This is a genomic window from Candidatus Deferrimicrobiaceae bacterium, assembly GCA_036504035.1.
Classification (GTDB): domain Bacteria; phylum Desulfobacterota; class Deferrimicrobia; order Deferrimicrobiales; family Deferrimicrobiaceae; genus JANXPS01.
In genome coordinates this window covers 1-57289 of record DASXVV010000002.1, presented here as the reverse complement: position 1 = coordinate 57289, position 57289 = coordinate 1, and the positions used below count along the sequence as shown (strand labels likewise).

The 57289-nt window shown below is 66.6% G+C and carries 55 protein-coding genes, 1 tRNA gene and 1 other RNA gene (1 of these 57 cut by a window edge); 53 read left to right on the top strand and 4 right to left on the bottom strand.

Annotated elements, in window-relative coordinates; genetic code table 11:
• Positions 1 to 479: the 5' portion of an IS4 family transposase gene (locus tag VGK27_00290; protein HEY3488539.1), read on the bottom strand. Its footprint begins 415 nt before the window's first position; the window shows 479 of its 894 coding nt (coding positions 1–479); it begins with the start codon at positions 477 to 479; the stop codon falls past the left edge of the window.
• A 69-nt stretch (positions 480 to 548) separates the two neighbouring features.
• On the opposite strand from VGK27_00290, the gene rho reads away from it, so the two are divergent.
• From rho to VGK27_00085, 41 genes are all read left to right on the top strand, one after another.
• Complete coding sequence (rho, locus tag VGK27_00285; GenBank protein ID HEY3488538.1) at positions 549 to 1796, top strand: transcription termination factor Rho; 1248 nt, start codon at positions 549 to 551, stop codon at positions 1794 to 1796.
• 27 nt (positions 1797 to 1823) lie between these two features.
• Complete coding sequence (gene rpmE / locus VGK27_00280; GenBank protein ID HEY3488537.1) at positions 1824 to 2024, top strand: 50S ribosomal protein L31; 201 nt, start codon at positions 1824 to 1826, stop codon at positions 2022 to 2024.
• 37 nt (positions 2025 to 2061) lie between these two features.
• Positions 2062 to 2796, top strand: a complete 735-nt coding sequence (thyX, locus tag VGK27_00275) for an FAD-dependent thymidylate synthase (protein ID HEY3488536.1) — start codon at positions 2062 to 2064, stop codon at positions 2794 to 2796.
• Positions 2797 to 2803: 7 nt separating this feature from the next.
• Positions 2804 to 3799 (top strand): DUF1385 domain-containing protein, encoded by a 996-nt coding sequence (locus VGK27_00270; GenBank protein ID HEY3488535.1) that lies wholly within the window; start codon positions 2804 to 2806, stop codon positions 3797 to 3799.
• On the top strand, positions 3783 to 4856 hold the full coding sequence (prfA, locus tag VGK27_00265; GenBank protein ID HEY3488534.1) for a peptide chain release factor 1: 1074 nt from the start codon (positions 3783 to 3785) through the stop codon (positions 4854 to 4856). The genes VGK27_00270 and prfA overlap by 17 nt, the downstream gene beginning before the upstream one ends.
• Positions 4853 to 5701, top strand: coding sequence for a peptide chain release factor N(5)-glutamine methyltransferase (gene prmC / locus VGK27_00260; GenBank protein ID HEY3488533.1), 849 nt, complete (start codon positions 4853 to 4855; stop codon positions 5699 to 5701). The genes prfA and prmC overlap by 4 nt, the downstream gene beginning before the upstream one ends.
• Positions 5655 to 6986: a UDP-N-acetylglucosamine 1-carboxyvinyltransferase gene (murA, locus tag VGK27_00255; protein HEY3488532.1), complete on the top strand. Its 1332-nt coding sequence runs from the start codon at positions 5655 to 5657 to the stop codon at positions 6984 to 6986. Before prmC ends, murA begins: the two co-directional genes overlap by 47 nt.
• Positions 6987 to 7014: 28 nt before the next feature.
• On the top strand, positions 7015 to 8298 hold the full coding sequence (gene hisD / locus VGK27_00250) for a histidinol dehydrogenase (GenBank protein ID HEY3488531.1): 1284 nt from the start codon (positions 7015 to 7017) through the stop codon (positions 8296 to 8298).
• A 5-nt stretch (positions 8299 to 8303) separates the two neighbouring features.
• A complete protein-coding gene (hisB, locus tag VGK27_00245; protein ID HEY3488530.1) occupies positions 8304 to 8894 on the top strand; it encodes an imidazoleglycerol-phosphate dehydratase HisB in 591 nt (196 codons plus the stop codon).
• The gene (hisH, locus tag VGK27_00240; GenBank protein HEY3488529.1) at positions 8891 to 9559 is read left to right on the top strand and encodes an imidazole glycerol phosphate synthase subunit HisH; all 669 of its coding nucleotides are present in this window, start codon (positions 8891 to 8893) and stop codon (positions 9557 to 9559) included. The genes hisB and hisH overlap by 4 nt, the downstream gene beginning before the upstream one ends.
• Before the next feature lie 5 nt (positions 9560 to 9564).
• Entirely contained in the window at positions 9565 to 10296 is a 732-nt protein-coding gene (gene hisA / locus VGK27_00235; GenBank protein ID HEY3488528.1) for a 1-(5-phosphoribosyl)-5-[(5-phosphoribosylamino)methylideneamino]imidazole-4-carboxamide isomerase, read from the top strand.
• Positions 10293 to 11075 carry an imidazole glycerol phosphate synthase subunit HisF gene (hisF, locus tag VGK27_00230; protein HEY3488527.1) on the top strand — a complete coding sequence of 261 codons (783 nt, stop codon included), beginning with the start codon at positions 10293 to 10295 and terminating at the stop codon, positions 11073 to 11075. Before hisA ends, hisF begins: the two co-directional genes overlap by 4 nt.
• A 32-nt stretch (positions 11076 to 11107) precedes the next feature.
• A complete protein-coding gene (gene hisI, locus VGK27_00225; protein ID HEY3488526.1) occupies positions 11108 to 11452 on the top strand; it encodes a phosphoribosyl-AMP cyclohydrolase in 345 nt (114 codons plus the stop codon).
• Between the two features lie 2 nt (positions 11453 to 11454).
• Positions 11455 to 11802 carry a histidine triad nucleotide-binding protein gene (locus VGK27_00220; protein ID HEY3488525.1) on the top strand — a complete coding sequence of 116 codons (348 nt, stop codon included), beginning with the start codon at positions 11455 to 11457 and terminating at the stop codon, positions 11800 to 11802.
• 12 nt (positions 11803 to 11814) lie between these two features.
• The gene (locus tag VGK27_00215) at positions 11815 to 12090 is read left to right on the top strand and encodes a pyrimidine/purine nucleoside phosphorylase (protein ID HEY3488524.1); all 276 of its coding nucleotides are present in this window, start codon (positions 11815 to 11817) and stop codon (positions 12088 to 12090) included.
• 79 nt (positions 12091 to 12169) lie between these two features.
• Positions 12170 to 12367 (top strand): 30S ribosomal protein S21, encoded by a 198-nt coding sequence (rpsU, locus tag VGK27_00210; protein HEY3488523.1) that lies wholly within the window; start codon positions 12170 to 12172, stop codon positions 12365 to 12367.
• A 5-nt stretch (positions 12368 to 12372) separates the two neighbouring features.
• On the top strand, positions 12373 to 12819 hold the full coding sequence (locus VGK27_00205) for a GatB/YqeY domain-containing protein (GenBank protein HEY3488522.1): 447 nt from the start codon (positions 12373 to 12375) through the stop codon (positions 12817 to 12819).
• A gap of 88 nt (positions 12820 to 12907) precedes the next feature.
• Complete coding sequence (gene dnaG / locus VGK27_00200) at positions 12908 to 14737, top strand: DNA primase (protein ID HEY3488521.1); 1830 nt, start codon at positions 12908 to 12910, stop codon at positions 14735 to 14737.
• A 6-nt stretch (positions 14738 to 14743) separates the two neighbouring features.
• The gene (gene rpoD, locus VGK27_00195) at positions 14744 to 16534 is read left to right on the top strand and encodes an RNA polymerase sigma factor RpoD (protein ID HEY3488520.1); all 1791 of its coding nucleotides are present in this window, start codon (positions 14744 to 14746) and stop codon (positions 16532 to 16534) included.
• A gap of 54 nt (positions 16535 to 16588) precedes the next feature.
• A tRNA-Ile gene (locus VGK27_00190) sits at positions 16589 to 16665 on the top strand.
• A 101-nt stretch (positions 16666 to 16766) separates the two neighbouring features.
• Positions 16767 to 17924: a Nif3-like dinuclear metal center hexameric protein gene (locus VGK27_00185; protein ID HEY3488519.1), complete on the top strand. Its 1158-nt coding sequence runs from the start codon at positions 16767 to 16769 to the stop codon at positions 17922 to 17924.
• Positions 17924 to 18649 (top strand): C4-type zinc ribbon domain-containing protein, encoded by a 726-nt coding sequence (locus VGK27_00180; protein HEY3488518.1) that lies wholly within the window; start codon positions 17924 to 17926, stop codon positions 18647 to 18649. Before VGK27_00185 ends, VGK27_00180 begins: the two co-directional genes overlap by 1 nt.
• Complete coding sequence (locus tag VGK27_00175; protein HEY3488517.1) at positions 18646 to 19065, top strand: ribonuclease HI family protein; 420 nt, start codon at positions 18646 to 18648, stop codon at positions 19063 to 19065. The genes VGK27_00180 and VGK27_00175 overlap by 4 nt, the downstream gene beginning before the upstream one ends.
• Before the next feature lie 21 nt (positions 19066 to 19086).
• Positions 19087 to 19484: RNase P RNA component class A (gene rnpB / locus VGK27_00170), an RNA gene on the top strand.
• Between the two features lie 215 nt (positions 19485 to 19699).
• Positions 19700 to 20155, top strand: a complete 456-nt coding sequence (gene mraZ, locus VGK27_00165; GenBank protein ID HEY3488516.1) for a division/cell wall cluster transcriptional repressor MraZ — start codon at positions 19700 to 19702, stop codon at positions 20153 to 20155.
• Positions 20071 to 21060 (top strand): 16S rRNA (cytosine(1402)-N(4))-methyltransferase RsmH, encoded by a 990-nt coding sequence (rsmH, locus tag VGK27_00160; GenBank protein HEY3488515.1) that lies wholly within the window; start codon positions 20071 to 20073, stop codon positions 21058 to 21060. Before mraZ ends, rsmH begins: the two co-directional genes overlap by 85 nt.
• A gap of 24 nt (positions 21061 to 21084) precedes the next feature.
• Positions 21085 to 21429 carry a cell division protein FtsL gene (locus tag VGK27_00155; GenBank protein ID HEY3488514.1) on the top strand — a complete coding sequence of 115 codons (345 nt, stop codon included), beginning with the start codon at positions 21085 to 21087 and terminating at the stop codon, positions 21427 to 21429.
• A gap of 1 nt (position 21430) precedes the next feature.
• Positions 21431 to 23401: a penicillin-binding protein gene (locus VGK27_00150; protein HEY3488513.1), complete on the top strand. Its 1971-nt coding sequence runs from the start codon at positions 21431 to 21433 to the stop codon at positions 23399 to 23401.
• Between the two features lie 10 nt (positions 23402 to 23411).
• A complete protein-coding gene (locus VGK27_00145) occupies positions 23412 to 24908 on the top strand; it encodes a UDP-N-acetylmuramoyl-L-alanyl-D-glutamate--2,6-diaminopimelate ligase (protein ID HEY3488512.1) in 1497 nt (498 codons plus the stop codon).
• Positions 24886 to 26304, top strand: coding sequence for a UDP-N-acetylmuramoyl-tripeptide--D-alanyl-D-alanine ligase (gene murF / locus VGK27_00140; GenBank protein ID HEY3488511.1), 1419 nt, complete (start codon positions 24886 to 24888; stop codon positions 26302 to 26304). The genes VGK27_00145 and murF overlap by 23 nt, the downstream gene beginning before the upstream one ends.
• Positions 26304 to 27380: a phospho-N-acetylmuramoyl-pentapeptide-transferase gene (mraY, locus tag VGK27_00135; protein HEY3488510.1), complete on the top strand. Its 1077-nt coding sequence runs from the start codon at positions 26304 to 26306 to the stop codon at positions 27378 to 27380. Before murF ends, mraY begins: the two co-directional genes overlap by 1 nt.
• A 22-nt stretch (positions 27381 to 27402) precedes the next feature.
• Positions 27403 to 28728: a UDP-N-acetylmuramoyl-L-alanine--D-glutamate ligase gene (murD, locus tag VGK27_00130; protein HEY3488509.1), complete on the top strand. Its 1326-nt coding sequence runs from the start codon at positions 27403 to 27405 to the stop codon at positions 28726 to 28728.
• On the top strand, positions 28725 to 29915 hold the full coding sequence (ftsW, locus tag VGK27_00125) for a putative lipid II flippase FtsW (protein ID HEY3488508.1): 1191 nt from the start codon (positions 28725 to 28727) through the stop codon (positions 29913 to 29915). The genes murD and ftsW overlap by 4 nt, the downstream gene beginning before the upstream one ends.
• Positions 29857 to 30951 (top strand): UDP-N-acetylglucosamine--N-acetylmuramyl-(pentapeptide) pyrophosphoryl-undecaprenol N-acetylglucosamine transferase, encoded by a 1095-nt coding sequence (locus VGK27_00120; protein ID HEY3488507.1) that lies wholly within the window; start codon positions 29857 to 29859, stop codon positions 30949 to 30951. Before ftsW ends, VGK27_00120 begins: the two co-directional genes overlap by 59 nt.
• Positions 30944 to 32311: a UDP-N-acetylmuramate--L-alanine ligase gene (murC, locus tag VGK27_00115; GenBank protein HEY3488506.1), complete on the top strand. Its 1368-nt coding sequence runs from the start codon at positions 30944 to 30946 to the stop codon at positions 32309 to 32311. The genes VGK27_00120 and murC overlap by 8 nt, the downstream gene beginning before the upstream one ends.
• A 22-nt stretch (positions 32312 to 32333) precedes the next feature.
• Positions 32334 to 33221, top strand: coding sequence for a UDP-N-acetylmuramate dehydrogenase (gene murB / locus VGK27_00110; GenBank protein HEY3488505.1), 888 nt, complete (start codon positions 32334 to 32336; stop codon positions 33219 to 33221).
• The gene (locus VGK27_00105; GenBank protein ID HEY3488504.1) at positions 33214 to 34143 is read left to right on the top strand and encodes a D-alanine--D-alanine ligase; all 930 of its coding nucleotides are present in this window, start codon (positions 33214 to 33216) and stop codon (positions 34141 to 34143) included. Before murB ends, VGK27_00105 begins: the two co-directional genes overlap by 8 nt.
• A 4-nt stretch (positions 34144 to 34147) precedes the next feature.
• On the top strand, positions 34148 to 35002 hold the full coding sequence (locus VGK27_00100; GenBank protein ID HEY3488503.1) for an FtsQ-type POTRA domain-containing protein: 855 nt from the start codon (positions 34148 to 34150) through the stop codon (positions 35000 to 35002).
• Positions 35003 to 36238: a cell division protein FtsA gene (gene ftsA / locus VGK27_00095; GenBank protein ID HEY3488502.1), complete on the top strand. Its 1236-nt coding sequence runs from the start codon at positions 35003 to 35005 to the stop codon at positions 36236 to 36238. It begins immediately after the preceding gene.
• 20 nt (positions 36239 to 36258) lie between these two features.
• Complete coding sequence (gene ftsZ / locus VGK27_00090) at positions 36259 to 37434, top strand: cell division protein FtsZ (protein ID HEY3488501.1); 1176 nt, start codon at positions 36259 to 36261, stop codon at positions 37432 to 37434.
• 19 nt (positions 37435 to 37453) lie between these two features.
• Entirely contained in the window at positions 37454 to 39202 is a 1749-nt protein-coding gene (locus tag VGK27_00085) for a radical SAM protein (GenBank protein HEY3488500.1), read from the top strand.
• Here the strand turns inward: VGK27_00085 and VGK27_00080 are convergent.
• The gene (locus VGK27_00080) at positions 39189 to 39590 is read right to left on the bottom strand and encodes a secondary thiamine-phosphate synthase enzyme YjbQ (GenBank protein HEY3488499.1); all 402 of its coding nucleotides are present in this window, start codon (positions 39588 to 39590) and stop codon (positions 39189 to 39191) included. The two genes, VGK27_00085 and VGK27_00080, sit on opposite strands and share 14 nt — an antisense overlap.
• Positions 39591 to 39684: 94 nt before the next feature.
• On the opposite strand from VGK27_00080, the gene VGK27_00075 reads away from it, so the two are divergent.
• Genes VGK27_00075 through VGK27_00055 form a run of 5 tightly spaced genes read left to right on the top strand, consistent with a single transcriptional unit; the run spans position 39685 to position 42466 of the window.
• Positions 39685 to 40317: a nucleoside triphosphate pyrophosphatase gene (locus VGK27_00075; GenBank protein HEY3488498.1), complete on the top strand. Its 633-nt coding sequence runs from the start codon at positions 39685 to 39687 to the stop codon at positions 40315 to 40317.
• Positions 40296 to 41003: a YggS family pyridoxal phosphate-dependent enzyme gene (locus tag VGK27_00070; GenBank protein ID HEY3488497.1), complete on the top strand. Its 708-nt coding sequence runs from the start codon at positions 40296 to 40298 to the stop codon at positions 41001 to 41003. The genes VGK27_00075 and VGK27_00070 overlap by 22 nt, the downstream gene beginning before the upstream one ends.
• A gap of 2 nt (positions 41004 to 41005) precedes the next feature.
• Positions 41006 to 41812, top strand: coding sequence for a pyrroline-5-carboxylate reductase (gene proC, locus VGK27_00065; GenBank protein ID HEY3488496.1), 807 nt, complete (start codon positions 41006 to 41008; stop codon positions 41810 to 41812).
• Between the two features lie 10 nt (positions 41813 to 41822).
• The gene (locus tag VGK27_00060; GenBank protein ID HEY3488495.1) at positions 41823 to 42122 is read left to right on the top strand and encodes a YggT family protein; all 300 of its coding nucleotides are present in this window, start codon (positions 41823 to 41825) and stop codon (positions 42120 to 42122) included.
• On the top strand, positions 42119 to 42466 hold the full coding sequence (locus tag VGK27_00055) for a DUF167 domain-containing protein (GenBank protein ID HEY3488494.1): 348 nt from the start codon (positions 42119 to 42121) through the stop codon (positions 42464 to 42466). Before VGK27_00060 ends, VGK27_00055 begins: the two co-directional genes overlap by 4 nt.
• 251 nt (positions 42467 to 42717) lie before the next feature.
• On the opposite strand, the gene VGK27_00050 is transcribed toward VGK27_00055, so the two are convergent.
• Positions 42718 to 43791 carry a branched-chain amino acid aminotransferase gene (locus tag VGK27_00050; GenBank protein ID HEY3488493.1) on the bottom strand — a complete coding sequence of 358 codons (1074 nt, stop codon included), beginning with the start codon at positions 43789 to 43791 and terminating at the stop codon, positions 42718 to 42720.
• A gap of 121 nt (positions 43792 to 43912) precedes the next feature.
• On the bottom strand, positions 43913 to 46534 hold the full coding sequence (locus tag VGK27_00045) for an ATP-binding protein (GenBank protein HEY3488492.1): 2622 nt from the start codon (positions 46532 to 46534) through the stop codon (positions 43913 to 43915).
• A gap of 203 nt (positions 46535 to 46737) precedes the next feature.
• Between VGK27_00045 and VGK27_00040 the strand changes: the two genes are divergently transcribed.
• The 7 genes from VGK27_00040 to VGK27_00010 form a co-directional block, all read left to right on the top strand.
• Entirely contained in the window at positions 46738 to 47451 is a 714-nt protein-coding gene (locus VGK27_00040) for a cytochrome c (GenBank protein HEY3488491.1), read from the top strand.
• A gap of 2 nt (positions 47452 to 47453) precedes the next feature.
• The gene (locus tag VGK27_00035; GenBank protein HEY3488490.1) at positions 47454 to 48806 is read left to right on the top strand and encodes a cbb3-type cytochrome c oxidase subunit I; all 1353 of its coding nucleotides are present in this window, start codon (positions 47454 to 47456) and stop codon (positions 48804 to 48806) included.
• Positions 48803 to 49357, top strand: a complete 555-nt coding sequence (locus VGK27_00030) for a hemerythrin domain-containing protein (protein ID HEY3488489.1) — start codon at positions 48803 to 48805, stop codon at positions 49355 to 49357. The genes VGK27_00035 and VGK27_00030 overlap by 4 nt, the downstream gene beginning before the upstream one ends.
• A 64-nt stretch (positions 49358 to 49421) precedes the next feature.
• Positions 49422 to 49874 (top strand): DoxX family protein, encoded by a 453-nt coding sequence (locus tag VGK27_00025; protein ID HEY3488488.1) that lies wholly within the window; start codon positions 49422 to 49424, stop codon positions 49872 to 49874.
• A 126-nt stretch (positions 49875 to 50000) separates the two neighbouring features.
• A complete protein-coding gene (locus tag VGK27_00020; protein HEY3488487.1) occupies positions 50001 to 50288 on the top strand; it encodes a hypothetical protein in 288 nt (95 codons plus the stop codon).
• A gap of 179 nt (positions 50289 to 50467) precedes the next feature.
• Positions 50468 to 56707: a CxxxxCH/CxxCH domain-containing protein gene (locus VGK27_00015; protein HEY3488486.1), complete on the top strand. Its 6240-nt coding sequence runs from the start codon at positions 50468 to 50470 to the stop codon at positions 56705 to 56707.
• A gap of 56 nt (positions 56708 to 56763) precedes the next feature.
• Positions 56764 to 57289, top strand: a 526-nt coding sequence (locus tag VGK27_00010) for a hypothetical protein (GenBank protein ID HEY3488485.1), incomplete at its 3' end; no start/stop codon positions are given.

Genomic DNA, 57289 nt, shown 5'->3' with positions numbered 1-57289 from the left:
AGCCGGTGGGGGCACTTCTTTTGAGCGGCGGCGCCATCCAGTTCGATGGTCTGGTCTTCAAGGACGGGTCCGCGCTCCTGAACGGCGTGCTCTTCGACGACGTGGTAGAGAGCGTTGTCTTTCAGGCGGGTCACGAAGAAAACGCCTTGCTCGGTCCACTTCGCGAAGAGGCCGTAGTCGTTGTATCCGCGGTCCATGGCGACGATGGACCCTGCCGGGAGCGACAGGTCGTTGGCCATGTTGACTTCGTGAACGTTGCCTTCCGTAATGTGGGCGAAGACCGGCAGGTACCCTTCGTGGTCCAGGAGCAGGTGCAACTTTACCGCTCCCTTGGTCTTCCGGTGCCGCGGGTCATGGTGTTGCCACGCGTCTCGGTGATTTCCGCTGTGCTGATTTCCGCTTGACACATCGCACCCGGCGAATGAGAATGATGAAGTAACCCCAGTATTGCGGTCCTGCCGGAGTCTTTCCAAATCCATCTTTAACAAACCGGTTCGGTGTAAGACCCAATCCATTCCATAGGAATCATTTTGCTCGGGAGAAGCTGCATGAATCTGAAAGACCTGAAAGCCATGCGTATCGGCGACCTGACCGACCTCGCCAAGAACCTCAACGTCGATAACGCGGCCGGCTTGAAGAAGCAGGAGCTGATCTTCGCCATCCTGCAGGCGCAGACCGACCACGAGGTCGTCGTTTCCGGCGAGGGAGTCCTCGAGGTGCTGCCCGACGGGTACGGCTTCCTTCGCTCCCCCGACTCCAACTATCTCCCGGGTCCCGACGACATCTATGTCTCCCCCTCGCAGATCCGCCGCTTCGCGCTGCGCACCGGCGACACGATCAGCGGGCAGATTCGGGCGCCCAAGGGCGAGGAGCGCTACTTCGCGCTGCTCAAGGTCGAGAAGATCAACTTCGAGGAGCCCGAGGTCAGCAAGGACAAGATCCTCTTCGACAACCTGACGCCGCTCTACCCGCAGGAACGGTTCATGCTCGAGCACGCCTCCGACAACTACGCGACCCGCGTCATCGACCTCGCGTCGCCGATCGGGAAAGGGCAGCGGGCGCTCATCACCTCGCCGCCCCGCGCGGGCAAGACCGTGATCATGCAGAACATCGCCAACGCGCTGGCCAAGAACCACCCCGAGGTGGTGCTCATCGTCCTGCTCATCGACGAGCGTCCCGAGGAAGTGACCGACATGCAGCGCTCCGTCACCGGCGAGGTCATCTCCTCGACCTTCGACGAGCCCGCGCAGCGCCACGTCCAGGTCGCCGAGATGGTGCTCGAGAAGGCCAAGCGGCTGGTCGAGCACAAGAAGGACGTCGTCATCCTGCTCGACTCCATCACGCGCCTCGCGCGCGCCTACAACGCGGTCGTTCCCCCGTCCGGCAAGGTGCTCTCGGGCGGCGTCGACGCCAACGCCCTCCAGAAGCCCAAGCGTTTCTTCGGCGCGGCGCGCAACATCGAAGAAGGCGGTTCGCTCACGATCATCGCGACGGCGCTCATCGAGACCGGCAGCCGGATGGACGAGGTCATCTTCGAGGAGTTCAAGGGCACCGGCAACATGGAGCTCGTCCTCGACCGCAAGATCTCCGAGAAGCGCATCTTCCCCGCCATCGACATCAACAAGTCGGGCACGCGCAAGGAAGAGCTGCTGCTCGACAAGAGCGTCCTCCAGCGCGTCTGGGTGCTGCGCAAGTTCCTGTCGCCGCTCTCGCCCGCCGAAAGCATGGAATTCCTGCTCGACAAGATCGCCAAGACCAAGACCAACAAGGACTTTCTCGAGTCCATGAACGCGTAACCATCAGGAAGAGGAGAGAAACGAGTCATGAAGGAAGGCATCCACCCCAAGTACATCCCCGCCGTCGTCAAGTGCGTCTGCGGGAACAGCTTCGAAAGCACCTCGGTGAACGACGAGATCAAGGTCGCCATCTGCTCGCAGTGCCACCCGTTCTTCACCGGCAAGCAGAAGCTGATCGACACCGCCGGCCGCATCGAGAAGTTCCAGAAGAAGTACGGAAAGGGCTGATCCCGTATCCGCCGACGCAGTAGGGAACTGGTGAGAAATGCGGGCTAGCGTCGTCCTGCTTCGTTGCACGCCGGAACCCGAGCGGCTGGTCGCACTCGCGGCCCGTTTGTGCTATTCCCCCGCGTCCATAGCCGAGCTGGGCGAACAGATCTCGGCCAAAGACATCCGTACGTTCGTCCGGCGCGTCCTGTCCATGGGGCACGCGTCGGTTCTCGAACACGTCGTCCTCACCTTCGGCATCGAGGGAATCTCCCGCGCGGCGTCGCACCAGCTCGTGCGGCACCGGATCGCCTCCTATTCCCAGCAGAGCCAGCGGTACGTCTCGGCCGACTTCGGGTACGTCACGCCCGAGACCATCGGGGAATCGGACGACGGCAAAAAGAGAAAGGGCGCTGCCGGGCTCGCGGCCTTATTCCACGAGCACATGGAGCGGAGCGCCGCGCTCTATGCGACGCTGGTCGAGGGCGGAATCCCGGCCGAGGACGCCCGCTTTGTCCTGCCCAACGCCTCCGAAACGAAAATCATCGTCACGATGAACGCCCGCGAGCTGCACCACTTCTTCGCCCTCCGGCTGTGCCGCCGGGCCCAGTGGGAGATCCGGGAGGCGGCCATGCGGATGTTCGAGCTCGCGGTCGCCCAGGCGCCGCTGCTGTTCGAGAACGCGGGGCCGGGATGCGTGCGGGGCAAATGTCCCGAAGGCGAGTTTGCCTGCAAGCAGGCGGTCGAGGTCCGAAAACAGTTCAAATCGATGCGCGCACCGAAGGAAGGATAAGGATCAAATGCCTGCCGAAACGAAAGAGCTGGTGCTGGGCGGCCAGGCCGTCATCGAAGGCGTCATGATGAAGGGGCCGAAGATGTTCTCGGTCGCCGTGCGCCGGGCGAGCGGCGAGATCCGTATCCGCGATTTCGATATCGTCGACGGGAGCGCGCTGCGCGTGCGCTTGTCGAAGATGCCGCTGGTGCGCGGCGTCGTGACGATGGCCGCGATGCTGGTCATCGGCTACAAGGCGCTCCAGTTCTCGGCCGACGAGGCCATCGAGGACGCCGAGGCGGCCGAGGCGGCCGAGGCGGCGGAAAAGGGGATCGCGGCGCCCGCGCCGGGCCCGAAAAAGAAAGACGCGGGAGACAAGTGGGCCATGGCGGGCGCCATGGGCCTCGCGCTGGCCATGGGCATCGGGCTCTTCTTCCTGTTGCCCCACTTCCTCACCGTGCTGATGCAGCGGACGTGGCCGACGCTTTCCGGGTCGCTCGCGTTCAACCTGATCGACGGTCTCCTCCGCGTGCTCGTCTTCGTCGGCTACGTCGGGGGCATCTCGTTCATGAAGGACATCCGGCGCATATTCCAGTACCACGGCGCCGAGCACAAGGTCGTCAACGCTTACGAGCACAAGGCCGAGCTGACGCCCGAGGCGGTGCGCGCCTACTCGGTGCTGCACCCGCGCTGCGGCACGAGCTTCCTCCTGTTCGTCATGCTGATCGGGATCGTGGTCTTTTCGTTCATCCCCTACGACAGCCCGCAGGTGGTCAAGGTGGCGATGAAACTGGCCCTGCTGCCGGTCGTCGCCGGCATCTCTTACGAGGTGCTGCGGCTCACGGCGCGCAACCTCGACTCTCCGATGTTCAAGGCGCTGGTCGCCCCCGGCCTGGTGCTCCAGCGGCTGACCACGCGCGAGCCCGACCTTTCCCAGATCGAGGTGGCGCTCGCGTCCTTTGTCCGCGTGCTGCCGCGGCCGGAAGCCGATGAAAAGGAGATGTCCCTTGTGGAGCAAGCTTGAATCGCTCCGTGCGCGGCTGCCCGAGCTCGAGCTGCAGCAATCCGACCCTGCGGTGCTCGGCAACCACCGCGAGCTGCAGCGCGTCGGCCGCGAGCTGTCCGAACTGCGGCCGGTGATCGCAGCCTACGACGATTACCTCAAGGCCCAGAAGGAGCTCGAAGAGAACAAGGAACTTTTCAACGCCGAGAAGGATCCCGAGATGCGCACCATGGCGCGCGAGGAAGTGGCGCGCCTGACCGCCGAGCTCGAGCGGATCGAGGCCGAGATCCGCGTCCTGCTGCTGCCGAAGGACCCCAACGACGACAAGAACATCCTCATCGAGATCCGGGCCGGGGCGGGCGGCGAAGAGGCGGCGCTGTTCGCCGCCGAGTTGTTCCGCGCCTACTCGATGTACGCGGGAACGCGCGGCTGGAAGGTCGAGATCCTGTCGCACAACGACACGGGGATCGGCGGCCTGCGGGAAGTCATCGCGATGATCGAGGGGAAGGGCGCCTACAGCCGCCTCAAGTACGAGAGCGGCGTACACCGCGTCCAGCGCGTGCCGGCCACCGAGACGAGCGGGCGCATCCACACTTCCACCATCACCGTCGCGGTCATCCCCGAGGCCGAGGAGGTCGACGTCCAGCTGAATCCGGACGACCTTCGCATCGACGTGTTCCGCTCCTCGGGCCCGGGTGGCCAGAGCGTCAACACGACCGACTCGGCATGCCGCATAACCCACATCCCGAGCGGTCTCGTCGTGCAGTGCCAGGACGAGAAATCGCAGCTCAAGAACAAGAACAAGGCCATGAAGATCCTGCGGTCGCGCCTGCTCGACCAGGAGCAGGCCAAGGCCGCCGCCGAACGCGCCGACATGCGCAAGTCGCAGGTCGGCACGGGCGACCGCAGCGAGCGGATCCGCACCTACAACTTCCCGCAGAACCGGGTCAGCGACCACAGGATCGGGCTGACCGTGCACAACCTGCCCGCGGTCATGGAAGGCGGGCTCGAACCGTTCATCGAGGCGCTCATCGCACAGATGCAGATGGATGCGCTGAAGCAGGGGACCCAGGACTGACGCTCTCGGAAGCGCTCGAGCGCTTTTCCCGCGCGCTGGCCGGGGCGGGGATCGATGCGCCGCACGAGGCCGAGATCCTCGTCGCCGCCGCGGCGAACATTCCCCGGTCGCGTCTGCGCCTCGAAGGCGCGCGGGAAGTCCGCGAGCTCGAGGCGCGGCTCGACGGGTGGCTCGCCCGCCGGATCGCCGGCGAGCCGGTGCAATACATCCTGGGCGCGTGGGAGTTCTACGGCCGCGAGTTCCTCCTCACGCGCGACACGCTCATACCCCGTCCCGAGACCGAGGGGCTCGTCGAACGGTCGATCGCGACGCTCAAGGCCGCCGGCCGCGAGCGCGGGCGCATCCTCGATGTGGGCACGGGCAGCGGGGCGATCGCCGTGACGCTGGCCGCCGAATTGCCCAGCTTGAAGGCGGTCGCGACCGACGTTTCGGCGGGAGCGTTGCGGGTCGCGCACGAGAACGCGCGCCGGCATCGCGTCGCCGACCGGGTGGCGTTCGTCGCCTCCGACGGATTTTGCGCCTTGAAATGCGCGGGCGCTTTTGATCTAGTGGTGTCGAATCCCCCGTACGTTGCCGAAATCGAACGGGAAACGCTTCCGCGCGAGGTCCTCGGCTTCGAGCCGGAACCGGCGCTCTTCTCGGGGGCAGACGGCCTCGACATGCTTCGGCGACTGGTTTCCGAAGGGGGACGCCACCTCCGGCCCGGCGGCGAACTGTGGTGCGAGATCGGGGAGCGGCAGGGCAAGGCGGTGTCCCGGCTCCCGTCGGGCACGCTGCGCTTCCTCGCTGTCCTGAAAGATCTGGCCGGGCGCGACCGCATCGCCGGCTGGCGCAACGACCTGTAAAAGGAGCCACACGCTGGACATCTTCCAGATCCAGGGCGGAACGCCGCTTCACGGCACGGTGCGCGTCTCGGGCGCCAAGAATGCGGCGCTGCCGATCATGGCCGCGGCGCTCCTGGCCGACGGGCCGGTCGACATCTTCGGCATCCCGCGCCTGCGCGACATCAACACCTTCGGCAAGCTGCTCGCCACGATGGGGGCCACCGTCGAATGGCTCCCCCCCGACGCCGACGGCCGCGAGACGCTCCGGATCGACGGCACGACGGTCACCCGCGCCGAGGCGCCTTACGACCTCGTCAAGACGATGCGGGCCTCGGTTCTCGTGCTGGGGCCGCTGCTGGCACGCCACGGCCGCGCCCGCATCTCGATGCCGGGCGGCTGCGCGATCGGGGCCCGCCCCATCGACCAGCACCTCAAGGGACTCGAGGCGCTCGGCGCGATCACCGCGCTCGCCGAAGGGTACATCGAGGCGGCGGTCGGAAGGCTCAAGGGCGCTCCGGTCTGGTTCGACATGTGCACGGTCACCGGCACCGAGAACCTGCTGATGGCGGCCGCGCTCGCCGAGGGGACGACCGTGCTCAAGAACAGCGCGCGCGAGCCCGAGGTGATCGACCTCGTCCGGATGCTCCGGGCGATGGGCGCCGACATCGAGGGGGAAGGCACCGAGGAGATCGTCGTCCGCGGCGTCGAAGCGCTGCACGGCTGCCGCTACGAGGTCATGGCCGACCGGATCGAGGCGGGCACGCTGTTGCTGGCCGGGGCGATCACCGGCGGCGACGTGCTGGCCGAGGGGGCCGACCCCGCCACGATGGACGCCCTGCTCGAGAAGATGGCGCAGAGCGGCGCCGACATCACGGTCGTGCCGGGCGGCATCCGGGTTCGCCGCAGCGGGCCGATCCGATCCGTCAACATCAAGACCGCGCCCTACCCGGGCTTCCCCACCGACATGCAGGCGCAGTTCATGGCCTACATGTGCCTGGGCGACGGCTTCAGCATCATGAGCGAGACGATCTTCGAGAACCGCTTCATGCACGTCGCCGAGCTCCGGCGCATGGGGGCCCAGATCGACGTCTCCGGCAACACTGCGGCGATCAAGGGAGTCTCGAAGCTCTCGGGCGCCCCGCTGATGGCGACCGACCTGCGCGCGTCCGCCTCGCTCGTCCTGGCCGGCCTCGCGGCGGCAGGAAAGACCGAGGTGCTGCGCATCTACCATCTCGACCGCGGCTACGAGAAGCTCGAAGACAAGCTTTCCGCGCTCGGCGCCCGGATTCTCCGGGTCCAAGAATAGTGATCGAAGGAGGATTCCCTTGCGTTGGGTGAAGACGGGCACGACCGCATTCCGCAAGGCCCTGGCGGCCGCGGAGATCCGGGGGGCGACCGACGCCGCGAAGGTGGCGCCCGTCGTGGCCGACGTGATCGCGCGCATCCGCGCCGAGGGCGATGCGGCGCTGGCCGACTTCACGAAGCGGTTCGACCGCTTCGACCCGGGGAAGAAGGGGTTCGCCGTATCGGCGAAAGAGATCGAGGCCGCCTGGAAGCGGACGCCCGCCGACCTGCGTGCGTCGCTCGAGCTGGCCGCCGCCCGCATCGAGGCATTCCACCGGAAGCAGCTCCAGCAGGGATACGAGGTGCGCATGCCCGGCGCGCAGATCGGCCAGCGCGTCTCGCCGGTCGCCCGCGCGGGCGTCTACGTTCCGGGCGGCAAGGCGGCGTACCCGTCGACGCTGCTGATGAATGCGATTCCCGCCCGCGTCGCGGGGGTGCCCGAGGTGATCGCGGCCTGTTCCGCGCCCGGCGGCGAGCTTCCCGACGTCGTGCTGGCGGCCGCCCGGGTCGCGGGCGTCTCGTCGGTCTACCGGATCGGCGGCGCGCAGGCGATCGCCGCGATGGCGTTCGGCACGAAGTCCGTTCCCAGGGTCGACGTGATCGTCGGGCCGGGCAACGCTTACGTCACCGAGGCCAAGCGGCAGGTCTACGGCACGGTCGGCATCGACATGCTGGCGGGTCCGAGCGAGCTCGTGGTGCTGGCCGACGAGACGGCAAGCCCCGTCTACGCGGCGGCCGACCTGCTCTCGCAGGCCGAGCACGACGAGGACGCCTTCGTGGTGCTGGTCACCGATTCCGCCGCGCTGGCGAAGGCGGTCGATGCCGAGGTCGCGCGTCAGGCGCCGAAGCTTCCCCGGAAAGAGATCCTCGCCGCGTCGCTCGACCGCGCGGCCGGCTTCCTCGTGAAGGACGCGGCCGAGGGGATCGACGTCGTCAACCGGCTGGCGCCCGAGCACCTGGCGATCATGACCGCCAGGCCCGCCGAGACGCTGGCCGGCATCCGGAACGCGGGCACGGCATTCCTGGGCAGCTACAGCCCCGTCGCCGTCGGCGACTACATCGCCGGCATCAACCATACGCTGCCCACGGGGGGCGCCGCGCGCTTCTCGTCGCCGCTGGGCGTGGCCGACTTCCTCAAGAGAACCAACGTGGTATCATACGGGATTCGCTCGCTGCAAAAAGATGCACCGCACGTCATCCGGCTCGCCGAGCGCGAAGGCCTGGCCGCGCACGCGCAGGCCGTCCGGGTACGGGTCGAGGAGGAAAACAGGTGACGCCCATGCCGCGGGAAGCCCGCTTCGAACGCAAGACGAAAGAGACCGACATCTCGGTGGCCTTGCGGCTCGACGGCACCGGAGACGGCGAGATCGCCACGACCGTTCCCTTCCTCGACCACATGCTCACGCTGTTCACGCGGCACGGGTTGTTCGGCCTGACGATCAGGGCGACCGGCGACACGGATGTCGACTACCACCATCTGGTCGAGGATGTCGGCATCTGCCTGGGCGAGGCCTTCAAGCGGGCGCTGGGCGACCTGGCGGGCATCGCGCGCTACGGATTCTCGAGCGTCCCCATGATCGAGGCGCTGGCCAACGTGACGGTCGACATCTCTGCTCGGCCGCATCTCGTCTACAACTGTCCGCTCGCGCCCGAGAAAGTCGGGACGTTCGACGTCGAGCTGGTCGAGGAGTTCATGCGTGCCTTCTCCCAGTCGTCGGGCGTTTGCCTCCATGTCAACGTGCCCTACGGTTCCAACGCGCACCACACGGTCGAAGCCGTCTTCAAGGCGCTCGGCCGGGCGATGTCCGACGCGGTCCGGATCGATCCGCGCATCAAAGGCGTGATGTCCACCAAGGGAGTGCTTGCTTGACGCTTCGGCGCGACGCGATCGGGGTCGTCGACTACGGCATGGGCAACCTGCGCAGCGTCGGCAAGGCGCTCGAGTCGGTCGGCTTTCCCGTCGTCGTCACCGGCGATCCTTCCGTGCTCTCCGGCTGCCGCGGCGTCGTGCTGCCGGGCGTCGGCGCGTTCCGCGACTGCATGGACAACCTCCGCCAGGGGGGGCTCCTGCCGTTCCTGGCCGATTACCTCGCGTCCGACCGGCCGTTCCTGGGCATCTGCCTGGGGCTGCAACTTTTGTTCACCGAGAGCGAGGAGTTCGGCCGGCACGAAGGGATCGGTTTCCTGCCGGGGAGGGTCGTGCGCTTTCCCGCCGGCATGACCGAACCGCGCCCGGGCGGCGGCGAGCGCAAGCTCAAGATCCCGCATATGGGCTGGAACCGGATCGACGTGGTCAAGGATCACCCGGTGCTCGACGGCATTCCCTCGGGCAGCTATTTCTATTTCGTGCACTCCTACTACGTGGACCCCGCCGATTCTGCGGTCGTGGCCGCGCGGTCGTCCTACGGGATCCCGTTCACGGCTGCGGTGGCCACGGGCAACCGGCTGGCCGTCCAGTTCCACCCCGAGAAGAGCCAGTCCGCGGGCTTGCGGCTCCTCTCCAATTTCGGGCGACTGTCCCGCGAGGCAGGGTGAAGAAGATGAAGTTCCAGGTTATTCCGGCGATCGATATCCAGGGCGGCAAGGCGGTCCGGCTTCGGCAGGGGCGCGCCGAGGACGTCACCGTGTTCGACGACTCCCCGCTGGCCGTGGCGCGCCGGTTCGCCGAGGCGGGGGCGAGCCTCATCCACGTGGTCGATCTCGACGGCGCCTTCTCGGGCAAGCCCGAAAACATGGAGGCCATCCTGCGCATCGCCACCTCGGTCGACGTCGGGATCGAGGTCGGCGGCGGCATCCGCAATTATGACACCGCCTCGCGCTACCTCGGCGGCGGCGTCTCCCGCATCGTGCTCGGCACCTCGATCATCCGCGATCCCGAAGAGGTGTCGCGCATCACCAAGGCCTATCCCGGCAAGGTGGCGGCGGGCATCGACGCGAAGAACGGCGCGGTGGCCATCCGCGGCTGGGTCGAGGTGACCGGAGTCCAGGCGGTCGACCTCGCGCGCACCATGGAAAAGGGCGGCGTCTCGGCGTTCATCTACACCGATATTTCCCGCGACGGCATGATGTCCGGCCCCAACTTCGACAGCATCCGCGCCTTCGCGAAGGGGTTGTCCACGCCCGTCGTCGCATCGGGCGGCGTGACCACGCTGTCCGACGTCGAGAAACTGGCGGCCATGTCCGACGAAGGCGTGAACGCGGTCATCATCGGCCGGGCGATCTACGACGGCTCGGTCGACCTCGCCTCCGCACTCGAGCTGGAGCTGAGGTGACGCTCGCGCGCCGCATCATCCCCTGCCTCGACGTCGCCGGCGGCCGCGTCGTCAAGGGGGTCAAGTTCCTCGACCTCAAGGACGCGGGCGACCCGGTCGAGGTGGCGCGGCGTTACGACCGCGAGGAAGCCGACGAGCTGGTGTTCCTCGACATTACCGCGTCGCACGAGCAGCGCGACACGATTCTCGACGTCGTCTCCCGCACGGCCGAGCAGGTGTTCATGCCGCTCACGGTCGGCGGCGGCGTCCGCACCGTCGACGATATCCGCGCGCTGCTCAAGGCGGGCGCCGACAAGGTGTCGATCAACACGGCGGCGGTGTTCCGCCCCGAATTCGTGCGCGAGGCGGCCGAGCGGTTCGGCAGCCAGTGCACCGTCGTCGCCATCGACGCCCGCGCGGTTCCGGGTAACCCGGGCAAGTGGGAGGTCTACACCCACGGCGGCCGGAAGGCCACGGGCATCGACGCGGTCGAATGGGCGGCGCGCATGGAAGAATACGGGTCGGGCGAGATCCTCTTGACGAGCATGGACCGCGACGGCACGCGCGACGGCTACGACCTGCCGCTGACGCGGGCGATCTCCGACCGGGTGGGCATCCCGGTCATCGCGTCGGGCGGCGTGGGCAGCCTCGAGCACCTGGCCGACGGCCTGACCGAGGGCGGCGCCGATGCCGTGCTCGCGGCGTCGATCTTCCACTACGGCGAATTTACGGTCGGGCAGGCACGCGATTTCCTGCGGGACCGCGGCATTCCGGTCCGGCCCCGGCCGGTAAAACGGTAGCACAAACGAAGAAGAAAACAGGAGAAGGGGATATGACGGCCGAAGAATTGATTGCCTTGGTGAAGTTCGACGATCGGGGACTGGTGCCCGTGGTGACGCAGGACGTGTCCGACAACGCGGTGCTGATGGTGGCGTGGGCGAACGCCGAGGCGATCCGGAACACCTACAAGACGCAGCACGCCACCTACTGGAGCCGCTCCCGCAAGGAGCTGTGGGAGAAGGGGCTCACCTCGGGTCACTTCCAGGACGTCGACGAGGTGTTGTACGACTGCGACGTCGACACGCTCCTTTACCGGGTTCGCCAGCAGGGCGCCGCGTGCCACACGGGCGAGCGGACCTGCTTTTATCGCAGCGCGTTCAAGCGCGTCGGAGGATGATCATGAGCGACGATTGCCTTTTCTGCAAGATTGCCCAGAAGAAAGTTCCATCGAAGACGGTGCATGAAGACCACGACATCGTGGCGTTCCATGACCTTCATCCCGTCGCGCCGGTCCACGTCCTGATCGTCCCGAAGGAGCACATGGACAACCTCAACGACATGGGCAAGGGGGACGAGCAGCTGCTCGGGAAGGCGCTGCGCGTCGCCGCGAAGCTTGCCGACGACCTGGGCGTGGGCGAGTCCGGCTATCGCATCGTCATCAACAACGGCGAGCAGGGAGGCCAGACCGTCCAGCACCTCCACCTCCACCTGATCGGCGGCCGTCAGCTCGAAGCGAAGATGGGCTGAAAGGCCGTGTCGATGAAGCACAGCGTCTATTTCGAGGGCGGCGTCCAGAGCCTCGGGTTCGAGGATGTCGCGGGCAAGGCCACCGTCGGGGTGATCGACCCGGGGAACTACGCCTTCGGCACCTCCACCGAAGAGGTGATGTCGGTGGTGACGGGCTCGCTCGACTATCGCCTTCCGGGCGCCGACTGGGCGACGGCCGCCGCCGGCCGGTCCTTCACCGTGCCTCCCGGCGTCACCTTCGAGGTCCGGGCCGGGGCCCCCGTCGCCTACCTCTGCAGGTATCGCTGACCGATTGACTTTATCGTTCAACGGCGTACAATAAGGCGTTTTACGGTTGTCAGTTGGTGATGGAAGGGGTGATTTTTATATGCCGGGCGTCCGAGTCAAGGAAGAGGAGCCCTTCGAAAGCGTTCTCAAGCGTTTCAAGAAACAGTGCGAGAAGGCCGGGATCCTGTCGGAGATCCGCAAGCGTGAACATTACGAAAAGCCCAGCGTCAAGCGCAAGAAGAAAGCGCTGGCGGCCAGGAAGCGCGCTTTGAAGAAAATGAAGAAGATGAGCAGGTAGCGCAGATGTCTCTTCACGAACGTTTGCGGCAAGATATGCAGAAGGCGGCCAAGGAGCGCGACTCCTTGGCCCTTTCTGCTTTGCGGATGGCGCTGTCCGAGATCAAGTACCGCGAGATCGAGACGCACGAACCGCTTTCCGACGAATCCGTGATCAAGATGCTCGCCTCCATGGTCAAGCGCCGCCGCGAGTCGATCGAGATGTTCACCAAGGGCAATCGCCCCGACCTGGTCGAAAAGGAAGGCGCCGAGATCCGGGTGCTCGAAGTCTACCTGCCGCAGGGGATTTCCGAGGCCGAAGTCGAGTCGATCGTGCGCGAGACGGTTTCCGCCGAGGGGGCGAAGGGTGCGGCCGACATGGGGCGCGTGATGAAGGCGCTCATGCCGAAGATCGCCGGTCGTGCCGACGGCAAGCTGGTCAACGAGATCGTTCGCCGCGTCCTGGCGGGGTAGTTCCGGGGGGGCGTCCATGGCGTCTCCGGTGACGGCCGTCACCGGAGATTTTTTTGTCTTTCCACGGCCGGCAGCTACCGGGGGGCATTTGGGAGGCCGGATATCCGAAAGTTCGATCCGGGAGATACGGGACAGGGCCGACATCGTCGAGGTGATCTCCGAGACCGTGCCGCTGTCGCGAAGCGGTTCCGGATATCGGGGGCTTTGCCCGTTCCACCGGGAGAAGACGCCATCATTCCACGTTCATCCCTCCAGACAGATCTTCCACTGCTTCGGCTGCGGCGAGGGCGGGTCGGTCTTTCATTTCCTGATGAAGGCGCGCAACCTCGGCTTCCCCGAGGCGGTCGAGGAGCTGGCCGACCGGTACGGCATCACGCTGAAATACGAGCAGGGAAGCGGGGCCCGGCAGCCGGGCGAGGATCTTCACCGGGTGCTCCGGTTCGCGGCCGATTTCTACCGCGACCTCCTGCGCAAGTCGCCGGTCGCTGAGGGGGCGCGGGAGCTCGTTCGAAGGCGCGGCGTGGAAGCCGAAGCCGAACAGGAGTTTTTCCTCGGATACGGCGGGGGCGGGAACGACCTGCTCCGGGCACTGGGCGCCGAGGGGATCGACCTTGCCCAGGCCGAGAAGGCGGGACTCCTCCTGGCGAAGGAGGGGGGCGGATTCCGGGAACGGTTCCGCGGCAGGCTGCTCTTTCCCATCACCGATGCGCGGGGCCGGGTCTGCGGCTTCGGCGGGCGCGCCATGGGCGACGCCCAGCCCAAGTACCTCAATTCGCCCGAGTCGCCGCTCTACAAGAAGAGCGCGGTCCTCTACGGGCTCTTCCAGGCGCTGCGCCCGATCCGGTCCGAAGGGCGGGTGCTGGTGGTCGAGGGATATCTCGACCTCATCTCGCTCTGGCAGAAGGGGGTCCGCAATGTCGTGGCGACGTGCGGCACCGCGCTGACCGAGCAGCACGCCCGGATGCTCAAGCGGCTGGCCGAAGAAGTCGTCCTGTTCTTCGACGGCGATCTTGCCGGCGAGCGGGCCGCGGGCAAGGCGGGCGCGCCGCTTTATGAGGCGGGGATCAGCCCTCTGGTGCTGTTTCCGCCCAAGGGGCAGGATCCCGACGACTGGGCCCGGGCGCTTCCGGCGCCCGACCTGGCGAAAAAGGTCGCCGAAGCGATCCCGCTCCTCCAGCACATCGAGGCGCGGATCGCCTCCCGGTACGACCTGGGCGAGATCCGCGGCAAGCTCGCCTACCTGCGGCGGGTGGGGCCCTACATCGCCTGGGTGGTCGACGAGGCCGAGCGGCGCCTCTACGTCAGGCGGCTGGCTGCGGCGACCGGGCTGCCCGAGGACGACGTGACGGCGCACCTCGATCGGGTCGCCGCGGGGGCGGTACGCCACGAATCGGCGGCGCAGTCCGCGCATCCGATAACCATGGGGGGCGCCCGGGACGAGGCGGGAAAGACCTTGCCGCCCGTCGATCGGTGCGAAGACATGCTGCTCCGCCTGCTGGCAGGCGACCCGGGGCTGATCCGGGAAGTGACGGCCGACGGCCTTCCGGCGCTGGTTTCCGACGAGGATGTCCGGCAGTTGCTGACGATGTTGGCCGGGCGGGCTGAAAGCGCCGAATCGCCCACGCTGAGCGGGCTGCTCGACGACGAGACGGTGCCCGACGCGGTCCGTCGGCGTATCGCGGCGGCGCTTGCCGGAGGGGCGTTGGCGCCCGAAAAGGCGCGCAGCGAATATCCCGAGACCGCGCTGGCGTTACGCATCCGGGAGCGGGAGCGGGAGATCGAACGTCTGGGCGGGGTCATCCGCGAGGCCGAGACGACGGGCGATCGGGTGGCGGCACAGGCTGCATCCGGGGGCCAATTCGCCGCAGGCAAGGAACTCGAATATCTGAAACGGAAACGAATCGATCTGACGAGGTGAGTCGGGATGGTCAGAAGGAAACCGGTTGAGGGGATCGACGAACTGGTCGAGAAGGGTCGCGCCCAGGGCTTCGTCACCTATGACGAGTTGAACAGCGTACTTCCCGCCGACATCCTGTCGGGCGAGCAGATCGACGATGTGATGGAGATCTTCGGCGAGAATGCGATCGAAGTGGTCGACGCCTTCGCGAAGGTCCCGCTTCCGGGTCGCGGGGGCCTGATCGGCGACGCGGAGACGGCCGAGGACGAGGAAGCCGGCGTCGAGGAAGAGGCCGCCGTCGAGGAGGAAGAGGATTACGAGTATCCGGGCGGCATCAAGGGGAACGACCCGGTCCGCCTCTACCTCAAGGAGATGGGGGCGATCCCGCTGCTCAACCGCGAGGGCGAGGTCAACCTGGCACGGCGCATCGAGGACGGAGAACGCGAGATCGTCTCCGCCGTGAAGGATTGCACGCTGGCGCGCAACGACCTGCTCGAGCTGGGCACCCGCCTCAAGGCGGGCGAACTCCACATCAAGGACGTCATCAAAGACCTCGATGAGGAATCCACCGAGGAAGAGGAGCAGGCGGCGCTCGACAAGGTCCTGAAGATCATCGCCCGCATCAAGAAGATGCTTGAGGCGGTCCAGGAGATGGACGACCGACTCCGCAAGGGGAAGCTCCCGGAGAAGGAGCGGCAGGCGCTCAAGGACAAGCGCGAGCAGTCGTCGCGCAAGGTCGAGGACCTCATCCAGGACATCCACCTGAAGGAACGCCAGATCGAGATGCTCGGCGACAAGATCCGGCGCTATGCCGACCTGGTCGAGCGCGCCGAGGGCGTGATCCGGGAATGCTGCGACAAGACGCGCATGAAGGAGGCCGACCTGCTCAAGCGGCTCCACGAGCTGCGGGATGACGGCAAGGAGATGGGCAAGTTCGCCATGAAGCTGCACATCCCGAAGGACCGGCTGATCGGCATGGAAGCCCTCATCAAGGAATCTCGCGCCGGCATCCGCAAGATCGAGAAGGATTCGGGGCTCAAGGCGATCGAGCTCAAGGACACGCTCCGGGCGATCGACGAGGGCGAGGCCAAGGTGCGCGAGGCCAAGCGCGAGCTCGTCGAGGCCAACCTGCGGCTCGTCGTCTCCATCGCCAAGAAATACACCAACCGCGGCCTGCAGTTCCTCGACCTCATCCAGGAAGGCAACATCGGCCTGATGAAGGCGGTCGACAAGTTCGAGTACCGCCGCGGCTACAAGTTCTCGACCTACGCCACCTGGTGGATCCGCCAGGCGATCACCCGGGCCATCGCCGACCAGGCGCGCACGATCCGCATCCCGGTCCACATGATCGAGACGATCAACAAGCTGATCCGTACCTCTCGTTACCTCGTGCAGGAGCTGGGGCGCGAGCCGAGCCCCGAGGAGATCGCCGAGCGGATGGACATCCCGCTCGAGAAGGTGCGCAAGGTGCTCAAGATCGCCAAGGAGCCGATCTCCCTCGAGACGCCGATCGGAGAAGAGGAAGACAGCCACCTGGGCGACTTCATCGAGGACAAGACCACCGCCTCGCCGGTCGACCAGGTCATCAACGTCGACCTCGCCGAGCAGGTCGACAAGGTGCTGCGCAGCCTCACCGAGCGCGAGCAGCGGGTTCTCCGCATGCGCTTCGGGATCGGCGAGAAGACCGACCACACGCTCGAGGAAGTGGGCCAGGACTTCGACGTCACCCGCGAGCGGATCCGGCAGATCGAGGCCAAGGCGCTGCGCAAGCTGCGGCACCCGAGCCGCAGCAAGCGCCTCCGGACCTTTATGGAGTGAGTGCCCATAGCCCTCACGTCCCGATGATGCTAGAATGTTCCTTTGGTTTCACGCGGGCCCATAGCTCAGTTGGTCAGAGCTGCCGGCTCATAACCGGCTGGTCCCTGGTTCGAGCCCAGGTGGGCCCACCAATAACGATGGTAGCGAATCATATGAAATGCGCGTCCCCCAGAATGTCTTTCGAAAATGCACCGGTTCCCGGTGCATTTTTCGTTTGGGACCCGGGGCCCCGGTGAAAAGCGGAGCGATTCCAACCGTCCGGGGCGTCTTCGAGGCGCTCAACGCGGCCTACCCCTTCGCCCACTGTGCCGAATGGGACAACGTGGGGATCCAGCTGGGAGATCCGGGTCAGCGCGCCGACCGCATCCTCGTCGCGCTCGACCCAAGCCCCGCGGCCGTCGATCGCCTGATCCGCACCAAGTCCGACCTGCTTGTCACACATCACCCGCTGATCTTCTCCCCGCTCAAATCGATTCGGCCCGATCGCCCCGCCTCCGCCGCCGCCTTCCGGCTGGCCCGGGTGGGGGCGGCGGTCATCAGCGCCCACACCAACGCCGATGCGGCGCCGTTCGGCGTGTCATGGGCGATCGCCCGGCGCCTGGGGCTTCAGGGGATCGAACCGCTCGTCCCCGACGATCCATCGGGCAATGCCTGCAAGGTCGTCGTCTTCGTACCCGAAGACAATGCCGATTCGATCCGGGTCGCGCTTTCCGGCGCCGGCGCGGGCCGCATCGGCGACTATTCCGATTGCACGTTCGAGTCCGGGGGGACCGGGACGTTCACCGCACCGCGCGCCGCGTCGCCTTTTGCCGGCACGGCGGGAAGCCGGAATGCCGTGGCCGAACTCCGGATCGAGACGGTCGTCGCCGGGGCCGACCTGCCCCGCGTCCTCCAGGCGCTCCGCGGCGCGCATCCCTACGAAGAGCCGGCGATCGACGTCTACCCGCTCAGGGGTGGCGCGCTCGGCGGAGGGTACGGCGCGATAGGGTTGCTGCCGGCCGCTGCGCCGGCCGCCGCCGTCCTCGATGCGATCGCCCACCGGCTGCGCTGCAACGGCGGGCTCCGGGTCGCGGGTCCGCTGCGACGAACCGTGCGCCGCATCGCGGTACTGGGGGGGAGCGGGGCCGATTTCATCCGGGCCGCGGTCGATGCAGGCGCCGACCTGTTCGTGACCGGAGACGTGAAGTTCCACCAGGCGCAAGAGGCGATGGCCGCCGGGATCACGGTTGCCGACGTCGGACACGGCGCCGCTGAGAAATGGATCTTGCCGGAATTCAAGCGGGTGATCACGGAAACGTTCGGCGCATCCGCACTCGTTCGCATTTTCATCGAGAAGGAGCCCCTGCGGCCATGGCGGCCGGGGGAGATATCGGGAGGGGAAAAAAGTTGATGGAGCAGGTAAAGATTCTGCTGGATCTGCAGGAGATCATGACGCGCGCCCGCACGGTCGAGGAGCAAAAGCGCAGGGTGCCGCTCGAAGTGGCCGACCTCAAGGGACTATTCGAGGAACGCGAGGCCGCCTTCCTGGCGGCCCGCCAGGAGTTCGAGGGCGTCCGGCAGCAGCGGCGCGACCTGGAGCGCGAGATCGAGGAAGAGAGCGACAAGGTCGAGAAGGCCAAGGCCAAGCTCATGGGCATCAAGACCAACAAGGAATACTATGCGATGCTCAAGGAGATCGAGCAGACCAAGCGGCTCAACACCGAACGGGAAGAGGCGCTTCTCGCGCTGATGGCTCGCCACGAAGAGGCCGAGAAGCGCATGAACGAGTGCAAGGCCGAACTCGACGAGGTCAGCGGGCGCTACCACGAGCAGATGGTCGACATCGATGCGCGGATGGCCTCGTACGATCGCGAGATCGCCGCGATCAACGCCGACAGGCAGCGGAAGGGCGCTTCGCTCGATAAGTCCCTTTTGCGGCGCTTCGAGCTGATCTTCGAGCGGCGCTCGGGAGTGGCGATCGCCTCCGCCCAGCAATGCGCTTGCAGCGGGTGCCACATGAACCTGTCGCCCCAGCTCTACAACATGCTGCAGCGCGGCGACAAGCTCTACGTCTGCCCGAACTGCAACCGGCTGCTGTACTACTCCGAAGAGTGCGAAGGGTCCGAAGCCGGATGAGCGGGAAGCGGCTGACTATCCGGACCGACGGCGCCTGTCGCGGGAACCCCGGCCCCTCGGGGATCGGCGTGTTCATGCGGGTCGACGGCGAGAACGCCCCCCGCGAGTTCTACGCCTATATCGGCGAAACCACCAACAACGTCGCCGAATACAAGGCGCTTCTATTGGGGCTCGACGAGGCCGAAAAGCTGGGGGCGGCCTCCGTCACCGTCCTCGCCGACTCCGAGCTGCTTGTCAAGCAGATCAACGGACAATACAAGGTGAAGTCGGAGGGGCTGCGCCCCCTGTTCCTCGACGCGAGCCGCCGCCTCCGAAGCTTTCCGTCGGCCCGCGTGACGCACGTCCCGCGCGAGGAGAACCGGGACGCCGACCGGTTGGCCAACAAGGCGATCGACGAATACGATCGAGGCCGCTGAACGACAGCGGCCGAAGGGTTCCGAGGAGGCCGGGCGGCCGCCGGTTCCGCGGTTCATTTCGCGGGACGGGAGGAAAGTCCGGGCTCCGCAGGGCAGGGTGCCGGGTAACGCCCGGTGGGGGCGACCCCGAGGACAGTGCCACAGAAAACAGACCGCCCTGCCGTCAGGCAGGGTAAGGGTGAAACGGCGAGGTAAGAGCTCACCGCGGCCCGGGTAACCGGTCCGGCACGGCAAACCACACCTGGAGCAAGGCCAAATAGGGGGGCGATCCCGCCGGTTTTTCGGGCGGGGGGAGGGCGGCCCGTCCGAAGTCCCCGGGTCAGGCCGCTTGAGACGCGCGGTAACGCGCGTCCTAGAGAAATGGCCGCCACGCGGCTTCGTTGCCGCGGACAGAACCCGGCTTATGGCCTCCTCGGACACATGACGAAAAGGGTTCCGCAACGGGATACGTTCCGCTGTGGAACCCTTTTCGCGTTTTTTATTCCTGTTTGATGCTTCCTTGCGAAAAACCGAAGGTTTTCGGCGATCCGCCCACGGGTTGCGCCTTTCCGTAAAAACGCTTGACACCCTTCCCCACGAGATTAAAATGGTCTCCCAGTGGGTAATTGTGGGGAAAGGTGGGTAACTAGCCCCAATGTCGTTCTTCCGTGGCCTCTTCGAATATACCATCGATCCCAAGGGCAGGGTCAACGTGCCCGCCCCCTTCCGCGATCTCATCCAAAAGGCAGGCCACGAATCGCTCATGATCACGCGGTGGCAGCGGTGCCTCTACGCGTTCTCGCTTCCCGAGTGGGACGCGATCGAGGGCAGGCTCGCCGACATCTCGAGCGTCGACCCGCAGCTCAACAGCTTCAAGCGCTTCTTCGTCGGATCGGCGGTCGAGGTCTCCTTCGACAAGCAGGGACGCATCCTCGTGCCGCAGACGCTGCGCGAATACGCCGGGCTCGAAAAAGACATCGCGATCACCGGGATGGGGCGGCGCTTCGAGATCTGGTCGCTCGCGCGGTGGAACGAGGAAGTGGGCGGCTTCGAGAAGGCGCTTCCGGAAAATGCGGATCTCGCCAAGCGGATCAGCGACCTCGGGATCTGACGCCTTTGCCCGAAGGACACATACCCGTTCTTTTCCAGGAGACGATGGATCTGCTGGCGCCGGCGCCGGGCGAATGCTTCCTCGACGGCACGGCGGGCGCGGGCGGCCATTCCGAGGCCATCGCGCAGCGGGTCGGGCCCGAAGGCGTGCTGGTCAGTGCCGACGGCGACCCCTCGATGCTCCGGATCGCCGCGACCCGGCTTGCGCCGTACCCGTGGGTGCGCACGGTGCATGCCGACTTCTCCGATCTCGACCGGCTGCAGGAAGCGGCCGGGGGGCGCCCGTTCGACGGCGCGCTGCTCGACCTCGGCATCTCGTCCGTCCAGCTCGACGATCCCGGACGCGGTTTCACGTTCCGGGAGGACGGGCCTCTCGACATGCGCCGGGACCCGGAAGGCGACGGGGCGACCGCGGCGGACATCGTCCGCTTCACGCGCGAAGAAGACCTGGCGAACCTGATCTATCAGTACGGCGAAGAGCGGTTCTCCCGCCGGATCGCGGCACGCATCGTCGAGCAGCGCCGCAGGGAGCCGATCGAGACCACGGGGCAGCTCGCACGCCTGGTCTCCTCCGCGATCCCGCGCAAGGGCTGGCCGCGCGATATCCACCCGGCCACCCGGACCTTCCAGGCGCTCCGGATCGCCGTGAACCGGGAGCTCGAATCGATCGCGCTGTTCCTCGAAAGGATTCCGGCGCACCTGGCGCCGGGGGGGCGCGTCGGGGTGATCAGCTTCCATTCGCTCGAGGACCGGCTGGTCAAGGTGGCCTTCCGGGAGGCCGCCAAAGGGGATTCGGCAACGATGAAAGTGCTCACGAAGAAGCCCGTCGGCCCCGGCGAGGCCGAAGTCCGGGAAAACCCCAGGGCGCGCAGCGCGCGGTTCCGCGTCGCTCGCCGCGCCGCCTGACGTACCGTACAAGGAGGTTCCGCGATGAAGAAGATGGTGGTCAAGAACGGGGTCTGCATGCTGACCCATGTTCGCCCGCTGCCCCGGGAGAGCATGTCGATCCTTCCCGAGGGAAAGTTCCGCCTGCGCGCCGGCACCATCGTGCTGTGCATCGTGGCCTTCTCGCTCTTCAACGTCTGGATCACCGGCACGAACATCCGGATCGGCTATGCCGTTTCCTCGGCGCTCGATGAAAAGCGGAAGCTGCAGCACGAGAAGGACCTGTTGCGCACCGAGATGCTGGCGCTCCAGACCCCTTCGCGCATCGAGGCGCTCGCCAAGAATACGCTGGGGATGGTCGATCCCCGCATGGAACGGCTGATCCCTTGAGATGACGCTGCGCGCCCGCATCATCCTCGGCCTCCTGCTCGCGCTCTACGGCGTCGTCGTCGTGCGCGCGTTCCAGGTCCAGGTGGTCGACGGCGGGGCGATCCGCCAGCGCGGCAAGAACCAGTACTGTGTCAGGGTGCCGCTCGTTCCGAAGCGCGGGGTAATTCTCGACCGAACGGGCAACGAGCTTGCCGTCAGCGTTTCCACCAAGTCGATCTTCGTGCAGCCCGTGCATGTCAAGGACCCGGAAAAGGCCGCCGCGATCCTGTCTCCCCGCGTGGGACGCTCCATCCCCGAGCTTCGCAAACTGTTTGCGAGCGGCAAGAGCTTCACCTGGGTCCGCCGCCAGATGCCGTCCGACGCGGCCGACGAGGCGGTCAAGGAAGTCCGCGAGGCGTTCCGGACCGGGCGAAAGGGAGAGTCCGCGGACTGGATCGGGACCTTCGATGAGCCGAAGCGCTACTACCCCAATCGGGAGCTCGCCGCCTCCCTGATCGGCTTCACCAACCTCGACAGCGTCGGTATCGAGGGGATCGAGCTGTCGATGGACAAGCAGCTTCGCGGCGAGAGGGCGTTCGTGACCTGCGAGCGCGACGCCCGCGGGCACATCATCGCCCCGGCCTCCGCCGAGACCGAGATCGACGCCAAAGGGCATTCGGTCATGCTGACGATCGACCGGAACATCCAGCACGTCGCCGAAACCGAGCTGAAGACGGCCGTCGACAAGTACTCCGCCCGCGGGGGAACGGCGCTGGTCATGCAGCCGCGCACCGGCGAGATGCTCGCGATGGCGACGCTTCCCAACTACAATCCGAACGCCCCGACGAGCGCCGTCCCCGAGGCCCGCAAGAACCACGCGGTCACCGACATGATGGAGCCCGGCTCCACCTTCAAGGTGTTCACGCTCGCCTCGGCGCTCGAGATGGGGCGGGTCAAGACGACCGACAAGTTCTTCGGCGAGAACGGCGCCTATCACTATGCGGGCCGGGTCATCCACGACACCCACAAGCACGGCTGGATGGACGTGACCGAGGTGCTGAAATATTCGAGCAACGTGGGCGCGGCCAAGATCAGCGAGCGGATGGACCCCGACGCCAACTACGACATGATCCGGACCTTCGGTTTCGGGGCGCGCACAGGCGTCGAACTCAAGGGGGAAGTTTCCGGCCTGCTTCCTGCGAAGAAAGGCTTCCGCGGGATCAGCCAGGCGAACGTCTCCTTCGGGCAGGGCATTTCGGTGACGCCGATCCAGCTCGTCACGGCGATGGCTTCCGTCATCAACGGGGGCCGGATCATGAAGCCGTACCTGGTGCGCGAGGTGCGCGACCCGGAAGGGCGCATCTCGTTCCGGGGAGAGCCGAAGGAGCTCCGGCGGGTCATCTCGCCGAAAACATCCTCCCAGATGCGCGAGATCATGGGGGCGGTCGTCGAGGATGACGGGACCGGCACCCAGGCGCGCATCAAGGGGTTTCGGGTCGGCGGAAAGACCGGGACGGCGCAGAAGGTCGAGGTCGGGACCGGGCGCTACTCGCCGACCAAACGGACTTCTTCCTTCATCGGCTTCCTTCCTCTCGAGGATCCGCAGCTGTTGATCCTCGTCGTCCTCGACGAGCCCAAGGGGGTCGTCTACGGCGGCGTGGTCGCTGCGCCGGCATTCACCCAGATCGCCATCAAGACCGCCTATTACCTGGGCATCCGGCCGACCCACCCGATCGAGAATATCGCAAAGGCGGACGCACCCAGGACGGGCGGCCTGAAGCTGCGCCCCGTCTCGACGTCGGCCCCGACGGAGAGCACGATGGTGATGCCCGACCTTCGCGGCATGAGCATGGGGCGCGTCGTCGACATCATGGGGCGCTACTCGGTCCGGCTGTCGCTCGGCGGCAGCGGCATCGCGAAGGAGCAATCGCCCGAGCCCGGGACGCTGCTGATGCCGGGCATGGAATGCAAGATCTCGTTCGGCGGAAGGTAGCGAAGCGGCGATGCGGCTTTCGGTAACATTGATGGGCGTGGCATCGCCGGGGGCGTCGATCGGGGCGCTCGAGATTCGCGGAATCCGCACCGATTCACGCCTGGTAAAGCCGGGCGACCTGTTCGTGGCGATCACCGGCGGGCAGGCCGATGGGCATGAATTCCTCGATTCCGCCGCCGCCCGCGGCGCCGTCGCCGCATTGGTCGAGCGCGACATCGCCGGGGCGCCGATCCCGGTCGTCCGGGTTGCCTCCACCGTCGAGGCGCTGCCGCGCGTGGCCGCGACCTTCCACGGCGATCCTTCCGCCCGGATGAAGGTGGTGGGCGTAACCGGCACGAACGGAAAGACCACGGTGACCTACCTGCTCGAGTCGATCTTCCAGGCCGAGGGGCACAAGGCCGGCGTGATCGGGACGATCAACTATCGCGTGGGCGACGAGGTGTTGCAGTCGGGGCTGACCACGCCGTTTCCGCAAGACCTGCAGGAAGTGATGGCCTCGGCCCTTGCCCGCGGGGCCGACCGGCTCGTGATGGAGGTGTCATCCCATGCCGCGGCACAGGGACGCATCGCCGGCGTCCGGTTCGACGCGGCGCTGTTCACCAACCAGACGCACGACCACCTCGATTATCACGGGAATATGGAAAACTACTTTGCCGCCAAGGCCGGCCTGTTCCGGGAATACCTGCCCGCGGGCGGGAAGAAAGCCGGCATGGCGTTCAACGCCGACGATCCCTACGGAGCGCGGCTGATCGCCGAGTTTCCCGGGTCGCTTTCTTTCGGATTTTCCGAAACCGCTACGGTCCGGCCCCTCGTGCGCGAGGCCGGCTGGGACGGCACCCGCCTGACGCTGACGACGCCGTCCGGGCCGATCGCCCTCCGCACCCGGCTGATCGGCGCCTACAACAGCTCCAACGTGATGGCCGCCGTGTGCGGCGCGCTGCTGCTTGGGGTTCCGCCGGAGGCCATCCGCCGGGGCATCGAGGCCGCGCCCGTGATCCCGGGCCGCATGGAGCCGATCGAAAACGGCCGCGGGCTTCACGTGTTCGTCGATTACGCGCACACGCCCGACGGGCTCGACCGGATCCTCGCGACGCTGCAGGAGCTGTCTCCCTCGCGCCTCGTCACGCTGTTCGGGTGCGGCGGGAACCGCGACAAGACCAAGCGCCCCGAGATGGGACAGATCGCGGCGCGGCGATCGGACGTCGTCGTGGTCACGTCCGACAACCCGCGCGACGAGGATCCGCAAGCTATCATTCGCGACATCGTGCCGGGACTCGCGGCGGAGGGATGGACCGAAGCCGCCCCGGACGTGGCGCCGGAGCCGCATCAGTACGTGGTCATCGAAGACCGGAAAGCGGCAATCGGCCGGGCCCTCGCGCTGGCGCAGCCGGGCGACACGGTGGCGATCGCCGGGAAAGGACACGAGAATGTTCAGATCATCGGGAACAGGCGCCTGCCTTTCGACGATCGACAGGCCGTCAGGGATGCCCTTGCGAACCTCGGGTAGGCTCTCGATCGAGGATGTGATCGTCGCGATCCATCCGGTCCAGAACGTCGGGTCTGCGCCGATGTCCGCTCAGATCGGCCGGGTGACGACCGACAGCCGGGAAATCTCCCCGAACGCGCTCTTCGTGGCGCTCCCCGGCGAGCGGGCGGACGGCGCCGACTTCGTCGCCGAGGCCTTCAAGAAAGGGGCGCTCGCGGCCATCGTGTCCGAGGCGGGCGCGGCCAAGGTCCCGGCCGGGGCGACCGGGGGGATGCTGCTCGTGGTCCGGGACCCCGTCGAGGCGCTGGGCGACCTCGCCCGCGCGCATCGGCGCCGGTTCCGGCAGATCCCGCTGGTCGGCATCACCGGAAGCTCGGGCAAGACCTCGACCAAGGAGATGCTTTACGCGCTGCTGTCGCGCGGGCGCAACGTGCTGCGGAACGTCGGCAACCGCAACAACCTGATCGGAATGCCGCTCACCCTGCTGGAGCTTTCGGCGGAGCACGACATCGCGGTGATCGAGATGGGCAGCAACCGGGCCGGCGAGATCGCGCGCCTGGCCGATATCGCGGCGCCGGACCTGGCCATCGTGACCAACGTGGCGCCGGCGCACCTCGAGGGGCTGGGCACGATGGAAGGGGTGGCCCGCGAGAAGGGCGACCTGTTCCGGGCGCTTCCCGAGAGCGGCGTGGCCATCGTCAACGCCACCGACCTGCGCGTCGTGCGCGAAGCGGGACGCTGCCGGGCCCGAAAGATCTACTACGGCGTCCCGCTCAATGAATTTTCGGGGCGCATCCTCTCGATGCGGGACGACGGCATGGAGATCGCGATCCGGACGCCGTCGGGCGAGTTCACCTCCACGCTGCGGGCGACCGGCGAGCACCAGCTGTCCAACGCGCTTGCCGCGACCGCCGCCGCTTACGCGCTGGGCCTCCGTCCGGATGAGCTTGCGGGGGGCTTCGATGGCTACGCACCGGCCCCCGGACGCTTCCGGGCGGTCCCGTTGCGGGGCGGCGGGCTCCTGCTCGACGACTGCTACAACGCGAATCCGGCTTCGATGGAATCGTCGCTTCGCAATATGGCCGCGCTGGCCGCCGGGCGGCGGACCGTCGCGATCCTGGCCGACATGCTCGAACTGGGCGACGCCTCGCCGACGGCGCACCTCCGGATCGGACACATGGCGGCCGGCCTCGATACGGGGATGGTGGTCGCCTTCGGCCCCCAGGCGCAGCTGATCGCGAAAGGCGCGTCCGAGGCGGGGATGGCGCCCGACCGGATCGCGCACACCGAGGACCGCGAGCGGCTTAAGGGTCTGGTCGCCGCGTCGGTGGCCGAAGGGGATGTCGTGCTGGTCAAGGGCTCCCGCGGCATGCATTTGGACGAGATCGTGACATCCATCACGGAGGCGTGGGGCTAGTGCTTTATCACCTGCTGTTTCCGCTCCACGTAAGCTACAGCTTTTTCAACGTCTTCCGGTACATCACGTTCCGGACCATCTATGCGTCCATTACGGCGCTCCTGATCAGCTTCATCGTTGGGCCCTGGCTCATCCGGGAGCTGGAAGCCAAGCAGATCGGCCAGACGATCCGCACCGACGGGCCCGAAAGCCATCTGGTCAAGGCGGGCACGCCCACCATGGGCGGCCTGCTCATCGTTCTGGCCACCGTGGTGCCGACGCTACTCTGGGCGAATCTTTACAACCCGTACATCTGGATCGTCGTATTCGTCACCGTCGGCTTCGGGGCGATCGGCTTCATCGACGACTACAAGAAGGTGGTCAAGAAAAATACGAAGGGGCTCTCGCCCCGAGGGAAACTGCTCGGGCAGATCCTGGTGGCGACCACCGCCGCCTGGCTGATCTCGACCGACGTCGGCATCACCGACACGGTGAGCATCCCGTTCTTCAAGAACCTCCATCCGAGCCTTGGGTGGTTCTACTATCCGTTCATCGTCCTGGTGATCGTGGGCGCGTCCAACGCGGTCAACCTGACCGACGGCCTCGACGGGCTGGCGATCGGCCCTTCGATCATGGCCGCCGGCACCTATATGCTGTTCGCCTACCTTGCGGGGAACATCAAGATCTCGAGCTACCTCCAGATTCCCTACGTCCCGGGGGTGGGCGAGTTGACCATCTTCTGCGGGGCGCTTGCGGGGGCCGGGATCGGCTTCCTCTGGTATAATACCTACCCTGCGCAGGTATTCATGGGTGACACGGGTTCGCTCGCGATCGGCGGGGCGCTCGGGGTCGTGGCTGTGATGGTGAAACAGGAGATCGTGCTGGCGCTCGTCGGCGGCGTCTTCGTCATGGAGGCGCTTTCGGTCATCTTCCAGGTATCCTCCTTCAAGTGGCGCAAGAAAAGGATCTTCCGCATGGCGCCGATCCACCATCATTTCGAGCTCAAGGGATGGGCCGAGCCCAAGATCATCGTCCGTTTCTGGATCCTGTCGGTCATTCTCGCGTTGCTGGCGATCAGCACGCTGAAAATCCGGTGACATCGTGGAACCGAGGGAAAAGATGGCGTTTGTCGTAGGGGCCGGCGGCTCGGGTGTCGCCGCCGCCGAGCTGCTCCTCCGCGAGGGGAGGGCCGTTACGCTCTTCGACGCGCGGGAGCGCGATGCGGTCGAGCGTTCGCTCGGGCGGCCTTTGCCCGACGGCGCCGAATTTCGCCAGGGGATGCCCTCCGCTTCCGATGCCGCCCAGGCCGGGCTCGTCGTACTGTCGCCGGGCGTCCCGGCCGACCGGCTGCCGCTCCAGGCGCTCCGGGAGGCGTCCGTGCCGGTCTGGGGAGAGCTCGAGCTGGGATTCCGCCGGTTCCGGGGCAAGGTCGCCGCCGTGGCCGGTACCAACGGCAAGTCGACCGTGACGACGCTGATCGGGCTGATGGCGCAGAAAGCCTTCCCCCGCGTCTTCGTCGGCGGGAACCTCGGCACGCCGTTCGTCGCCGCCGCCTCCGGCGAATACGACTGGGGCGTGGTCGAGGTGTCCAGCTTCCAGCTCGAGACGATCGACACGTTCCGCCCCGCGGTCGCGCTGCTGCTCAATATCACCGAAGACCACAGCGACCGCTATTCCGGGTTTGCCGCCTATGCCGAAGCCAAGATGGCGGTCTTCCGCAACCAGGGTACGGGCGATACGGCGGTCGTCAACGCCGACGACCCCGAGGTCGCCGCGCGCGTCGGCCTGATCCGCGCCGACATCCTGCCCTTCTCCCTGACGCGCGAGCTCCCGCAGGGCGTCTTCCTCTCGGGCGACACGATGGTCTTCCGCGACGGGGGGCGCGAAGAACGCTACCCCCGATCGCTGCTCCGGATCCCCGGGACGCAGAACGTCGAGAACGCCATGGCCGCGATCGCGGCGGCGCGGCGCATGGGGATTCCCGAGGGCGTCGTTCGCGAGGTGCTTTCGACTTTCCCCGGGCTTCCCCACCGGGTCGAATTCGTCCGGTCGAGGCGCGGCGTGGACTGGTATAACGACTCGAAGGGGACCAACGTGGGCGCCGTTCTCAAGGCGCTCGAGGGCTTCTCCGAGACCGTGGTGCTCATCGCCGGCGGCAAGGACAAGGGGGTCGACTTCCGCCCGCTGCGCGAGCCGCTCTCCCGCAAGGCGCGCGGCGCCGTCCTCATCGGGCAGGCGCGCGGGCGGATGCAGGCCGAGCTTTCGGGATCGACGCCGATCGCCATGGCCGACACGCTGGCCGATGCGATCCGGAAGGCCGCCGACATGGCGCAGCCGGGCGACGTCGTGGTGTTTTCCCCGGCCTGCTCCAGCTTCGATATGTTCAAGAGCTTCGAGGATCGCGGCGAGAAGTTCCGTGCCGCGGTGCTGGAACTGCCCGAATGAACATCGGCAAACGACACGAGAACATGCTGCTCGTCACCTGCGTCCTGACGCTGGTGCTGATCGGCATCATCATGATCTACAGCGCCACGAACGTCATGGCGGGTTCCTCCGCGAAGTTCGGCCGGGACGCCGCCTGGTTCCTCAAGAAGCAGATCCTCTTCCTCGCGCTCGGGATCGCGACCTGGATGGTGCTTGCGCGCGTCGATTACGACTGGTACCGGAAGCGCATGCCGTGGCTGATGGCGGGCGGATTCGCCTGCCTCCTGATGGTCTACGTTCCGGGCCTCCGCCACACGGCCAACGGCGCCTCCCGCTGGATCAACCTGCGCGTGTGCCTGTTCCAGCCCTCCGAGCTGGCCAAGTTCCTGATGATCGCCTATGCCGCCTGGGCCATCGACCGGACCGCGACCACCGCCCGGGCCGACCTGGCAACGATGAAGCCCTACCTCAAGATGGTGGTCGTCCTGGTGCTGTTCGTCCTCCCGATCCTCAAGGAGCCCGACCTGGGGATGACCGTGGTCATCTGCCTTTCCTTCATGACGATCCTGTTCATTGCGGGGTTGCCCTTGAAGATGCTGGGCGCGCTCGTGCCCGTCTCGATCGCCGCGGTGGTCTGGCTCGTGACCCACGAGGCCTACCGGATGAAGCGCCTGACCGCGTTCCTCGACCCGTTCTCCCAGGCGAGCGGCGCCGGCTACCAGGTGGTCCAGTCGCTGATCGCCTTTTCGAACGGCGGGCTGCTCGGCTCCGGCGTCGGCGGGGGCAAGCAGAAACTTTTCTACCTGCCCGAGATGCACACCGATTACATCTTCTCGGTGGTCGGCGAGGAGCTCGGATTCGTGGGCGTGGCTGCGGTGGGCGCCTGCTTCCTGGTGCTGGTCTGGGTCGGTTTCCGGATCGCCCGCCGGGCCCGCGATCCGTTCGGGGAGTATCTCGCGATGGGACTGTCCATCGTGATCGGCCTGCAGGCGTTCATGAACATGATGGTCGGGTTGTCGCTCCTTCCCCCCAAGGGGATGGTGCTGCCGTTCCTGAGCTTCGGTGGCAGTTCCCTGGTCCTCCACATGGCGGCGGCCGGCATTCTGATCAATATCTCGATGAAGGGGGCGGAAGGGATTGTCCAGGAAGATGATCATCGCCGGGGGCGGGACAGGCGGCCATGTCTATCCGGGGATAGCGCTTGCTGAGGCGTTCCTCGCGCAGTGCCCCGGCGGGTCGGTTTCTTTCGTCGGGACCGAGCGGGGGCACGAGGCGAAGGCGGTTCCCGCGCGCGGCTTCGAGATCGACTTCGTCCCTTCCGGCCAGATCCGCGGAATGGGGCTCGAGGCCGTCGGCGGGGCCGTGTCCATGGTGAAGGGAATGTTCGCCGCTTCGTCCGTGCTGCGTCGCCGTCGCCCCGACCTGGTCTTCGGCGTGGGCGGGTACGCCTCGGTCCCCGTCGCGCTGATGGCGGCGGTCTCGGGAGTCCCGCTCTTCCTGCAGGAGCAGAATGCGGTGCCGGGCCGGTCCAACCGGATCCTGGCGCGCATGGCGACAAAGGTCTATGCCGGGTTCGAGGGGGCGCTCGCGGGATTCCCCGCAGGCCGCGCCGAAGTGACCGGAAACCCGGTCCGCAGGGAGATCGTCGCCGCGGCGGCCGCTTGCCCGTCCGAGGTGCCGCCACCGTTCACGGTGCTGGCGATCGGCGGGTCGCAGGGCGCACGGGCGATCAACGGGCGGGTGCTCGACATGGCGCGCAGCGTCCGGCGTGATGGCCTGGCCATGCGCTTCCTGCTCCAGACCGGGACCCGGGAGTACGATGCGGTGACGCAATCGATCGCAGCCGAAGGGCTGCCGGTCGAGGCCGTCGCGTTCACCGACCGGATCGACACATTGTTCGCCCGATGCCACGCGGTGCTGATGCGGGCCGGGGCGCTCTCGATCGCCGAGGCGGCGTTGTTCGGGAAGCCGTGCGTTTTGGTCCCCTATCCGTTCGCGGCCGACGGCCACCAGGATAAAAATGCCGCCGAATTCTGCGCTGCCGGTGCGGGGGTCTGGATCCGCGAGCCCGAAGCCACACCGGAAAAGCTTCTGGCGCTGTTTGCAGGCTGGGAGAACGATCCCGCCGCAGCCCGTTCCGCGGCGGCCGGCGCCATCGGTTTTTCCCGCCCGGATGCGGCGGTTTCGATCATCGCGTCGGCGCTCCGCGCGCTCGACGCCCGGGCAGGGGGTGCCCATGTATAGGAAAGGGTTGCGCATCCACTTCGTCGGGATCGGGGGCATCGGCATGAGCGGGATCGCCGAGCTGCTGCTCAATCTCGAATACCGGGTCTCCGGTTCCGACCTCAAGAAGTCCGAGACGACCGACCGGCTCGAAAAGCTCGGGGCGACGGTTCTCATCGGGCACGCGGCCGAAAACGTTCCCGCCGACGGCCACGTCGTGGTCATCTCCTCCGCGGTCAAGTCCGACAACCCCGAGGTGCGCGAGGCGTACCGGCGCAAGATCCCCGTCATCCCGCGCGCCGAGATGTTGGCCGAGCTGATGCGGATGAAATACGGCATCGCCATCGCGGGCACCCACGGCAAGACGACGACCACGTCGATGGTCGCCACCGTGCTGGCCTCCGCCGGGTGGGATCCCACGGCGGTCGTCGGCGGCAAGCTCAACAGCCTCGGCTCCAACGCCAAGCTCGGTCAGGGCGATTTCCTCGTCGCCGAGGCCGACGAGAGCGACGGCTCGTTCCTCAAGCTTTCGCCCACGGTCGCGGTGGTGACCAACATCGACCCGGAGCATCTCGACTTCTACTCGGGCATCGGCCAGATCAAGGAGACGTTCCTTTCCTTCATCAACAAGGTGCCCTTCTACGGCTTCTCGGTGCTGTGCGTCGATCATCCGAACGTCCAGGACCTGTTGCCGTCGGTCGAGAAGACGTTCGTGACCTACGGCTTTTCCGCGCATGCCGACTATCGGGCGGAAGGTGTCGTGCCGGGCGGCATGGGAAACCGCTTCCGCATCGTCTGCCGCGGCGAGCTGCTCGGTGAGGTGTTGCTCAACGCGCCGGGCCGCCACAACGTCAGCAACGCGCTGGCCGCGGCCGCGGTCGCCGCCGAGCTGGGCGTCCCGTTCGACGACATCCGCAAGGGGCTGGCCGACTATCGCGGCGTGGCGCGCCGGTTCCAGGTCAAGGGCGAGCGGGACGGCGCGACGATCATCGACGACTACGGCCATCATCCCGCCGAGATCCGGGCGACGCTCGCGGCCGCGCGGGAGGTGTGGCCGGACCGGCGCATCGTGGTGGGGTTCCAGCCGCATCGCTATTCCCGGACGCAGGCGCTGTTCCGCGACTTCCTGTCGGCGTTCAATGACGCGAACGACCTCTTCGTGTTCGACGTCTACCCGGCGGGCGAGCAGCCCATCGAGGGGGCGACCGGCGAACGGCTGTGCGAGGCGATCCGCGAGCACGGGCACAAGGCCGCAAGGTATTTGGGCAAGGCGACGCTGGCGACGGAAGAGATCGCCGGCGTGTTGCGCCCGGGCGACATATTTCTGACGATGGGAGCCGGCGATGTCTGGAAGCTGGGAGAAAGCCTCCTTTCCCGCTGACCGCAGGGGACGGGGCGGTCGAATGGAGAGTTCGGAAACAAAGCCCGACGAGGCGGTCGGAGTCCTGCTGTCGTCGTGCACGACGATCGGCATCGGCGGACCCGTGCCGCTGGTCGCGTATCCGAGGTCGCCGGCCGAGGTGCGCACCCTGATCGCTTCGGCGGGCGAGCCGTTCCTCACGCTGGGCGCCGGCAGCAACCTGCTGGCGGCCGACGCCGGAGTCGACCGGAAAGTGATCTGCCTCAAGAAGAACATGGGGAAGGTGATGTTCTCCTCGGCCGGATCGGTCGTCGCCGAGGGGGGGACGATGCTGCCCCGCCTGGCGGTGCTGTGCGGGCTGTCCGGCTTGTCGGGGATCGAGGAGCTGGCGGGCATTCCCGGCACGGTCGGCGGGGCGCTGACGATGAACGCCGGGGCCTACGGCCGCTCGGTCGGCGAGACGGTCGACTGGGTCGAGATCGTCGATGCCGCTGGCGCGCTGCACCGGATCGGCGCCCGGGATATCGGGTTTGCCTATCGCGATGCCGACTACCCGGTCGAGGGCGTGATCGTGCGGGCCGCCTTCCGGCTTGCCCCTTCAACGCCCGACGCGGTGTTCTCGCGGATGAAGGAGATCAACGAGAAGCGGCGCGAAAGCCAGCCTTGGGGCGAACGGACGTTCGGCTCCACCTTCCTGCGCCCCGAGGGGCCGCTCAGCGCGGGCGAGCTGCTCGAGCGCGCCGGGATGAAGGGATTCCGGGTTGGCGATGCGGCGTTTTCGCGCAAGCACGCCAATTTCATCGTCAACATCGGAAGCGCGACAGCCGCCGACGTGATGCGGCTCATCGCGCGGGGGCGCGAGGCGGTCCGTGCCATGGCGGGCGTCGAGCTCGTACCCGAAGTCAGGATATGGGGGGCGATCCATGAGTGAGCGAGGGCGTTTCCGGTCCGTCCGGGTCGGCGTGTTCTACGGGGGAGAATCCTCCGAACGCGACGTCTCGCTCCGGACGGGAGCGGCGGCGGCCGCGGCGCTTCGGCGCAAAGGGTACGACGTCGTCGACATCGACATCCACGGCGACTGGCTGGGACAGATCCGGGAGGCGGGGATCGGCGTGGCGCTGATCGCGCTGCACGGCCGGTATGGCGAAGACGGCTGCATCCAGGGCGCCCTCGAGCTCGCCCGTATCCCGTACACGGGCTCCGGCGTAGCCGCCTCCGCGCTGACGATGAGCAAGGTGCTGGCCAAGCGGGTCGTGGCCGCCGCAGGCGTCCCGGTCGCCGCCGACGCCCTGTATGAGGGCGCGGGGCTCGTCGGGGCCGCGCTGCCGCCGTTCGGCCTGCCGCTGGTGGTCAAGCCCGACAGGGAAGGTTCGACGGTCGGGATCTCGATCGTTCGGAGCGCCGACGAATGGGGCCCCGCGCTCGTCGAGGCATCGAAATACGATCCGCGCATCCTGGCCGAGGCGTACATCGCCGGGCGGGAGCTGACGGTGAGCATCGTCAACGGCCGCGTCCTTCCCGCGATCGAGGTGCGGCCGAAGTCCGGCTTCTACGACTACCGCTCCAAGTACACGGCGGGCGAGACCGAGTACGTCATCCCGGTCCCGATGCCGCACGAGGTGCTGGCGCGGGCGACCGAATACACGCGGTGCGCGGCTCAGGCACTGTCGCTTCGGGGAGCGGCCCGGATCGACTACCGGGTCGACCCGGCGGGGAAGCTGTTCTTTCTCGAAGCCAACACCATCCCGGGCATGACCGAAACGAGCCTCCTGCCGAAGGCGGCCCGCTTCGACGGGCTTGATTTCGACGATCTTGTCGAAGAGATTCTCGAAGACGCGGGGCTGAATCGCTAAACGGATGATCGAGTACAAGGCGTACCACAAGAAATCGCTGGGCAAGAATCGGCCGGCGCGGGTCGTCCGCCGGAAGGGGAAGGAGCGCCCGGGCGACCGGGGAAGCGCTTCCGCGAGCCGGATGTCGGCGCGGCAGACGATGCTGCTCGTCGTCGCTCTCCTGTCGGTCGTGATCGTCTCGGTGTCCGGCGCCATGGCCTACGCGTGGCTGGGCCGCTCGGCGCTGTTCACCGTCCGCGAGATCGACATGAACCCGTGCGCCCACGTTACGCGCGACGAGGTGTGGGGAACGCTCAAGGGGGCGCCTCAGGGCAACATCTGGCGGCTCTCGACGCGCGACATCGGCCGGCGGCTCCGGGAGCACCCGTGGGTACAGGACGTATCGGTCCGCAAGGCGTTCCCCGACACGCTGATCGTGCGGATCACCGAGCGGAGGGCGGTCGCGATGATCAACTCCGACACGCTCTGGTACGTCGACGCGGGAGGCACGATCTTCAAGAGGCTCTCGGCCTACGACCCGAAGAACTTTCCGATCATCACCGGTTTCGACCGTCGCGAGCTGGCATCCACCGAGGATGTCGTCACGCGCCAGAATCTCAAGCGGACGATCGACCTGCTCAAGGTGGCCGAATCCGGTCCGCTCGGACGCAACATCTCCGAGATCCATTTCGACGCGCAGGAAGGGTTCACGCTCGTCACGCGCGACAACGGCCTGCAGCTCAAGCTCGGCACCGTCGACCTCAAGGATGCGGTTCGGCGGATCGACTCCGCAATCCCCAAGCTTGCGGGAATCGGCCCCGGCAGCGGGGTGGTCGACCTGAAAACCGATGGCAGAATCTTCATACGCCCGGGGGAATAGATGAACCTGGATCAACATACGCCGGTCGTGGCCGGGCTCGATATCGGATCGAACAAGGTCGTGACCGTCATCGGCAGGAAGGCCGGCAACGGCATCGAGATCCTCGGGATGGGAGCCGCCGCTACCGACGGGATGCGGCGCGGCGCGGTCGTGAACGTCGATGCGACCGTCCAGTCGATCCGGGAGAGCGTCTCCGAGGCCGAGAAGGCCTCCGGCGTCGCGATCGAATCGGTCTATGCGGGCGTTTCGGGCCCGCTGGTGAAGTCGTTCAACAGCCACGCGGCGATCCCGGTCAAGAACGAGCAGGAGGTGACCGACGCCGACGTGGCCCGCGTGCTCGAGCGCGCCAAGGCGGTCGACCTGCCCCACGACCGGGAGACGCTGCACGTCCTGACGCAGGAATTCATCGTCGACGACGCCGGCGGGATCAAGGACCCGCGCGGAATGACCGGCATCCGGCTCGACGCCCGCGTCCACGTCGTCACCGCCGACATCCCCAGCATGAAGAATCTGGCGCGCTGCATCGAGAAGTCCGGGCTGAACGTGAGCGACCTCGTCCTGTCGTCGCTGGCGACTTCCGAGGCGGTGCTCACCCCCGAAGAGCGCGAGGTCGGGGTGGTCCTGCTCGATTTCGGGGGCGGGACGGTCGAGATGGCCATTTTCCGGGACGGTTCGCTCCGGCATACCGCGTTCCTGCCCTACGGCGGGTCGATGATCACCTCCGATCTCGCCAGCGTGCTCAAGCTTCCGTTCCAGGACGCCGAGACGCTCAAGGTCAACTCGGGGTGCGCCATGGTCCAGAGGGTCCGCCGCGACGAGCTCGTCGAGCTGCCGGGCATCGGCGGACGCAAGCCGCGCCCCAGCCGCCGCCAGCATATCGCCGAGATCATCGAGGCGCGCTCCGAGGAGATCTTCACGCGGCTCAAGAAAGAGATCATGCGCTCGGGGCTCGACGACCAGATCGGCGCGGGGATCGTCCTGACGGGCGGAAGCGCGCTCATGGAGGGGCTTCCCGAGCTGGGCGAGCGGGTGTTCGGGGTCGACGTCCGCCCCGGGCTCCGCAGCATCGGCATCGAGGGGATGGTCGAGGTCGTCGCAGGCCCATCCTATGCCACGGCGGTCGGGCTCGCGATGTACGGCGCGCGCATCGCCGAGCAGTCGGGGCCGGCCGACGGCGACGAGGACGACGACGGCATCATCGCCCGCTTCCGGCGATACATCCAGGAACTGTTCTAGAAACGAGGAGGATAACGACGATGTTTTCAGTGGTCGAGGAAAACCGCTGCCAGGCGGTCATCAAGGTTTTCGGCGTGGGCGGAGGCGGCGGAAACGCCGTCAACACGATGATCGAGCAAGGGCTCCGGGGCGTAGAGTTCATCGTCGCGAATACGGATGCCCAGGCGCTGACGCGCAGCCTCGCTCCGCTCAAGCTGCAGCTCGGGACGAAGCTGACCAAGGGGCTCGGCGCGGGCGCCAACCCCGATGTGGGGCGCAAGGCGGCCGAGGAAGACCGTGAGATGCTTCGAGAGGCGCTGACCGGGGCCGACATGGTCTTCATCACCGCGGGGCTGGGCGGCGGTACGGGGACGGGCGCGAGCCCGGTTATCGCCGAGGTGGCGCGGGAGATCGGCGCGCTCACCGTCGGGGTCGTTACCCGGCCGTTCCTGTTCGAGGGAAGCCCGCGGCGTCGGCAGGCCGATGCGGGGCTCAAGGACCTTCGGGCGATCGTCGACACGATCATCGTCATCCCGAACGAGAAGCTGCCGATGGTGGCGGGCAAGGACATGAAGTTCAGCGAGGCGCTGAAGAAGGTCGACGACGTCCTGTTCCAGGCGGTGCGCGGCATCTCCGAGCTCGTGACCAAGCCGGGCATCATCAACCTCGACTTCGCCGACGTCAAGACCGTCATGTCCGGGATGGGGGTGGCGCTCATGGGGACCGGGAGCGCGTCCGGCCCCAACCGCGCGATGGCGGCGGCCGAGAAGGCGATCTCCAACCCGCTGCTGGAAGACGTTTCGATCCGGGGCGCGCGCGGCGTGCTGATCAACATCACCGCGAGCTCGTCGCTTTCGCTGACCGAGGTCCAGGAGGCGGCGACGCTCATCCAGGAAGAGGCCGACGACGAAGCCAACATCATCTTCGGCACGGTGACCGACGAGACGATGGGCGACGAGGAGCTCCAGGTGACCGTCATCGCTACCGGATTCGAGACGGTCGCCTCCGAGACGATGGGACGGCCGCAGTCGTCCGGGCGGCGGGTGATCTCGCTCGTCGGCGGGCGAAACGAGTTCGATCGCCCCGCCATCCTGCGCAACGGACGCGCCTCCGAGCCGGAGCGGGTCGAGGAGTTGCCGATGATCGACGTCGAGGCAGAGATCGAGGAGATCGACGACTTCGAGATCCCGACGTTCCTGCGCCGGCGCTCCGAGTAGACGGGAAATCACGCCCGGGATGAAGGACGCGGGAAGAAGAAAGGGAAAGCCGGAAGGCGCGGGCCGCGGAAGCGGCCCGTTCCGTTTTCGCGAGTCGGCGGCGCCGTTGGAGACGGGCGGGGGCCGGAAGGAATGGGGCGGCCGGCTGCGCGTGGCGCTGGTCTACCCGAACCGCTATGCCGTCGCGATGGCGAACCTGGGATTCCTGACAATCCACGCCCGCATCAACCTCCGCGTCGACGCGCTGTGCGAACGGGCGTTCCTCCCCGATTCCCGCGGGGCAAGCTTCGACGCAACCCCGGACGGCGCCCCGATCCGGACGCTGGAGAGCGGCCGGCCGCTTTCCGATTTCGACATCGTCGCCTTCTCCCTGTCGTGCGAGACCGACCTGGCGAACCTCCCGTCGGTCCTGTCGGCCGGAGGCGTGACGCCGCTGCGGATCGACCGCGCGTCGACGGCCGGAGCCCGTCCGCTGGTCCTGGGGGGAGGATTCGCTGCTTCCCTCAACCCGGAGATGGCGGGGGCGATCGCCGACGCGATCGTCGTGGGCGACGGGGAACGGGCGCTGGAAGCGATCCTCGACCATGGGGCGCCAAGCGTGGAGCAGGAAAGGTACCTGAAGGCGCTGGCCGGCATCCCGGGCGTCTACGTCCCCGCGGGATATCGCCCCGAGTATGACGATGCGGTTGCCGGCGATCCGCCCGGCGGGGGGCGCCTCCGCCGGATCCATCCGCTCCCGGGGTTCCCCGAAAAGGTCGTCAGGGAAGAGGTCGACCTGGCCCGTTACCCTCAGCCGCCGGTCGTTTCGTCGCCGGAAGCGGAGATGGGAGACATGATCCTCGTCGAGACTTCACGCGGTTGCCCGGGCAAGTGCGCCTTCTGCGCTGCCTCCCATGCCTGCCCCCGGTTTCGCGAGGCGCCGGTCGACCAGGTGCGCGCCGTCGTCGATGCGGCGTGGCCGCAGCGGAAGAAAGTGGGGCTGGTCGGGGCGGCGGTGCTCGACTGGTCGCCGTTCCGTGCTTTCGCCCGCGAGATCCTGGCGCGCGGCGGCGCCGTCTCGCCCGCGTCGGTTCGCGCCGACCTCGTCGACGACGAGATCGCGGAGATCCTGCGCCGGAGCGGCCAGCGGACGGTGGCGCTGGCGCCCGAGAGCGGCGACGCCGCGCGCCGGGCGCGGATCGGCAAGAAGATCCCGGACGCCGTTTTCCTTTCCGCCGGCCGGACGCTGGCGCGGGCGGGGATTCTCTCGTTCAAGCTCTATTTCCTGGTGGGGGTACCGGGGGCGCCTGCCGACGAGGAGGTCGGGGGGACGGTCGCGTTCATGCGCGCATTCAAGGGGGCTGTGCTCGAGGAGGCGAAGGCGATCGGCCGGATGGGAACGGTGACGGCGGTGCTGTCGCCCTTCGTCCCGAAGCCGTTCACGCCGTTGCAGTGGGCGGCCATGGCGTCGGAGAAGGAACTATCGAACCGGATGGCGGCCATCGCGAAGGCGGTCCGGCCCGAGGGGAACCTGGCGGTGACGTCGGACACGGCGCGCTCGGCACTGCTCCAGGGATACCTGGGGTTATCCGACCGCAGGGTGTCGACGCTCTTGTCCCGATGCCGTCCGAACAAGGGATCGTTGCCGTCGGGGCCGCTGCCGGTGCGGATGGAGGAATTGCTGTATCGCGAAAAGGACGCGGACGAATGCTTCCCTTGGGACGCCGTGGACGGGGGGGCGCCCCGCATCACGTTGCGTTCCCGCTACGAGGCGATCAGCTCCCGGTGACGCGCACCAGCACGTTGCGCGTGCGGGGGCCGTCAAACTCGCAGAGGAAGACGCCCTGCCAGGTGCCCAGCATGAGCTGCCCCGTCTCGACGAAGATGTGCACCGAGGAACCGACGAGCGTGGCCTTGATGTGGGCGTGGGAATTGCCCTCGGCGTGCAGGTAGTTCGCCTGGACGGGCGCCAGCGCATCGAGCGCCGCGAGCAGGTCGGTGCGGACGTTGGGGTCGGCGTTCTCGTTGAGGGTGACGCCGGCGGTGGTGTGCGGGACGAAGATGCTCGCGGCGCCGGTGGTCACGCCGCTGTCCTTCAGCACTTTCCGGATCTCCCCCGTGATGTCGACCATCTGCTGCGGGTGGTCGGTGGTGAAGCTGAGCGTCTGGGTGCGCATGGGGATAATTCTCCGGTAATATAAGGTTTTCCTTTTGTAACACGACGAGATTGCCGGGGTCAAGGACGCGCGATCCCGACTATAATGGAGCACCGTGAAATCCTCCGCCTCCCTCATCCTGGCCTCCGCGTCCCCGCGCAGGCGCGAGTTGCTCCGCGCCACCGGCATCCGCTTCCGGGTGATCCCGTCGCGCGCCGCAGAGAGCGCGGCTTTTCCGGGCGAAGATCCCCGCCGCTATGTTCGCCGGGCCGCCTGGGACAAGGGGTACGAGGTGTCCGTCCGCTTTCCGGGGGCATGGGTTCTGTCGGCCGACACGATCGTGACGCTCGACGGGAAGATTCTCGGCAAGCCGTCCGACCGCCGGCAGGCGTTCCGGATGCTGTCGCTCCTGGCCGGCCGCGAGCATCGCGTCTACACCGCCGTCTGCCTGCTCCGGGCCGACCGCTCCTACCGGGCCGACGCGACGGGCGCGACGCGCGTCCGGTTCCGGGCGCTCTCCCCCGCCGAGATCGAGGGCTACCTGCGCACGGGCGAGTCCGACGACAAGGCAGGCGCCTACGCGGCACAGGGCGCCGGGACCGCGCTGATCGAGCGCGTCTCCGGGTCGTTCAGCAACGTCGTGGGGCTGCCGATGGCGAAGACGATCTCGATGCTTCAGGCGGCGCATCTGCTCGACGTCGATCCCGACGGGCCCGGATGGTACCGGTGGGCCGGGGAACGGGCTTGAGCTGCGCCCCTTCTGTTCGGGAGCGGGTCGCCGAGGTCCGCGGCCGCATCGCGCAAGCGGCCGCCCGGGCCGGGCGCCGCCCGGAAGAGGTGCTCCTGGTCGGGGTGTCCAAGCGGCAGCCGGTCGACAAGCTGCTCGAGGCGCACGCGGCGGGCGTAACCGTTTTCGGCGAGAATTACCTGCAGGAGGCCGAGGGCAAGGTCGCGGCGCTCTCCGATGCGACCTGGCACTTCATCGGCGGGCTGCAGGGCAACAAGGTCAAGAAGGCGGTCTCGCTCTTTTCCTGCATCCAGACGGTCGACTCCGCGCGGCTGGCGGCCGAGATCTCCCGGAGGGCGGCCGAGGCGGGGCGCACGATGCCGTTGCTGATCGAGGTCAACGTGGGCGGCGAGGAGAGCAAGGGAGGCGTCGATCCGGAAGGCCTCCCGGGACTCGTCGAGGCGATCGGGAAGATGCCGAACCTGGCGCTGCGGGGACTGATGGCGATTCCTCCGATGACGGGAGACGCCGAAGGGAGCCGTCCTTACTTCGCGCGGCTGCGCACGCTCCTGGCATCGGTCCGCGGCGTTGCGCCGGGGATGACGGAGCTGTCGATGGGGATGTCCGACGATTACGAGACGGCGATCGAGGAGGGGGCCACGATGGTTCGCATCGGGACTGCCCTGTTCGGCGCACGGGAGGGGTGACCATGAAGGGATTGGGATTCATCGGGGCGGGGAACATGGGCGAGGCGATGATCAAGGGCGTGATCGACGCGGGACTTCTGCCTCCCGAGAAAGTATTCGCATTCGACGTACGCGCCGAGCGCTGCGCCGATCTCCATGCCCGATTTGGCGTGACGGCGGCGGCGACGGTCGAGGGGATGCTGGCCGCGTGCGACACGGTCGTGGTCGCGGTCAAGCCGCAGGTGGTCCCTTCCGCGCTCCGGGAGCTGCCGTCCGGGGCGTCCAGGGGCATGCTCTTCATCTCGATCGCCGCGGGCGTTCCCCTGGCGACACTCATGGCCGAGCTGGGAAACGACAGTGCGGTCGTGCGGGCGATGCCGAACACGCCCGCGATGGCGGGGATGGCCGCGACGGGCATCTTCTGCAGCCCGCGTGTCTCGGCGGTCCAGAAGGAAACCGCGATGGCGCTCTTCGGCGCCTTCGGCGTGGTCGTCGAGATGCCCAAGGAAGAGCTGCTCGACGCGGTGACGGCGGTCTCGGGCTCCGGCCCGGCCTACGTGTTCATGTTCATCGAGGCGATGGCCGACGCGGGCGTGCGGGCAGGCTTGACCCGGGAAGATGCGATGAAGCTTTCGGTGGCGACCGTCGAGGGGTCGGCCCGGATGCTGCGCGAATCGGGCCAGCACCCCGGGCGTCTCAAGGACATGGTGATGTCGCCCGGCGGGACCACAGCGGCCGCGGTCGTGGCGCTCGAACAGGGCGCATTCCGGGGGCTCGTGATGACGGCCGTCGAGGCAGCCTGGAAGCGTTGCCGCGAATTGTCGAAGTAGGGGGGAAAAGATGTTCATCGCGCGAAATTTCATCACGGCGCTGGCGATGGTGCTCGACATCGCCCTGACGGGGTACATGTGGATCGTCATCGCCCGGGCCGTGCTGTCGTGGGTCAATCCTGACCCGTACAATCCGATCGTCCGGGCGATCTCCTCCGTGACCGACCCGGTGTTCCGGTTCCTGCGGCGCCGGCTGCCGCTCTTCGCCGGGACCATCGATTTCACACCGATGGTCGTGATCCTGGCGATCTATTTCCTGAAATATTTCCTGGTGGCCTCGCTGCGGGAGCTCGCCTTCCGGATGCCGTGAGCCGCCGCCCCGCAGCCCCTGCCGCCGCATCGTCGGTCGACACCGAGCAACCGTTCGTCCTCGCGGTCCGCGTCCAGCCCAGGTCGTCCAGGGAAGAGGTTTCGGGGCTGTCCGAGGGCGTGCTCAAGATCCGGCTTACGGCTCCGCCGGTCGAGGGAAAGGCCAACGAGGCGCTGATCCGCTTCCTGGCGAAGGCGCTCGGTCTCGCGAAAGGCCAACTTGAACTCGTCGCCGGCGACCACGGCCGCAACAAACTGGTCCGGATCCACGGTCTCGCCCCGGATGTCGCCTATGCCAGGCTGGGCGTCGGTCCCGCCCCTCTTCCTGGTAGCAAGCGTCGCTGAAATCAAGCCGCACGAAACGATGTCGGGAGAAAAAAGGGGGTGCCGGAGGGTCGTGTGGGGGTAATCTTCGAACCCTCCGGCGGGGGCAGGGAAACGCTGCGATTTCGCGCTGCGCATCCACTGCCGTCATACATGTGCAACCCATGTGCCAAACACTATCGATAACGTAATGGCGTGATAATGAACGGTTATCAGTAGCGCACGCCCGGCGGATTCCGCCGGGCGTGCGTGTTTACACCCAACCGATCCGACTATTCGACGCGGTGCACCCACCCGAACCGGTCGGGGAGCTCGCCATACTGGATGCCGGTGATCTCGTCGAAGAGCTGCTTGGCCATCGCGCCGATCTGCCCGCCGTTCACCGGGAACGTCTCGTCTTTGTACTTGAGCATCCCGACGGGGGAGATGACGGCCGCGGTACCCGTGCCGAACACTTCGCGCAGCGACCCGTCGGCCGCCGCATTGCGGATCTCGGAGATGCTGATGGGGCGCTCGGAGACCTTCCAGCCGTGGTCGCGTGCGATCTTCAGGACGCAATCGCGGGTGATGCCGGGGAGGATCGACCCGAGCAGCGGCGGCGTGACGAGCTCGTCCCCGACCAGGAAGAAGATGTTCATGGTCCCCACCTCCTCGATCGTCGTCTGCGTGACGGCGTCGAGCCAGAGCACCTGGTCGAATCCCTTTTCCTTGGCCTCCTTGGCCGCGAGGAGGCTTGCGGCGTAGTTGCCGCCGGTCTTGGCCTCGCCCGTGCCGCCGCGCGGCACGCGGACATACTTCTCCTCGACGAGGATGTTGACCGGCTCGAGCCCGCGCGCATAGTAGTTGCCCACCGGGCCGGCGATGATGAAGAAGAGCACCTCGCCGGCGGAGCGGACGCCCAGCCCCGCCTCGGTCGCGATCATCGCGGGCCGGATGTAGAGCGAGGTGCCGCGCGTCGAGGGGACCCAGTCGGCATCGGCCTTGAGCAGGGCGAACAGGGAGGCCAGCGCCGCTTCGACCGGCAATTCGGGCAGGCAGAGCCGGGACGCGGAACGGTTGAGCCGCTCGAAATTGGCCTCGGGGCGGAACGTCAGGAGCGCGCCGTCCTTCCCGCGATAAGCTTTGAGACCCTCGAAAATCTCCTGGCCGTAGTGGAACACCATCGCCGCCGGGTCGAGGGTGATCGGGCCGTAAGGCTCGACTCGGGCGTCATGCCATCCCCTGCCCTTGGAATATTCGATCCGGACCATGTGGTCGGTGAAGATCGCCCCGAAGCCGAGCTTGCTTTCGTCGGTCGGGCGGGGGCGACGTCGGGCGGGGGGAAGCAGATTACAGGAGATTTCCATCGGGGCGTCCTTTCATTCGTTCAGGAGATCGTTTCCGGCGAGCCGGACCCGACATTCTACCACATGGACAGGATATCGGGAGGGCAGTCATGATTCCGGGATTGTGTGGCAGGGGTGGCTTTCAGGCCCGTTCGAGCACCCGACGCACCTGCGACCGGAGCTCGGCGATGCGGTACGGTTTGGGAAGGAAGCCGACACGGTTCATCTTCTCGAACCGCCCGCCGCCCTCCTCCCGATAGCCGCTCGCGATCAGGACCCGGACGCCCGGGTCGATCCCGCGCAACGCTTTCAGCGTTTCCTCGCCGTCCATCCGCGGCATGGTAAGGTCCAGGATCACCAGGGAGATTTCACCCCGGTGCTCCCGGTAGCGCTCGAGCGCCTCGACCCCGTCGACGGCCAGGATGACGCGGAATCCGATGCCGGCGAGCATCTCGGCGCCCACATCGCGGACCATCTCCTCGTCGTCGACCAGGAGCACGACCCCGCCGGCCGTCCATCCTTCGTCGGCCGGAGGATCGGCCGACGAAGGAGACGCCGCCTCGGCGAGGGGAATGTAGACCCTGAAACGCGATCCTTTGCCCGGGCGGCTTTCGACGGCGATCCCGCCGTGGTGCGCACGGACGATCCCGAGGACCGCCGCCAGCCCGAGCCCCCGGCCCGTGAATTTCGTCGAGAAGAACGGGTCGAAGATGCGCTCCCGCATCGCGGGCTTCATGCCGCAGCCGTTGTCCGTCACCTCGATGCAGGCGTACACTCGCGCCGGAAGCCCGGCCCCCCGGGCGCCCTCGTCGATGACGCCGGGGGGAGGCGTCTCGACCCGGGTCGAGAGCGTGATCACTCCCGTCTTTCCCTCGAGCGCCTCGGATGCGTTCACGACGAGGTTCATGACGACCTGCCGCAATTGCCCCGGGTCGGCCGGCACGGAAGGAAGCCCGGGGGCGCAGTCGACACGGAGCGAAGCCTTCTTCGAGACGGACATCTCGAGCAGCGGGACCATCGACTTCACGACCAAGGCGATGTCGACCCGCTCGACCGCAAGCGGCTCCCCGCCGGTATAGGCCAGCATCTGCCGGCACAGTTCCGCGGCTTTCTGCGCCGCCTTGTCGGCATCGGACAGCCTCTGCCGCATCGCCGGAGGCAAAGGCGGCTCGCCCGACCTGACCAGGTCGATGTTGCCGAGGATGACCAAGAGCAGGTTGTTGAAGTCATGGGCGATCCCGCCGGCCAGCACGCCCAGGCTTTCGAGCTTCTGCGCGTTCTGCATCTGGATCTGGAGCCGGCGGCGCTCCGCCTCGTCCCGCTTCCGCCCGGTGATGTCCCGCAAGAAGGAGATGATCTTCCCGCCCTCCTGCGCGAGATAGCGCGTGCTGATCTCGAGGTCCACCTTCGTTCCGTCCTTCCGGCGGTGACGCGTTTCGACTCGGCTGCCCTCTGTCCGGACGATGTCGCGGATCTTGGCATCCAGTTCTCCCGGCTTGACCTCGGTCTCCAGGTCGGACAGCCGCATCGAGAGCAGCTCTTCCCGCGCGTATCCCGTCATAACGCAGAAGGCCTCGTTGACGTCGTGGATGCGTCCCTCGAGGTCGGTCACCAGGAAGCCGTCGAGCGCCGTCTGCAGGATGGTGCGCAGTGCATCCAGGGAATTCTTCCGCTCCCGGTCGACCGATTCGAGTCGTCGGGCCATGTCGTCGAAAGAGGCGGCCACTTGGCCGATCTCGGATTCGTCATGGGGAATCCCCGTCTGGGCGGCCAGCTCGCCCTGCCCGACCCGCCGCGTGGCGGCCACAAGCTGCTTCAGCCGCCGCCCGATGATCGGGCCGCCGAGGACGCATGAAGCCGCCAGCGCCCCCAGGGTGGACAGCGCCAGGAGGTACAGGCTGTTTCGCTCGTTTCGAAGGGAGGCGGTCCGGATGGAGGATTCAGGGACGGTCAGCCGGATGTAGAGATAGGGGGGCGCGTCGGGGGAGAGCCGGAGCCGCTTGAACGCGAGCAGGCGCCGGACATCGTCGCGGCCGACGCCGAAGAAGGAGCCTTCCTCATCGGGACCGGTCATCTGCCGGCGCAGTTCGGGCCGGTCGGGAGTTCCCGGGACGACCGTATTATGACGCGGGTAGCGATAGACCAGAACTCCCCGGTGGTCGCTCAGGTTGAACGTGGATCCCTCGGGCAGGTTGAGGCGGCGGCAGAAGCCCGCGAAGGCGTCGAGGTCGAGCGAGGCCACGAGCAGCCGGGTGATGCGCCCTCGGCCGTCCCCCCCTCGGACCGGGAGGCAGAAGTTGAGCGGCGGGTACCAGCCCGGGTGGCCCGGCTCGTACTCGCCTGCGGAAAAACGTCCTGTCGCGAGCGCGTCCCTGAAATATTTCCGGTCCGAAAGGGTTGCCCCCGCGTGCTTCGTAAGCCCTGCGCCGATTACGCGGCCGTCGGGGGTGGCCAGGAGGATGTCGTGCAGGAAGGGGTTCTGCTCCAGCGATTTCCGGAAGAGCCGCTCGCATGCGGCGGTGTCCCCGGCCCGGACGCACGGGACCTCCGCCAGCGTGGCCAGCAGAAGGTGTAGCCCCTGGACCTGCCCCTCGTGCTGGAAGGCAACGGCCTGGGCGAGCTGGAGCAGGCTCCCCCGGGTATTCTCGATGACGGTCCGATGGAATTTCCAGCCGTTGTAAAGGATGACGCCGAGCGCCGGCAACAGGGCGGCGATGACCAGGACGTTCAGCCGGAACAGGATGCTTTTCCGATAACCGCTCACGTCGTCCCCGGTGCCTCCCGCAAGATGCCGGCCGGACCTGTCTTATGGAATTAGATCATTCTTTGCGATATTCAGCAATCCTGGCCGGGAAATCGTTGACTCCCGTCGGGATTGTTCCCATGATGGGTGGATAAAGCCTTGGCCGTTGCCGTTGCCGTTGCCGTCGCTTTTCAAGCTGCCTTAATCGGAAGGAGGCTGGAAGGATGAGCAAACGCATCGCGTTCTGGATCTTCCTCGTCGGCACGCTCTCGTCCTCGCTCTTGTTCCTCTACCTCACCTTCGACACCCAGCGCCAGGTCGTCGCCCTGTCGCACGCCGACCGGATCGACGAGCACGTCGTCGACGGGAAGCGCGCCTTCCAGAAGTACAACTGCAACGACTGCCACACGATCCTCGGCTTCGGCGGCTACTACGCGCCCGACCTGACCCGGGTCCTGCAGCGGGTCGGGGCCGACGGCATCCGCATCCGGGTCTCCGACCCCGGGCGCGCCTTCGCCAACGGCTGGCGCAAGATGCCGAACCAGCACGTGACCGTTGCCGAGATCGATGCGCTCGTCGCCTTCTTCACCTGGGTCGGCGGGATCGAGAACGGCGACTGGCCGCCGCAAGACAGCCGGAAGCGGCTTTCCCGGGGCAGCGAGCGGTTGGTGTCCGCCGCTGGCGTCTCCCCCGGCGCGGCCGTCTTCCAGACCAAGGGGTGCATGAACTGCCACGCGCTTCATGGCGTCGGCGGCACCTTCGGCCCCGCGCTCGACGAGGTCGGTGCGCGCCGCACGCGGGAATCCATCGCAAACTACATCGGGAATCCCAAGGCGCAGAACCCGGCGGCGAAGATGCCGCCCCAGACCGGGCTGACCGACCGGGAGCGGGAAGAAGTCGCCCGTTTCCTCGCCGGGCAGAGGCAGGGGGGAGTATGACGATGGAATATCGCACCCGGAAGATCGCCTGGTGGTACTTCGCGGCCGCCCTGCCGCTCTTCGTCCTGCAGGTCGTCCTCGGGCTCTACCTCGCCTTCAACTACACGTTCACGGTTCCCCAGGCCGTCGTGGACGTCTTTCCGTTCGCCACCGCGCGGGCGTTCCACACCAACCTGCTTGTCCTCTGGATGCTGCTCGGCTTCATGGGAGGCACCTACTACATCGTCCCCGAAGAATCGCAGTCAGAGATCTGGTCCCCTTTCCTCGCCTACCTGCAGCTCGCGGCGCTGCTCGCGACCGGCGTCGTTGCGCTGGTCGGCTTCGCCTTCGGGTGGACGAAAGGGCGGCCGCTGCTCGAGATCCCCTTCCCGCTGAACCTCGTCGTGGTCGCCGGTGCGTTGATCTTCCTGTTCAACATCGGGATGACGATGATCCGGGCGGGGCGCTGGACCGTCATCCAGGGGACGCTGCTCGGCGGCCTCGTCTTCCTCGCCGGGCTCTACCTGTTCGGCATCCCCTTCTACCGGAACCTCGTTATCGACTGGTACTACTGGTGGTGGGTGATCCACCTCTGGGTCGAGGGCGCCTGGGAGCTGGTGACCGGCTCCATCATGGCGTTCATCCTGATGAAGCTGACCGGCGTCGACCGCGCGGTGGTCGAGAAGTGGCTCTACGTCGAGATCGGCCTGTTCCTCTTCACCGGGGTCGCAGGGACCGGCCATCACTATTACTGGATCGGCGCCCCGACCTACTGGCTGTGGGTCGGCGGCGTCTTCTCCGCGCTGGAGCCGCTGCCGATCGTCCTGATGCTGGTCGACACGATGCACCACGTGAAGCGGCGCCGGGCGCCGGTCGTCAACCCGCTCACCTGGACCTACGCGATCGGATGCGCCGTCTTCCATCTGGTCGGGGCGGGCGTCTGGGGCTTCCTCCACACGCTCCCGCAGATCAACTACTACACGCACGGGTCGCAGGTCACGGTCTCGCACGGCCACCTCGCCTTCTTCGGAGCCTACGCGCTGCTCAACCTGACCACCTTCTACTTCGCGATGCCCCGGTTAAAGGGGATCGAGGTCTATGACCCGCGCCGGGGAAAGGTCGCTTTCTGGCTGATGTGCATCGCCATGATGGTCATGGGGTTGACCTTCGGCGTCGCGGGCGTGCTCCAGGCCTACATCGAGCGGGTGCTCGGGCTGGGATACATGACCGCGCAGTCCTACATGCGGCTGTGGATGGGCGTCACCCTGTTCGCGGGGCTCTTTTTCTTCGCGGGCGTGGTGACCGCCGTGACCGATCTCTTGACGATCCGGCCTGTGCCGGTCCCGGCAGATCAGCCTTTGGAGGGAAAATCATGAAGCCTACGGACGAGCTGAAGGAAGAGCATCGCGGCGTCGAGGTCATGCTGCGGATCATCGACCGGCTGTGCGGCAGGATGACGGCGGGGCAGGCGGTCCCCGTGCAGCACCTCGAGCAGATCCTCGAATTCCTCAAGGTGTTCGTCGACACCTGCCATCACGGGAAGGAGGAGGAGCAGCTGTTCCCCGCGATGGAGGCGGCCGGCGTGCCCCGGGAGGGCGGGCCGATCGGGCAGATGCTGTTCGAGCACGAGCAGGGGCGGGCGTTCGTCCGGGCGATGTCCGCCGCCGCCCGGGAATATGCGGGAGGAGCAGCGAGCGGGGGCGTCGCGTTCGCCGCGCAAGCCCGGGACTACATCGGGCTGCTGACGGGCCACATCGGCAAGGAGGACAACGTGCTCTACCCGCTCGCCGACCAGCTCCTGTCACCGGAGACGCAGGCGGGGCTGTCCGCCGCCTTCGCGCGGATCGAGGAGGAGCGGGTCGGGCACGGGCGCCACGATGCCTTCCACGCGATGATGCACCGGCTGGCGGAGGAATATGCCGCCTAGCGGGGATATTTCAGGGCAACGAAGGATGTTCATGCCGCATCCAAACACGCGGGAGGGACCATAAATGCTGAAAAAATTGCTTTCGACGACCGACAATTACGCGGATACCGTCGCCCGGCTCGCGCTCGGGATCGTTTTCTTCGGACACGGCGCGCAGAAGGTGCTCGGCTGGTACGGCGGGTACGGCTTATCGGGAACCTACGGTTTCTTCACCGCCAAGATGGGGATTCCCGCTCCCTTCGCGGTTCTGGCGATCGCCGCCGAGTTCCTCGGCGCGCTGGGGCTGATCTTCGGCTGCCTGAGCCGCGTGGCGGCGTTCGGGATCTTCTGCGTCATGGCGGTCGCCGTCGCGACGGTCCACTCGCACGTCGGCTTCTTCATGAACTGGTCCTCGATCTACCCGGCGGGGACGGAAGGTTTCGAGTATCACATTCTCGCGATCGGGTTGGCCATCGTCGTCATGATCCGCGGCGCGGGCCCGCTGTCGATCGACGGGGCGCTGTCCGGGACGCGCTGAGGAAATGCGGGGATGGCCGCAGGCGAGCGTACGAGGGGTGCGTACGAGGGGTGTTGGCGTACGAGGGGTTGCGTATCCGATGTCTCTATGTAACAATTATTATCGATACTCGTACCAAAGGATGGTATGCGCAATTTCCCCAAAATAAAGATTCTCCTCCTGCTGTTGCTGACGCTCGTTTCCGCGGCCGTCGTCGCAAACCAGGCCCTGACACACACGCACTCCGGCCTGTCCTACTACGAGGACAATCGGTCGGACGACGATTATTCGCAGGAATTCGGCGGAGGCGAGTATGCCTCCGCGCCGCCGACGTCGATCGATCTGCAGTCTGAAGTCATAACGTACGATTTCCAACGGACCAATCTCGAGATCGTTCCTGTATTTTCCCCCCACCACCAGATCCTCAGAGTCTAGTTCCGCTTCCGCGCACCACCTGATGTCGCCCGTCCGGCTTTTTTGTGCCTGACGGCGGCGGACCCCATTCAAATCATTGCCTTTCGGGTTTTCTCGCGGGTTTTTACGGCGAGATCGTCGCTTGCCCATGATCAGGGCTCCGAGAGGCGAATGCGGACCTTCGCGGGATGAGGAACCAGATGCATATAGACGCCTTCGTGATTTCGCCGTACGGACGTTTCCGCTCGGCTTGTGCCGTGTTTATCGTGTCCCTGAGCCTTCTGGGGCTTTCCCCCGGGTCGGCCTCTGCGCTCGCCAAGCACAATCTCTATCCGGAAACGACCGACTGCGGCCAGTGCCACGTGATGTCTTCCTCGCTGGTCGAGGACAACACGAGCTACCTTCGCGCGGGAGCCCGATCCATCCCCACGATGAAATCTCTGAACGGCAACCGGGTTCCCAGTTCCAAGGCCGCCTTCGGTCCGAAGGGCGTCGGCTGCACGTTCTGCCACTTCAACACCGGCAGCGCTACCCGCATGAAGGATGTCCTGGAGCAGTTCAACGGCAAGATGTCCCAACACCCCGTCGACCGCACCTATACGCTCGACAATGCCGCCACCACCCGGAACGTCTCCCTGTCGGCGAATACCAATACGACCCGGTGGATGTCCAACTGGGACAACAGCTGGACCGGGCCGGCCAACCAGGTCGGCTGCATCGACTGCCACGATGTGACGAATACGACCAGCCCCGGCACGGGTCCCGGCGGGTATCCGGAGCACACCGATGCTTCCTCCGCGACCCGAACGGCCAACCCGGTCATGCTTCGGGGCGGGGCTTCCTCGTGGAACGGAGCCATCTCGCACGCGTCCAACAGCTTCTGCATCAATATCTGCCACAACGGCGTTGGCGCCGGCACGGGCGGCTACCGGATGGGGCACTACGGCTGGGGAGCATTCGACAACGCCGGATCGACCGGGCAGTTGAAGGAGCCCAGCAAAGCGCCGCTTCGCACTTCCAACTGCGTCGATTGCCACGAAACGCACTACTCGGGATCCCAGAAAAGCCTGTTCGGAGAGCTCGGCGATACCGGCCGCCTGCTGCCGTCGCAGTCCACCAACCTGGTCGCAGCCTCAAACTGCACGAATATCTGCCACAACGACAACACCTACGTCGCGGTCGGCCACGGCCGCCCCACGTCGACCTCCGGAATCGCGATGGGCGTCGTCTGCATCCAGTGCCATGATTCTTCGCTGTCGCATCGCTCCCCGACGAATCCGAAGCGCCTGTTTCGGGAAGACACAAACAAGGCGACGCTGACCGAGAATCTCGCGTCCAACGGTCTCGACGACGATTTCGACGGCGTGGTCGACAACCCCGAGGAAGCCGGCCTCAAGCGTAGCGGCGAATCGAACTGCTCCGCCGGTTCCTGCCATGCAGACCGCCATCTTCACTCGGGCTCGGGCAAGATCAACGGGACACCCGGTTCCGCGTCCTGCCTCCATTGCCACGACATGCACGGCAACGGCGTCGACAACAATATCCGGATGATCAAGTCCACGATCATGGGGAAGACCGTCCGGTACTGGTCCAAGACGGACTACCTGCGCGCCGACAACAGCGCGACGGTCGCCAGCCTCTGCGACAACCCCGGATGCCATCAGAAGCCGCTGGGCAACGTCGGCACGCCCGGGACCATCCTTCACGACGTCTCCGAGCACGTCCAGGCCAACGTCGGCCCCGGCACCGATTGCTCCGGATGCCACTCCCACTCGTCGTCCTCCGGCAGCGGCAGCTTCCTGCCGGCCTGCAACAACTGCCATGCGTACCCCGGACAGGCATACGTGGCAGGGACGCACCCGCTTTCCTCCATCCATGCCAAGCACGTCGACCCGACGACCGGCTACGGATACGTCTGCTCCGTCTGTCATTACCAGAATGCGGTCCACAACGCATCGGGCGTCTCCAGCGGCAGCGACTGGTCCACCAAGTTCGTCGGATCCAACGTGAAAGTCCGTTTCGACGGCGCGGTCAATCCGCTCAACGGGTTCGGCCCGACCTACAACGGCGTCGCGGCCGACAACGGGAGCGTGGGCGCGTCCGGCATCGGCACCGCGAGCACGCCCGGCAACGGCTCATGCCAGGGGCTCTATTGCCACGCCAACTCCGCATCGACCCGCGCCTGGTCCGGATATGCCGGCGCCCCGACATGGAACGACAACACCTCCGGCGCCTGCGGCACCTGCCACAAGGCGACATTCGCCAATCCGCCGACGTACGGCTCCCACCGGAAGCACGTCGACAACACGACGGTGGGCTACGGAATCGCTTGCAACACCTGCCACTACGCCACCACGAGCGACGGCCTCACGATCACGAACCGGGCGGTGCACGTCAACGCCGCTGCGCCGCAGAGCCTGGTCTCCTGGAACCCGAACGACAACGACGTCAAGAACGCCGGGGCTTACACCCTCGCGTCCAAGACCTGCAGCAACGTCTACTGCCACAGCACCGGCACCAAGATCAACCAGTCGGTGTACGACAACGGCGCCTACGGCTGGCCGAAGTGGACCGACAACGGGGCGATCACCTGCAACCATTGCCACGGCGACGGCACCCGCACCGACGGCACCCCGGACTACGCCAACAATTCGCCCAAGATCAACAGCCACCCGAAGCACATCGCGGCGGGCGACGGCTGCCAGATGTGCCACGCGCAGACGACCACCGACGGGTTGACGATCTCCAACCGCACGAACCACGTCAACGCTTTCTACAACGTCAACAACGACAACGCGGCGCACAGCTTCTCGTACACGGTCCCGACCTGCACCGGCATCGCCTGCCACGGAACCAACGCGGCGCAGTGGGGCGGCGCTTCCCCCCAGTGCAGCGACTGCCACCTCGGAACCGGCGACACCAACCAGTTCCAGACGGCGAACGCGACCTGGTACGCGGCGGGCGTCGCGGCTTCGATCGACAACACCGAGTGGTTCTACTCGGGCCACGGCCGCAAGACGACCAATTACGACGTGAGCGGGAACCCCCCGGCCGACTTCGGCACCAAGGCGGGCACCGGCAACCCGTGCGCGTATTGCCACGACGCGGGAGTGGCCCACCGGGTGTCGACCAACCCGTTCCGGCTGAAGGTCCAGACGGGCGTGACGGGATACACCAACGCGGGCTGGAACGCCACCTGCCTGGTTTGCCACAGCAAGACGACGACGCCTCCCGGCTACCAGCCCGCCGGCGCGGCGCTCGTGACCGGCGCCGCAACCGACCGGGTCGACACGGCGCACTACGGAGGCAAACACGCGACCGACAACACGGGCGGCGGCTCCTTCTGCTGGGACTGCCACGACGCGCACGGCAATCGCAGCAACGGCACGACCGGCAACATCTACATGATGCAGCGCAACGTCCTGCCCAAGACCGACGGGCTGTACGGCGCCCGGGGCGCCTCGGGCGAGCTGAACGCCGGCCTGGTGTTCCTCAGCGACAACATGGTCGCCGGCGGCGGCGACTGGGCCCGGACCGACTACAAGGGGCTTTGCCAGGTCTGCCACCACGGGACCGGGGCCGGTACGTCGAGCCAGGCGAAGTACTACACGCAGTCCTCCGACAATACGTCCCATAATTCGACCCTGCCCTGCCTGTCGTGCCACGCGCACGACAACAACCTGGGCGCTTCCTGCACCGGTTGCCACGGCGACGGGGGGAACAGGATCTGGCCGCAGAAGCCCGGCGTAGGACCCGCCTCGAAGGTCAGTCTCACGGCCGACTATAACTACAACGGCGATCACCTGAGCCACCTGACCCAGATCGCGACGCGTCTTGGCGGCTATAACCTGGCCGACAACACGACGTGGAGCCAGGCGCAGCAGCAAGCGATATGCCTCTACTGCCACGACTACGCTGCGGACGCCACGCACGCCACGGCGGGCCCGCGCGCCAAACTGTTCCCCGCGACGGGAAGTCGGATGCTGGGGGGCTCGGTCGACAACGGTTCCCCGGCGTTCGTGACGACCGACAACAGCTGCACGAGCGTGCAATGCCACAACCGGAAGGGCACGACGGCGACGTTCAACTGGTACACGGGTTCGGCGAAGCAGTGCTCCATGTGCCACACTCCGGGCGGCGTGCTCGACAACAATCCGCGCTCGGGCCTGCACGCGGTGACCGCCGCGGGCGTGACGAAGCACGACAACTCGCTGCCGGTGGGCCTCAACGGCCAGGGAGGCTGCCAGTCCTGCCACTGGAACACCGGCTGGCCTGCGCAGTCGCCGAACCAGACGCACATCAACGGCGTGGTCGCCGACAACCTGGCGGGCACCCTGAACCGCCCGAACCTGAGCTTCACCGACTGCACGGTGAACCGGAACCGGGTTACCTGCAGCGGCTTCGCCCCCGGCTCCGGCCTCGACAACGCGGTCGGCATCGGCTGCCACTCCGACCGGGGGGCCTGGAAGCGCTTGTGGTCGACCGAGGCCGACAACACGGCGACCGTGGTCGGTTCGCCGCGGTGCAACGTGTGCCACGGCCAGTGGAAGACGATCGCCGGCAGTGCCGGGTGGCGGGACAACACCACCCACTTCAACGTCAGCGGCAAGGACAACGATATCCGCGGCAAAGGGCACGACGGTGCGCCCGAAAGCTGTGACGTCTGCCACGTCTACGCCTCTGGATCAGCCCGGCACGATAACGCGATCCACCAGGTCAATATCAACAGCAACGGCAGCTCCTTCGCCGCCAGTGGAACCAGGGCCGGGTGTTCCGCCTGCCACGAAGGCGCGACCGGAACCGCAAACGCTCATGACTTCCCGCTGTCGGTCTTCCCTCTTGGAACCGTCTCCGGATCTGTCATTCCGATGCCGGCCTGCGATACTTGCCACGACAAGAACGCCGCTGGAACCGCCCCAAAGGTCTTCGACAAGGCAGGCGGGTACGCCACCGGCAACGGGCAACGGACAACGGCTTACGGATCCCACCTGACGCGAACCACGGGTGAGGCGCTTTCCGCCGCCACCAACTGGGTTACGCAGTGCACGTACTGCCATGCCGGCCACAGCGGGACGCCGGTCACGATTCCGTTGCCGGACAACAACTACACCGACAACAACGGCGGAGTCGGCCTGAACATGCAGGCCGTCCTCGGGATCAACTACACCATCAACGGCGGAATCCATCTGGGCGGCACCGCCACGGTGGGCACGACCGAGGCGCGCATCTGCTGGAACTGCCACTGGTCCGACGCCACGTTGTCCGCCTCCAAGACCGAGTTCGGCGTCAACAACAACTTCAATACCGGCGCCATGGTCTACGATTACGGCTCCCTGAGCACCGCCAACACCACCGACAACAACGGATGGTACGCCGCAAACGGGACCACGCCTGCCACCTGGAATGCGGTTTCGACGGCGCCTTCCTTTGCCTACAAGGCCGGTGCACTTCAGTCGATGCACTCCACGGCCATGTCTGCCGGCAAGCCCAAGGCGGCCGGTCCCGGCAACAAGACGCTGGCCGACATTCGCTGCTCCTATTGCCACGACGTCCACGACCTCAACAAGGCGACGCGCACCACGACGGGCACCAATCCCGGGACCTACAGCGACAACGTCACCGGCCAGCCCTACCTTCGCGGCACCTGGCGCGGTAACCCGTTCAAGGAAGACGGCGCGCCCACAGGGACGGCTCTGACGGCATATTCCACAACTTGGGCGCCGTTCCGGAACGTTCCCCGCGGCAGCACCGCCCAGACCGAAATGGGCGGGTACTGGATCAACCAGAACACCCCGGGCGCTGACACCACCGCGGTTGCCGGTTCCGCGGGACTCTGCGTCCTGTGCCACAACAGCGAGGTCAACACGATGAACATCTTCGGCGATCCCGCCGCTTCCTGGGTCGGCACCGGAAACGGGCACGCCAACTCGGCGATCGGCGGAACCGGCACCGCGTCGGGCAAGTCGTCCAACATCTTCAACCTCCGGGGCGGCACGGCCGGAAACACGACCAACCCCGCCATGCACTTCACCGGAGCGTCCGATCCCGGGGACGGTAGCCCCTACGGCTTCCGGGGGAATTCCGGCAGCTCTGCCAAGTTCCCCCCGACCGCAACTCCGCGTGCATTCGGCACGAATACCTGGATGGCGACCGTCGACGGAACCACGACGGACAACAAGTTTCACCAGTTCCTCTGCTCCAAGTGCCACAATCCGCATGCCTCCCGCCTGCCGCGGCTCATGATCACCAACTGCCTAGACGTCAAGCACAATACGTGGCAGACGGCTGCGGTCGGCCTTCCGACCGGGGCGCAGTTCGGCACGCTCAACAAGAATCGGCGCATCTCCAGCTGGACCTCGGCCCAGAACTGCCATCGGCTTACACAGTGGTCCGACAATGCCACGACGGGCGCCGGCTGGAACAAAGTCACTCCTTGGTAGGGGCCGACGCATTCATGGAAGCGCACACCCGATCTCGAATCGGAGGAGAATTCAAATTGACGAACCGTATAGCCTCGCTAATGCTGCTGATCCTGTTGACGGTCCTTCCCGCCGTCGGTCAGGCCAAGGTGCTTCTCGACGAAGATTTCTCGGGGCGCTCGAAAGCCGTACTGAGGGGGGGGGCCATCACCTCCCTTCCCGGAGGCGGCAAGGCCTGGAGCAGCCCGAAAGGTGGGCATGCGGTCGCATCACCGGCTTACGTCGAATACAAGGTTGCCGACCTGGTCCCTGATTCGACGAAGGGGACCATCGAGTTGTTCATCCAGCGCAATGAGGTCGAGCCGGCCGAAACGCTGTTTTCGTTCGTCGACAACAACGGCAAACGGCTTTTCAGCATGAGGATCGAGTGGTACGATCCGTTGGTCGCCGGATCGACACCCTTCCTGTCCTTTTATCGTCATCCGGATTACGGGAACCTCTGGTACTACAAGATTCCCGAAAATCTTGACAAGCAGAATGTCGGAAAGTCCTATTTCATCCCCTTGGGCAAGCAGGTCGCGAAAGGCCAGTGGGTCCATGTCG

Excerpts from the sequence above, each read along its gene's own strand:
- murB (HEY3488505.1), top strand. The coding sequence starts at position 32,334 with ATGGAGAGTTCGGAAACAAAGCCCGACGAGGCGGTCGGAGTCCTGCTG.
- VGK27_00155 (HEY3488514.1), top strand. The coding sequence starts at position 21,085 with ATGAAGAAGATGGTGGTCAAGAACGGGGTCTGCATGCTGACCCATGTT.
- hisA (HEY3488528.1), top strand. The coding sequence starts at position 9,565 with ATGAAGTTCCAGGTTATTCCGGCGATCGATATCCAGGGCGGCAAGGCG.
- rho (HEY3488538.1), top strand. The coding sequence starts at position 549 with ATGAATCTGAAAGACCTGAAAGCCATGCGTATCGGCGACCTGACCGAC.
- VGK27_00030 (HEY3488489.1), top strand. The coding sequence starts at position 48,803 with ATGAAGCCTACGGACGAGCTGAAGGAAGAGCATCGCGGCGTCGAGGTC.
- VGK27_00050 (HEY3488493.1), bottom strand. The coding sequence starts at position 43,791 with ATGGAAATCTCCTGTAATCTGCTTCCCCCCGCCCGACGTCGCCCCCGC.
- rpsU (HEY3488523.1), top strand. The coding sequence starts at position 12,170 with ATGCCGGGCGTCCGAGTCAAGGAAGAGGAGCCCTTCGAAAGCGTTCTC.
- VGK27_00215 (HEY3488524.1), top strand. The coding sequence starts at position 11,815 with ATGAAGCACAGCGTCTATTTCGAGGGCGGCGTCCAGAGCCTCGGGTTC.
- VGK27_00180 (HEY3488518.1), top strand. The coding sequence starts at position 17,924 with ATGGAGCAGGTAAAGATTCTGCTGGATCTGCAGGAGATCATGACGCGC.
- VGK27_00060 (HEY3488495.1), top strand. The coding sequence starts at position 41,823 with ATGTTCATCGCGCGAAATTTCATCACGGCGCTGGCGATGGTGCTCGAC.
- VGK27_00040 (HEY3488491.1), top strand. The coding sequence starts at position 46,738 with ATGAGCAAACGCATCGCGTTCTGGATCTTCCTCGTCGGCACGCTCTCG.
- VGK27_00175 (HEY3488517.1), top strand. The coding sequence starts at position 18,646 with ATGAGCGGGAAGCGGCTGACTATCCGGACCGACGGCGCCTGTCGCGGG.
- mraZ (HEY3488516.1), top strand. The coding sequence starts at position 19,700 with ATGTCGTTCTTCCGTGGCCTCTTCGAATATACCATCGATCCCAAGGGC.
- VGK27_00025 (HEY3488488.1), top strand. The coding sequence starts at position 49,422 with ATGCTGAAAAAATTGCTTTCGACGACCGACAATTACGCGGATACCGTC.
- VGK27_00100 (HEY3488503.1), top strand. The coding sequence starts at position 34,148 with ATGATCGAGTACAAGGCGTACCACAAGAAATCGCTGGGCAAGAATCGG.
- VGK27_00205 (HEY3488522.1), top strand. The coding sequence starts at position 12,373 with ATGTCTCTTCACGAACGTTTGCGGCAAGATATGCAGAAGGCGGCCAAG.
- VGK27_00220 (HEY3488525.1), top strand. The coding sequence starts at position 11,455 with ATGAGCGACGATTGCCTTTTCTGCAAGATTGCCCAGAAGAAAGTTCCA.
- hisI (HEY3488526.1), top strand. The coding sequence starts at position 11,108 with ATGACGGCCGAAGAATTGATTGCCTTGGTGAAGTTCGACGATCGGGGA.
- rpmE (HEY3488537.1), top strand. The coding sequence starts at position 1,824 with ATGAAGGAAGGCATCCACCCCAAGTACATCCCCGCCGTCGTCAAGTGC.
- ftsA (HEY3488502.1), top strand. The coding sequence starts at position 35,003 with ATGAACCTGGATCAACATACGCCGGTCGTGGCCGGGCTCGATATCGGA.
- ftsZ (HEY3488501.1), top strand. The coding sequence starts at position 36,259 with ATGTTTTCAGTGGTCGAGGAAAACCGCTGCCAGGCGGTCATCAAGGTT.
- VGK27_00020 (HEY3488487.1), top strand. The coding sequence starts at position 50,001 with ATGCGCAATTTCCCCAAAATAAAGATTCTCCTCCTGCTGTTGCTGACG.
- VGK27_00105 (HEY3488504.1), top strand. The coding sequence starts at position 33,214 with ATGAGTGAGCGAGGGCGTTTCCGGTCCGTCCGGGTCGGCGTGTTCTAC.
- VGK27_00120 (HEY3488507.1), top strand. The coding sequence starts at position 29,857 with ATGATCATCGCCGGGGGCGGGACAGGCGGCCATGTCTATCCGGGGATA.
- murC (HEY3488506.1), top strand. The coding sequence starts at position 30,944 with ATGTATAGGAAAGGGTTGCGCATCCACTTCGTCGGGATCGGGGGCATC.
- ftsW (HEY3488508.1), top strand. The coding sequence starts at position 28,725 with ATGAACATCGGCAAACGACACGAGAACATGCTGCTCGTCACCTGCGTC.
- murD (HEY3488509.1), top strand. The coding sequence starts at position 27,403 with ATGGCGTTTGTCGTAGGGGCCGGCGGCTCGGGTGTCGCCGCCGCCGAG.
- rpoD (HEY3488520.1), top strand. The coding sequence starts at position 14,744 with ATGGTCAGAAGGAAACCGGTTGAGGGGATCGACGAACTGGTCGAGAAG.
- VGK27_00270 (HEY3488535.1), top strand. The coding sequence starts at position 2,804 with ATGCCTGCCGAAACGAAAGAGCTGGTGCTGGGCGGCCAGGCCGTCATC.
- murF (HEY3488511.1), top strand. The coding sequence starts at position 24,886 with ATGCCCTTGCGAACCTCGGGTAGGCTCTCGATCGAGGATGTGATCGTC.
- VGK27_00145 (HEY3488512.1), top strand. The coding sequence starts at position 23,412 with ATGCGGCTTTCGGTAACATTGATGGGCGTGGCATCGCCGGGGGCGTCG.
- thyX (HEY3488536.1), top strand. The coding sequence starts at position 2,062 with ATGCGGGCTAGCGTCGTCCTGCTTCGTTGCACGCCGGAACCCGAGCGG.
- VGK27_00085 (HEY3488500.1), top strand. The coding sequence starts at position 37,454 with ATGAAGGACGCGGGAAGAAGAAAGGGAAAGCCGGAAGGCGCGGGCCGC.
- VGK27_00080 (HEY3488499.1), bottom strand. The coding sequence starts at position 39,590 with ATGCGCACCCAGACGCTCAGCTTCACCACCGACCACCCGCAGCAGATG.
- hisB (HEY3488530.1), top strand. The coding sequence starts at position 8,304 with ATGCCGCGGGAAGCCCGCTTCGAACGCAAGACGAAAGAGACCGACATC.
- VGK27_00035 (HEY3488490.1), top strand. The coding sequence starts at position 47,454 with ATGGAATATCGCACCCGGAAGATCGCCTGGTGGTACTTCGCGGCCGCC.
- VGK27_00150 (HEY3488513.1), top strand. The coding sequence starts at position 21,431 with ATGACGCTGCGCGCCCGCATCATCCTCGGCCTCCTGCTCGCGCTCTAC.
- proC (HEY3488496.1), top strand. The coding sequence starts at position 41,006 with ATGAAGGGATTGGGATTCATCGGGGCGGGGAACATGGGCGAGGCGATG.
- VGK27_00015 (HEY3488486.1), top strand. The coding sequence starts at position 50,468 with ATGCATATAGACGCCTTCGTGATTTCGCCGTACGGACGTTTCCGCTCG.